A 57671-nucleotide genomic window follows, 5' to 3' on the forward strand; every position below is an offset into this window, starting at 1 on the left:
ATTTGTTCCAAAAAAAAAAATTTAAGCTCCAAATGGAGCTTAAATTTTATCTATTCTTGTTTTGTTTAACATACACTTCCGTTGCTCCAGAACCGTATTTTTGATAATCAGCGTCTTGAAAATTAATTTCTTCAAAACGATTGAGCATGTAATCAATCTCGGTTTTCAGAGTTCCTTCTCCTACTCCATGAATTAAAACAATTTTCGGAATTCTATTTTTGATGGCAAATTCAACGTGGCGTTGTGCCGTTTCAAGCTGAAGTGTTAAAATTTCGTGGTTTGACATCCCTTTTTTGTTGCGCACTAACTTCTCGATGTGCAAATCAAATTCTGGAATACCACGTTCGTGCTTATCTTTCTTTTCTTTAACAAAACTTCTCGGTTTCGGGATTTCTTTTTCCTTTAAAACCTGATTTATGTTTTGTACCGAAAAATTAATTTTCAAAGGGGTTTCTATCAAAATTAATTCTGAATCGTTGAATTCTAAAACAAAACCATCAGTAGTTTCAATTTTCACACGATTTTGATTTACCGAAATAACCTCGCCACTAAAATCATCGTCCAAAACAGTTACCTTATCGCCTTTTTTAAACATTATCTGAAGGATTTTCGTCGTTTTTCCCCGGGGTTTTTGCCGTTAACCACATCATTGTCATCATAAAAACCGCAATGGCTGTTACCATAATATATACATTTGGTTTTTCTTTTCCTTGTTCGAAAATGGCTACAAAACCAGCAATGATAAGTAACGGAATGTATATTTTTTTCATTTTGATAACGGCTTTAGAGATGGTTCAAAAATAGCAAAGTTTCGAGGAAAATCATTAGTTTCTTCTTATTTTTTCGTAAAATTGTATTTTAAAAGTCATTTCTATGGAAGAATATATGCTTCCCTGTTTTACGAAAAAATATTTGGGAATTGATTGTCCTGGATGCGGTACACAAAGAGCTTTTGTGATGGTTTGTAAAGGTGAATTTGCCGATGCTTTCCATATGTTTCCGGCAATATACACCACTATTTTATTTTTCGTCTTACTTGGGCTTCATCTTGTAGATAAATCTCGAAATTATTCTAAGTTAATTATCGTTGTTGCTATAATTAATGCAATAATTATGTTTGCGGCATTTGTAAATAAATATCTTTTTATATTTTTATAGAAAATTTTAACCAACCAAATAAACATTTAAAAATTATGGAACACCAAAACTTTCAAGAAAATGAATCTTTAACCAATCAAAAATTACCTAATGCAACGCCTTCATTAGTGTTAGGAATTATTTCCATCGTACTTTGCTGGTGCTACGGGCTTATTGGTTTAATTTTGTCAATTATCGGCTTAGTTCTAGCTAATAAAGACAGAAAATTATATTCTGCAAATCCAACACATTATACTAACTACTCAACAAGCAATACGGGGAGAATTTTAAATATCATTGGGTTGATTTTAAACATTTTATCAATTATTTATTTTATCTTCATCATTGCTTATATTGGGTTTGATGCATTACAAGATCCGGAATTATTACAAGAAAGAGTCAGAGAAATGCAAGGAATGTAATCTCTTGATAATCAAAACAAAAACCAGCTTTCGAGCTGGTTTTTTTATACTTTTTGGCTAAGTACTACGGCGTCAATTTCGCTATGCGAAGTATCATAAATAGCTTTCCCTTCTTTGAGCAAAATTATTTGTGGCGATTGGTGAATCACGTGAAATTTTTGCGCAATTTCATTCGAAATCTCTCGGTAGTTGAGCAAATCTAAAAAGTGAGGAGTGATTTTTTCGGATAAATTTTCTTCACCAAATTCTCTTTCAAAATTTTTCAACGCCATTCTACTAATGCTGCATCGGGTGGAATGTTTGAAAATCACAACCGGCTTCGTGTAAGATTCTTCGGTAATTTCTTCCAAATGTTTTAGTTCTGTTAAAAGATTCCACTGCATTGCACTAGAGTTCGTACCTTTATTTTGCGGTTCATCTGAACCAAATAATTTATTGAAAATTCCCATAAATTCAGTTTTCAAGACTTTTTGTCGGTTAATTTTATAGTATAAAGCAGTTTTTATGTCAATTTGGCATTTATTAATGAATGGAATATAAATTGAAATTGCTTTCATAAATTTAAAAAATAATTCAATATGAACTTTAATAATTTTACCATAAAATCTCAAGAAGCAATCCACAAGTCTCAACAAATTGCGCAAGGTTTTGGTCATCAGCAAATTGAAAATGAACATATCTTAAAAGCGATTTTTGAGGTGGATGAAAATGTCGCTCCTTTTTTGCTCAAAAAATTAAACGTTAATGTTGGACTTTTAGAGCAAATTCTAAATAGTACATTGCAATCTTTCGCAAAAGTTTCTGGCGGAGAAATTATGCTTTCCAGAGAATCGAACGCCACTTTGCTGGAAGCTTCGAATATCGCCAAAAAAATGAACGACGAGTTTGTTTCTGTTGAACATTTGTTGCTTGCCATTTTTAATTCAAAAAGTAAAATTGCACAAATTTTAAAAGACCAAGGTATTACCGAAAAAAGCCTTAAAGCGGCAATTGAAGAATTGCGAAAAGGCGAACGCGTAACTTCGGCTTCGGCAGAAGAAACCTATAATTCTTTGAATAAATATGCTAAAAACCTCAACGATTTAGCCCGAAATGGAAAATTGGATCCCGTAATTGGAAGAGATGAAGAAATTCGCAGAGTTTTGCAAATTTTAACCAGAAGAACGAAAAATAATCCAATGTTAGTGGGAGAACCTGGAGTGGGAAAAACTGCCATTGCCGAGGGTTTGGCTCACAGAATTGTGGACGGCGATGTTCCCGAAAATCTGAAAGAAAAAATCGTCTATTCTCTTGATATGGGTGCTTTAATTGCGGGCGCAAAATATAAAGGAGAATTTGAAGAACGTTTAAAATCCGTAGTGAAAGAAGTAACTTCCGCCGAAGGCGACATTGTACTTTTTATTGACGAAATCCATACATTAGTTGGAGCTGGTGGTGGCGAAGGTGCGATGGATGCTGCTAACATTTTAAAACCAGCTTTAGCAAGAGGAGAATTAAGAGCCATTGGTGCAACAACTTTAGACGAATATCAAAAATATTTTGAAAAAGACAAAGCACTTGAAAGACGTTTTCAAAAAGTATTAGTGGATGAACCTGATACCGAAAGTGCCATTTCTATTTTACGTGGAATCAAAGAAAAATACGAAACGCATCATCAAGTTCGCATTAAAGATGAGGCAATTATTGCTGCTGTAGAACTTTCGCAACGCTACATTACCAACCGATTTTTACCGGATAAAGCCATTGATTTAATGGACGAAGCGGCTTCTAAGCTCAGAATGGAAATCAATTCTAAACCTGAAGAATTAGATGTTCTTGACCGAAAAATCATGCAACTTGAAATCGAAATGGAAGCGATTAAACGTGAAAATGACGAAAACAAACTGAAAACCCTCGGGATGGAATTGGCAAATTTAAAAGAAGAAAGAAATGAAATTTTTGCCAAATGGAAATCGGAAAAAGATGTGGTAGATCAAATTCAGGCAGCAAAATTAGATATCGAAAACTTCAAAATTGAAGCCGAACGTGCAGAACGTGACGGTGATTATGGAAAAGTAGCTGAACTTCGATACGGGAAAATTAAAGAGGCACAAACCAAACTTGATGAATTACAGCGACAATTACAGGAAAATCAAGAAAACTCTTTAATTAAAGAAGAAGTGAATCGCGAAGATATTGCAGAAGTTGTGGCAAAATGGACCGGAATTCCAGTAATGAAAATGCTTCAAGGCGAACGCGAAAAATTATTGCATCTTGAAGAAGAGTTACACAAAAGAGTTGTGGGTCAAGAAGAAGCCATCGAAGCCGTTAGCGATGCCGTGAGACGTAGTCGTGCCGGTTTGCAAGATGCGAAAAAACCAATTGGTTCGTTTTTATTTTTAGGAACTACAGGAGTTGGAAAAACCGAATTGGCAAAAGCCTTGGCCTCGTATTTATTTGACGATGAAAATGCCATGACAAGAATTGACATGAGCGAATATCAGGAACGCCACAGTGTGAGTCGATTAGTTGGAGCACCTCCGGGATACGTGGGTTACGATGAAGGCGGACAATTGACGGAAGCCGTTCGGAGAAAACCTTATTCTGTGATATTGTTAGATGAAATTGAAAAAGCGCATCCGGATACTTTCAATATTTTATTACAAGTTTTAGACGAAGGACGACTTACGGACAATAAGGGTCGATTGGCGGATTTTAAAAATTCGATTATTATCATGACTTCAAATATGGGAAGTTCGATTATTCAAGAGAAATTTGAATCTCGAGACTTCGGGATAAAAGGCGATGTTGAAAGCGCTACTGAAGCGGCAAAAGTGGAAGTTTTAGGTTTGTTGAAGCAAACGGTTCGTCCGGAATTTATTAACCGAATCGACGATATCGTAATGTTCACACCTTTAAACGAAAATAATATTCGTGAAATTGTGGGACTTCAACTAAAATCAATTACTAAAATGCTGGCGTTACAAAACATTACTTTAGACGCCACTCCGGAAGCGGTTGAGTATCTTTCTAAAAAAGGTTTTGATCCGCAATTTGGCGCAAGACCAGTAAAAAGAGTAGTTCAAAAAGAAGTTTTAAACCAGCTTTCTAAAGAAATTCTTTCGGGAAAAGTAACTACGGAAAGTATTATTTTACTCGATAGTTTTGACGGACAATTGGTTTTTAGAAATCAAACTGAAATGTCCAACTAAAGATTCTTCAAAATAATTTAATTCAAATTTAGACCTGATTTTTTCGGGTCTTTTTTTTTGGGTTAAAATAAATTTACAAACGTTAATATTATTCTTAAAACAATTCACAATTTGTAGAAAATGGCGTAAATTTAATGGTAACTAAACTTAAAAACTTACGCAACATGAACCTTAAAAGAATTTTTGGAAGTATTCTAACCATCCTTGGAATTGTAGGATTGATTTATGCCGCTTACATTTTCATGAACACTTCAGGTAGCGAACGAAGCTACAAATCGCTTGCTGTTTACGGCATATTAGGTTTAATTTTTTTCATGTCCGGCATTGGCTTGGTAAAACAAACAAGAGACGAATCATAAAATAACTTAAAAAAATAATGCTATGAACCACACACTTATTGTAAAAAACAATATCAAGATTAATGCAACTCCTGAGAAAGTTTGGGAAATACTTACCAATCCTTATTATATTAAACAATGGGACAAATTACCTGAAGATTTTGGTGACAACGCTGTTTCAGCTTCCACAACAATAAATTTTCCGGGATTTTCTAAATTAACCGTAACAGGTTACGAGCCTGGCCGCGTGATTCGGTACCAACTTTATGTAGATGCTTGGGGCGAAACTGTAATTCCCGACATTAATTATTCTTACCAAATTTCCCAAGATGCCAACGGCGAAACTTGGCTTGGTATTGAAATTGGTGATTTTGCTGTACTAAATAATGGCTCAGAATATTATGATGAGTCGATAAATTTTGGAAATACAGCTTCACAAAAAATAAAAGAATTGGCAGAAAATCATACTGCAATCAGCATCCACTAAAATCAAAAAAGCCCAATCCATTAATAATCGATTGGGCTTTTTATTCAAATATAAATTTTTATCGAGTGCTTCTTTGCAAATAATATTGTCTAATAGTGCGAATGCCGTTGTATCTTTTCATTCGTATAAAACTTATTACTCCCGAAAAAATAATTAATAAACAAACAATAAACAATGCGGTAAAACCAACTTTTAGCAAGAAGTTATTAAGGTTGGACGAATGGTCTGCAAATCTTCCGGGAATGGCAAAACCCGAAATAACAAGCAATACGGTTGCGATGGCTAAAGTAATACGTTTCATAACAAGGAAGGTTTCAGTTTTATAGCATTTTTCTGGGGCGAAAATTTTAAACAGCTGCTCTCAAATATTCATATTCAAATTCTTCATGATGATCGTAAGCCACTTCTAAAATATCAATTTCATTGTATGCCACTTCGTCATCAGTATCTTCAATAATGCATATTCCTAAAATTTCAAATGGACGCTCAATTTGCATATTATTACTTTCAATATATTCCATGGCTAACTCATCAAAATTTTTCGGATGCAGCACAATCATTACGCTGTCAGTCAGCTCATTATCAATAATATATTCTTTAATACTCAATAGGTTGATTAAATTTTTCATAGCGGTAGTTGTTTGAGTTAATTAATTTTATTGGTTGGTTGTTTTACAAATTTGGTAGAATTTATTGAGTTGATAGGTTAGATAAATATTAAACTTTTGTTAACGAATTAGCCTTTTTTATGTTAAAAAATAGGTGTTTTCAATCTTTTTTATATGATAAAATTTATGTTTATACAATTGCCATTTTTAACAATTCTGAAAACCACAATTTTTCAAAATTTAATGCTTCATTTTTTGCTAAAAAATTGGCTTTTTTTAGTTTGCATAAGTGATGGTTTTTTTTGAATCTTAGCAAAGTGGAATTTTTCTTAGATTTTCTTACAAAATTTCCCACTTAATAGTATAATTGATTATGAAAAAAAACACACTTCTTATTTTACTTTTTATTTTCTCATTTTTCTTAAACGCTTGCAGCGGTGATGAAGGCGGTCAAACCATTGTTTTTGAAGAAGCTTTGGTTACAGCAGCGGAAGGCCCAGCAACGGTAACAGTGAACCAATCGGCCACTTATACTTTAACTTACCAAACAAAAAATGACTGCGGAAATTTTGAAAATTTTGTAGAAACGTTGACCGGAACTACTAAAACCATTAGCGTAAGACTAAAATATGTTGGAGATTGCAACGAAAATGTACAAACTAAAACTATCACCTATCCATTTATGGTAAACACTCCGGGAACTTATACATTTAAATTCCGGAACACAAGTACATCGTTCCTTACCCGAACGGTTGTGGTTACAGAGTAAATTTTTCAAAAAAAATAATCAAAGCCAGCCTAAAAAGCTGGTTTTTGTTTTTTAAATTAGAGTAAAAAATAAATGATGATTTCTATTTCTAACCAATATCTAACAGCAACGATTAATCCTAAAGGTGCCGAACTTTCTTCATTAAAACATCAGGATCGAGAAATTATGTGGGAAGGCAATCCGGATTTTTGGGGAAAGCACGCTCCTGTACTTTTTCCTATTGTAGGAACTTTAAAAAATAACGAGTTTGAATATTCCGGAAAAAAATATTCGTTACCACGTCATGGTTTTGCAAGAGATTTGGTTTTTGAAGTTTCAGAAAAAAGAGTTGATCGTGTGACCTTTACCCTCAAATCTTCCGCAGAAACATTAGAGAAATTTCCTTTTACGTTTGAGTTTTCGGTTATTTTTATTTTAAAAGAAAAAACTCTTTTGCAATATTTTCAGATAAAAAATGAAGGGCAAGACACCATGTATTTTTCCGTTGGTGGTCATCCTGCTTTTGCCCTGCCTGGAAATTTTGAAGATTATTCGATTCATTTTGACCAAGACGACAAGTTAGAAGTTTTTGCTCTAAAAGATGATTTACTTTCGGGCAAAACCTCTATTTTAAATTTAGAAAAACAAAATTTACCGCTTTCGCAAAAATTATTCGAGAACGATGCATTAGTGGTAAAAAAATACGTTTCTAAAGTAATTTCAATCTTAAAAAATGGAAAAGATTTTCTTCATTTTTCAACCGGAAATTTCCCAAATTTAGGACTTTGGACAAAACCTAACGCTCCCTTTATTTGTATCGAACCTTGGTTTGGTTATGCTGATGATATTACGTGTACAGGAAAATTAACCGAAAAGGAAGGAATTGTAGCTATTGATTCTCAAGAAATTTTTGAAACCCATTTTGCCATTTCAATTCCTTAAAATTATTTTGATAAAAATTTTAATTAATAAATAATTTTTTGTTAAAAATGAAGTTATATTTGAAACAAACATTTCATAATATGGCTGAATTTGAAAAACATTTTGAAGAGATTCAATCGTATCTAAATTTTAAAGATTATACGCTTCTCACCAAGCGAATTATTGATTTAACCCTTGATACCGAAAATATTTCTTTTTATCAAAAAACCAATTTACTGCTGGACAAAATCGATCGGGAAACGGAATTGAGCAATTTACACAACGATTTTTCAGAGTTGTTAAAGGAGCTGAAGACTTTTCTCCAAACTAAACCCATTGTCGCCCCAAAAACTTTGATTACGGCTTCGGCTGTGAAAAAAAATTATGGACACAGTGCTTTTGCGCTTGGAGCTATCGATTTGAAAGTAAATCAAGGAGAAATTTTAGGACTTGTGGGCGAAAACGGAAACGGGAAAACCACTTTACTACGTTTACTTTGTGGCGAGCTTTACGTTACATCAGGAAAAATAGAATTTCACATTCCGCATCAAGACTTGTATGATCTTCGTGCAAAACTGATTTATATTCCGCAAAGAACTGCCACGTGGTATGGTTCAATGTTCGAAAATTTACAATTTACCGCCACGAGTTATGGCTATCAACCGGAAGAAAATGAGCTGATTGTAAACTTAGTGATTTCACGCTTAGGACTTCGGAAATTTAAAAATCATCTTTGGAAAAACCTTTCTTCCGGATACAAAATGAGGTTTGAATTAGCCCGAATGTTACTTAGAAAACCTGATGTTTTGCTCATTGACGAACCTTTGGCAAACCTTGATATTTTGGCACAACAAACAATATTAGAAGATTTTCGATCCATTGCAAAATCCCCTTTTAGACCCATAGGAATTGTGTTAAGTTCACAGCAATTATACGAAGTAGAAAAAACTTCGGACCAAGTAATTTTTCTAAAAAATGGCGTTCAGAAAAATTTGAGAAACGAGCCATCTTCTGAAGAAACTATTCCGGAAACTCAATTGGTAATTGAGTTAGAAAGTTCGCTTTCGCAAATGCAACTCAGCGAAGCTTTAGGCGAAAAGTTAATCAATTTACAATTTAACGGAGGTACATTTATCGCTACATTTTCTGGAGAAACTTCGGTTTTTGATTTTCTTCAGATGATTTCGGAAAAAAGAATTCCGTTACAATATTTTCGTGACATCACACATTCTACCAGACGTTTTTTCGTATCCTAAAAATTTAAAAAATTATGTTTCAAAATATACAAAAACACTTGTTGTTACGATATCCTTTACTCTGGAATACCAAGGTAATTCCGGCTTGTATTGCAGCAATTATCTTTCATATTATCTTTTTCATAGCAGGATTTTCACAAGGTACAATTAATTTTCAATCAGTTAACGAAGCCTATTCCATCTCAGAAGAACTAACTATTTTTTTTAGCGTTTTAATCTCGGTTTTTGGCATAATCATTTGGCTGGTTTATTATGCCAGAAATAATGGTTTTAAAGCTTATTATCCAAAAACTGCAAACAGCGTTTTTAAAGAATGGTTGATTATTTTTGTCATTTGTTTGCTCCAAATTTCTTACACTGTAACCTTTTTATTTGGAAAAGATTACAGAGCGAGAAGTTACTTTCCTTACGAAGAATTAGTAGAACGATGCGAAATTATTAGCAAGGCTTCTTTGTTTGCAGAAGGTCCTTTTGAAATTTCGGACACCGAATATTTTTATAAAGAAGGAAAACAATATGAGATTAGGAGGAATTCATTTTTATTCGAGGGAAAACAATACAGCCTAAAATCTTTACTTAATAAAGGAACCGTTAAGTTCGACATTTATACGGATGAGCAAGACAGCTTAATAAAACGCGATATTAAACTTTTGCTAAAAAACAACCAAAAAGGCGAAGTGGAAAAGTTGATGAATCAATTTTTAAACATCGCTAAAGGTCATGATTTAAAAGCGAATATTGATGCAAAAAAATGGTTGGATTTAACCTACAATGCTCCCGATTTTACCAAATATAGTATTGTAGGCAAAAAACGTTTCAGACATCCGCATCATTATGAAAATACTTATCAATATGGAGATGATGTCGCCATTGCTGAAGCCGCTGTGACGGTTGATGATACAGGAGGCACTGTTAGTCAAATTGCTATTGATACGACATCTGAAAGATTGATTATGGTGAACGGTTATGAGCAAATTGAATCAAAATATTATGTGCCTTTCGAACCCATTCTTTTTAACTATTCAAAAGTGGTTGAGGCTTGGGACAGGCCGAGTTTAAACTTGGATTTTTGTTTATTTATCGGATATTTTGCAATGTTTTTATCGTTGGCTTTGTTTAGCTTTAGGGTAACTTCGGGGAAAAACTGGCTGATAGCTTTGATAGTTACGGGAGTTACAAATATGGTTATTGGAATTTTTACGGCAATTTCAGCGTCAGAACATTTTTATTTTATTTCCGCAATCTTTATTATTACGGCTCTATTGATTTATTTCTTTTCGATAATAAACGGTAGAAGAGCCAAAGAAATTTCGGGAATTACTTTAAATATTACACTTTGGACATTACCAGCAATCGTTCCAGTAGTTTATTTTTATTTGGATAGAATTGTGAAAGAGTCAACTGGCTATTATGATTATAATGTGGGAATTGATCGAAAAATATCACCAGCTGTTGAATTTATCGAACGTCATTTTGTAACCATGGCATGGTTAAATTTGTTAGTTGTAGGACTTTTTATTCTTGCATTGTCACATTCAATAAAAAAGTGGAAAGGTATTGCAGAAGGATAATTTCGCAAGAAAAATTAAAATTGTGGAAGAGTTTGTAAATAGAGCGCTTCCACTTTTTTTCTAGCCCAAGGTGTCTTTCGCAGAAATTTTAAACTTGACGCAATACTTGGATTTTGTCTAAAACAGTTGATTGGAATCAGCTCAGCTAAAGTATCAAACTGATAATATTTTACTAAATCTTCCAACATTTTCTGCAATGTAATGCCGTGTAAAGGATTATTTTGTTGACTATTTGTCATTTGTTAAGGATACAATTAGATTTCTATAAAAATACATAAAATAAGTGTCTTTTTTTTAATGATATTTTTCAAGCGGTGAGAGGTTTTAATATATTATTGAAGCAAAAATTTAAAATGCAAAATTGTACAATCGTGTAAATGTTATACCTTTGTTTTCTTATGCAAAAAACTGTCAACATACAAAATAAACGCGCTAGATTTGATTACGAGTTTATTGAAAAATATACCGCCGGAATTGTATTGACCGGAACTGAAATAAAATCGATTAGACTTGGAAAAGCTAATATAACTGAAAGTTTCTGCGAGTTCAGCAATGGCGAGTTATTTGCAATCAATACTTATATCGAAGAGTACGCTTTTGGTAATCAATTTAACCATAAATCTCGCAGCGAACGTAAACTTTTACTAAACAAAAGAGAACTAAAAAATTTAGCCAAAAACGTCCAAACCAAAGGTTTAACCATTGTACCTACTAAACTTTTCACAAACGAAAAAGGATTGGCAAAACTAGAAATTGCTTTAGCACGAGGTAAAAAAACGTACGACAAACGAGAATCCTTAAAAGCTGCGGACACAAAGCGTGATTTAGATAGATTGAAAAAATCATTTTAAGCAAATAATTTTTTTTAACAAAAAATGATTATTGCTTATTTTCTAATAAAGGCACAAAACGAAACTCTCCAAACTCATGCTTTTCAAATTGGGTTTCATTTTTACGAATCAGCATGGTCATAATTTGATGTTCTTCGCCAAGCGGAATCACGAGCCTTCCTCCTATTTTTAATTGTGCCATCAAAGGTTTTGGAATAATTGGAGCTCCAGCCGTTACAATAATACTATCAAATGGTGCATAATTCGGCAATCCTTTATAACCATCACCAAACGATAAATGTTTGGGTCTGATATTTAATTTTGGCAATAATAAGGAAGTGGTTTTAAACAATTCGTTTTGTCGTTCCACACTGTAAACTTTGGCTCCCATCATACATAAAACCGCCGTTTGATAACCCGAACCCGTTCCAATTTCTAAAACTTTATGGTCTTTTTGAACTTCTAACAATTGAGATTGAAACGCCACGGTATAAGGTTGCGAAATCGTTTGTCCGGCACCAATCGGGAACGCCTTGTCTTGATAGGCATAATCCTCGAAACTGGAGTTCAAAAAAAGGTGTCTTGGAATTTTTTTAATGGCATCCAAGACGTTTTTATCCGTGATTCCTTTCTGCTCTAGAACAGTTACTAATTGATTGCGAAGTCCTTGATGTTTGGCGGTATCTTTCAAAATTTGGAGTAATAAATTTTGGTAAAAATAACAAAACTTAAATCGAAAGTCAAAAGTCAAAAGTCAAAAGTTTCTGCAAAAAATCAAATCTATTTTCGATTCGCTTTTCAACTTTCTAACTTTCGACTTTAAGACTTTCGACTTTAAACAATTAATATTATTTTTGTAGAAAATACATTTATATGCTAAAAGTTGGAGTATTAGGTGCGGGTCACTTAGGTAAAATTCATTTGCGATTATTACAACAATCAGAAAAATATGAACTAGTTGGCTTTTATGATCCAAATCAAGAAAATGCCGAAAAAGTAGCAAAAGAATTTGGTTACAAAAAATTTGATACCATTGCCAAACTCATTCACGCTGTTGAGGTCGTGGATATTGTAACTCCAACACTTTCACACTATAAATGTGCAAAAGTAGCCATCAAATCAGGCAAACATATTTTCCTTGAAAAACCCATTTCAAACACGGTTGAAGAAGCCGAAGAAATCATCGCTTTAGCAAAAGAATATAATGTAAAAGGACAAGTGGGTCACGTCGAGCGATTCAATCCTGCTTTTAAATCTGTAAAAAACGACATTATCAATCCGATGTTTATCGAAACGCATCGTTTGGCAGAATTCAACCCTCGTGGCACAGATGTTCCCGTAGTTTTGGATTTGATGATTCACGACATTGATGCTATTTTGAGCGTTGTAAAATCGAAAGTGAAAAACATTCACGCAAGTGGTGTTTCGGTAATTTCTGACACTCCCGATATTGCAAATGCGCGAATTGAATTTGAAAACGGCTGTGTTGCCAATTTGACTTCGAGCCGAATTTCCTTAAAAAATATGCGTAAATCACGCTTCTTCCAAAAAGATGCTTACATCTCGGTAGATTTTCTCGAAAAGAAATGTGAAGTCGTAAAAATGAAAGACGCTCCAGAAGTGCCAGGGGATTTTGATATGATTTTGCAAAATGCCGAAGGTGTAAAAAAACAAATTTATTTTGATAATCCAGATGTTGAAAACAACAACGCTATTCTCGATGAATTAGAAACTTTCGCAGATGCCATCAACAACAACACAACGCCAATCGTGACTTTAGAAGATGGAACTGATGCCTTGAGAGTTGCGTATCAAATCATCGATTGCTTTAAAAAGTAATATTGTAATAGTAGAAAAATCTTTCAATCTTTCAATTATATAAATGCTAACCAACGATAATATTCTTCTCGAAATCAAGCATCTCATTGCAAATGCAAGAGAAACTGCCGTTCGTTCAGTCGATTTTCAAAGAACACTATTATATTGGTACATCGGCGAGCGAATTTTTAACGAAGAACAACAAGGAAAAGACCGTGCGGCGTACGGAAATTATCTGATTAAATATCTTTCAGAGCAATTAACTCCTGAATTTGGTAGCGGATTTTCATTTAGAAATTTAAATTGGTATCGTCAATTTTATAGAACTTTTCCAATTGTGAACTCACTGCGTTCACAATTGAGTTGGACACATTATAGATTATTGTTACGTATTGATAACGAGGACAAAAGAGAATATTACATCGCTGAAACCGTAAAAAACAATTGGTCCATTCGGCAAATGGAAGAACAATTACTTCACGAAATCAAAAAAGAAATAAATAATAGAAAAATTTTAAACCCTACTCACCCCTAGTAGGAATTCCCCCTTTGGGGGTTAGGGGGCTTATAAATGAAAAACATAGCCGTAATCGGAGCCGGAACAATGGGCAACGGAATCGCCCACACTTTTGCACAAAGCGGATTTACCGTAAAATTAATCGATGTTTCAGAAAAAGCGTTAGACAAAGGAATGGCCACAATCGCCGGAAACTTGGACAGAATGGTAGCAAAAGGCACCATTTCTGAAGACGATAAAATGAAGACCATCAGCAACATCATCACGTACACCGACATTAAAGACGGTGTTGTTGGTGTTGATTTGGTAGTTGAAGCTGCAACCGAAAACGTAGAATTAAAACTCAACATTTTCAAGCAATTGAACGATGCTTGTTCACACAACACGATTTTGGCAACCAACACTTCTTCGATTTCCATCACGCAAATTGGAGCCGTTGTCGCTCATCCTGAACGTGTTATCGGAATGCACTTTATGAATCCAGTGCCCATTATGAAGTTAGTCGAAATCATTCGCGGTTACAATACCTCTGATGAAATCACTAAAATCATTATGGATTTATCCGAAAAATTAGGCAAAACGCCAGTTGAAGTAAACGATTATCCAGGTTTCGTGGCCAACCGCATCCTGATGCCGATGATTAACGAATCCATCGAAACATTATACAATGGAGTTGCAGGCGTTTATGAAATCGACACGGTAATGAAACTCGGAATGGCACACCCGATGGGACCGTTGCAATTGGCTGATTTTATCGGACTTGACGTTTGCCTTGCAATTCTCAACGTGATGTACGACGGCTTCAAAAACCCGAAATATGCACCTTGTCCGCTTTTGGTAAATATGGTTCGAGCCGGAAAATTAGGCGTGAAATCTGGCGAAGGATTCTATGATTATTCCGAAAGCAAAAAGGCTGAAAAAGTAGCGAAACAGTTTTCTTAAAATAATTCCTACAAGGTTTCCAAAACCTTGTAGGTGTTTGTTTGTTTTTGGAGCAGAACATTAGGAATAAATTAAACCCTATTCCCGCTTTCCACAATATCTTTTTTGTTTTTAAAGAAAAAACAAAAAAGGATATTTGCTCTAATCGGGGCTATCCCGAAACTTCGGGAGAAAAACTTTAGGCATTTTTTAAACGCTAGTTTCCCAATCTTTGTCAACATCCTAACAGTCCCGACGGTTCGGGATAAAACCTGTTAGAAACTTTAAACCTTAAACATTAAACCAAAAAATATTTTGGCAAAAATAATCCCTTTCAAAGCCGTAAGACCAACCCGCGACAAAGTCAGCTTGGTCACTTCGCGTTCCTATGACGAATATTCTCCGGCTGAACTTGCTTCGCAGTTGGATTTTAATCCGTTTTCATTTCTTCACGTCTTGAATCCGGCTTACGTCAACCAGCAAAAAATCGGACTCGAAAAGCGATTCAAACTCGTGGCTCAAAAATACAATGACTTTAAGGAAGAAGTAGTTTTAATAAAAGAAGAACAAGCCGTTTTTTTTCTCTACGAAATCCAAACCAAAATCCAAACCTTTACTGGAATTATTGCTGGAACTTCCATCGAAGATTATCAAAATAATGTCATCAAAAAACACGAAGACACTCTTCAATATCGCGTGGAATTGTTCAAAGATTATTTGCACCAAACCGGTTTCAACACCGAACCCGTTTTGATAACCTATCCCGATAATCAAGACTTAACCAATTGGATTGCAGAAAAAAAACAAACCGATTCGCTTTATGAATTTTCCACCACCAAGAGAGAAAAACACATCCTTTGGAAAATTGAAGACGAAAAAGAAATCGCTTGGCTTCAGGAAAAATTCATTGAAATTGGCGATTTGTATATTGCCGATGGTCATCACCGTTCGGCTTCGGCAGAATTATTATACCTAGAAGACAAAGCTTCCGGTAACGAAAACCTGAACTATTTTATGAGTTTTCTAATTGCCGAAAGTAATGTCAAAATATATGAATACAACCGAATCATTCGTGATTTAAACGGAAATTCAAAAGAAGAATTTCTAAATAAACTATCCGAAAGTTTTTGGCTCAAAAACAAAGAACAGGAACTTTGGAAACCCACAAAAAAATTCGAATTCGGAATGTATTTGGATGGCGAATTTTATTCACTAACTTTGAAGGACGAACACAGTTTCACTTCGGTTTTGGAACGATTGGATGCTCAAATTTTATACGAAAAAGTATTGCAACCCATTTTAGGAATCGAAGATTTGAGAAACGATGAACGAATCGATTATATTCCTGGAAAGCAATCCATCATTACCATAAAAGAAGTGGTGGATGAAGGCGAATTCGAAGTAGGATTTATGCTTTTTCCAACCGATATTGCTGAAATAAAAGAATTGGCCGATAACAATTTGATTATGCCTCCAAAAAGTACGTACATCGACCCTAAGTTTAGAAGTGGGCTTGTTGTGTATGAGATTTGATTTTGAGAAAATAGAACAAAGAGAAAAGAAAAAAGACACCATCTTTGTCATTCCGACAAAGTTTATAAATAAATTTATGTCAATAAAAAACAACTTACTCGAAATAAAATCCTCAATTCCAGAAAATGTAACACTTGTTGCCGTTTCCAAAACGAAACCCGTTTCTGATTTAATGGAAGCCTACGAAGCGGGACAACGAATTTTTGGAGAAAATTATGTTCAGGAATTGGTTGAAAAACACGAGCAACTTCCGCAGGATATTGAATGGCATTTTATTGGTCACTTACAATCCAGAAAAGTAAAACAAATTGCACCTTTTGTAAGCTTGATTCACGGTGTAGATTCGTTGAAATTATTAGAAGAAATAAACAAACAAGCTTTAAAAAACAACAGAAGCATCGATTGCCTGTTGCAAATTCATATTGCCGAAGAAGACACAAAATTCGGTTTAGACGAAGTAGAATTGAATGATTTATTAGATTCTGAAACCTTCAAAAATCTAAAAAACATCAAAATAAAAGGCTTGATGGGAATGGCAACCTTCACCGAAAACCAAGACCAAATCAAGAAAGAATTTTTACATTTGAAATCAATTTTCGACAAACTCCAAACTCCAAACTCCAAACTTACAACTCTTTCTATGGGAATGTCGGGCGATTACAAACTTGCAATCGAATGCGGAAGTACAATGGTTCGGATTGGAAGTAGTATCTTTGGAACGAGAAGCCCCCTAACCCCCAAAGGGGGAATACAGCAATAAAATAGAACTTGGGGGAATATGTATAGAAAAGAAAAAAAACTATAATTAATAATTCTTATTCCCCATTTGGGGGTTAGGGGCTTATGTACACAATACTCGACATAGAAACCACCGGAGGCCAATTCAACGAAGAAGGAATTACAGAAATAGCCATCTATAAATTTGACGGACACGAAATCGTGGACCAATTTATCAGTTTGGTCAATCCTGAAAAACCCATTCAACCTTTTGTAGTGAAATTGACAGGCATCAACAACGCCATGTTGCAAAGTGCTCCAAAGTTCTATGAAGTGGCAAAACGTATTATCGAAATCACGCAAGACACCATTCTTGTGGCTCATAATGCTCAATTTGATTATCGAATTCTTCGTACCGAATTTTCTCGTCTTGGCTATGATTTTGAACGTCATAACATTTGCACCGTCGAATTGGCCAAAAAATTAATTCCCGAGCAACCATCTTATAGTTTAGGAAAATTAGTTCGTGCACTCGGAATTCCGATGGCTGATAGACACCGGGCTTCGGGAGATGCATTGGCGACAGCTAAATTATTTAAAATACTTTTAGATAAAGACTTAGAAAAAGAAATAGTTAAAAGTTTTATCAAAACAGAAACTGAAAAAAAACTTCCCCAAAAATTTTTAGAAATTGTAGCCAAATTACCTTCAACTACTGGAATTTACTATATTCATAACCAAAATGGCGAAGTTATTTACATCGGTAAAAGCAGAAATATCAAAAAAAGGGTCAACCAACATTTTACGAGTCAATCCTCAAAATCAAAAAAAATACAACAGGAAGTTTTTGAGGTCACTTACGAAGAAACGGGAAGTGAACTTATCGCCTTGTTAAAAGAATCCGAAGAGATTAAAATCAACAAACCGAAATACAACCGTTCGCAAAAAAAAGTAATTTTCCCGTGGTCAATATACAGCGAATTCGATAAAAACGGCTACCTTTCATTAACGATTCAGCCAACCAATACACTAAAAAACGAAGTTATTTCGTTCGCCTCCCAGATAGAAGCCAGAAATTTTTTGTTTAAAATCACTGATGAATTTCAGCTTTGCCAAAAAATTAATAAATTAGATAAGCCTAAAACCCATTGTTTTCCCTTTAAAGTAAATCAATGTTTTGGAGCTTGTGTTAACCAAGAAAATCCGGTTGAGTATAACAACCGCGTAAATCAATTTTTGCAAAAAAATAAATTTCACAGCCAAAACCTCATCATAGTAGATCGAGGCAGAAACCTTCAAGAACGAAGTGCGATTCTTTTAGAAAATGGCATTTTTAATGGAATTGCGTACTTTGAACTTAATTATCAAGTGAGCAAAATTGACATTTTAAAAAATATCATTGTAAAAATGGAACACACCAAAGACGCCAAACAACTCATCCTAAACTACATATCAAAAAATAAAGTTCAGAAGATAATTCATTTCTAAAGAAATATTTTAACTGCAATGAAAGAAGACAAAAGCGGATTCGAAATTTTCCGACAAAGGGTAAATATCATCATTCACGGCGTCAATACGCCAGCTGGACGACTTTTCGACATCATTTTACTCGGACTCATTTTGCTAAGTGTAGTACTTGTTGCGCTCGAAAGTGTCAAAAGTTTAGACATTATTTACCACAATTTTTTCATCGTTTCGGAGTGGATTATCACCATTTTTTTCTCAATTGAGTATATTTTACGCATCATCTCCAGCCGAAAACCTTTAAGATACATTTTTAGTTTCTACGGTATCATCGATTTTATTTCTATACTTCCCATGTACCTCTCATTTTTTGCGCCAAGCACGAAAACCTTAGCCATCGTGAGAGCCTTGAGATTGCTCAGATTATTTCGAATTCTAAACCTTGTGCAATTCTCAGGATCAGCATCCCAACTTCGATTAGCCATCAATGCCAGCCGAACAAAAATTATTGTTTTCGTTTATTTTGTTTTTATATTATCGATACTTTTAGGAACCATCATGTACGTTGTTGAAAGTCCAGATAGCGGCTTTACCAGCATCCCAACCAGCATTTATTGGTGTATCGTAACACTCACAACCGTAGGTTACGGAGACATCGCGCCAATTACACCACTCGGAAAAGCCATCGCCTCATTCATCATGATCTTGGGTTATGGAATAATCGCGGTTCCCACAGGAATCGTCACTGCCGAACTCGCAACAAGCGGAAAAAAAAGAAAACTACTCCCAGGAACCTGCCCAAATTGTGGTACTAGCGATCATAGAAACACCGCCGATTTCTGCTACAAATGCGGAACTTCCCTACCCTGATTATTTTTTTTTCAGGAGCTAATCCGGCTATCCGTTTCAATTCCTCATTTAAACCGCTGTTTTTCTGTCGTTAAAAAAGGAGCTCCTGCGTCGCTCTTTTTTTCCGAGAAAAACAAGCACTTTAAATTCCGGGATTTCCACTTCTATCCGGGCTATTTTAGATGTAGGATTTTAGATTTATGATTTTAGATTTATGATTTTAGATTTATGATTTATGATTAAAGGATCCAAGGATCGAAAGATGCGAAAATTTTAAAAATCATAAAAATTCTGTAATCTGTGGCTAGAAAATAATTCGTGCATTCGTGGTGATATAAATCAACTACAAAAAAATACCGCATTCGTGGCAAATAAAAATTAACTTTGCAACAAATGAAAAAACTCATTACCGTCATCGGGCCAACCGCCATTGGAAAAACCGCATTAGCCATCAAACTGGCCAAACATTTTAATGCCGAAATCATTTCCTGCGATTCCCGACAATTCTTTCAAGAAATGGAAATTGGTACAGCCGTTCCATCTCCAGAAGAATTGGCTTCAGCCAAACACCATTTCATTCAAACCAAATCGATTTTAGATAAATATACCGTTGGTGATTTTGAGCGCGAAGCCTTGGCGAAAATTGACGAATTATTCCTGACAAACGATTATGTGATTCTCGTTGGTGGTTCCGGTTTATACGTAGATGCCATTTTAAAAGGCTTTGACAGTTTTCCAGAAATTGAAAATTCTGTTCGCCAAGAAATTATCACCAATTACGAAAAATACGGACTTGAATTTCTCCAACAAAAATTACAAGAATTAGACCCCGAATATTTCGAAAAATTAAAAACCGAAAATCCTCAAACGCTCCAAAACCCACAGCGAATGATGCGTTTTGTAGAAGTTTGTGTAGGAAGTGGAAAACCGTATTCTACTTTTTTAAATCAAGAAAAAACCAGAAGAAATTTTACGCCAATCATTATTGGTATTGAAGGCGAACGTCAAGAAATGTACGACAGAATCAATCTTCGAGTGGATTTAATGATGCAAAATGGATTACTAGAAGAAGCCCAAAAATTATATCCAAACAAAAACTTGAACGCTTTACAAACCGTTGGTTACCGCGAATTATTCGCTTATTTTGACGGCGATTTCACTTTAGATTTTGCCGTTGAAGAAATCAAGAAAAACACCAGACGGTTTGCCAAACGCCAACTCACTTGGTTTAAACGAACAGAAAATGTGAGTTGGTATGATTACAAAACGGATTTTAAGGAAATCTTAAAAAAACTCCAAACTAACAACTTTTAAATCCTCACTCAAAAAATGCCAATTGCTCCAAACTTTTCATCTATTCACGAAGTCAACTTTGAAATTAACTTTACACAATGTTTGCCTAATGGTTTTTTGAAAATTACGGAATTATGTAACATTTTACAACTTACCGCTGCTGATCATGCGGAAGTTGGTGGACTAAGTTTCACGGATATGCAGGAGTTTAATCAGGCTTGGGTGATGAGTAGAATGCGTTTAGAAATTCATTTATTACCCAAATGGCGTGACAAAATTAGGGTAAAAACGTGGATTGTTTCGCTAGAAAATTCTCGTTCAGTTAGAGCTTTGGAGGTTTGGCTTGGCGAGGAAAAATTAGTGGGTTGCGAAACATATTGGGCCGTGTTTAATACAAAATTGCGTCGTCCGGAAGCTTTGGTTTTGCCGCACGAACATTTTGAAAAATTTCCTGAAAAATTCTCAACAAATGAGCGTGTGAAAAAGATTGATTTGCCGAATGATTCAAAAGTTTTGAGTGAGCGAAAAGTTGTTTTTTCGGATTTGGATATTGTAAATCACGTGAATAATGTGAAATATTTAGAATGGGTTTTGGACGTGTTGGATCCTAAAATTATTTTGAAACAGCAAATTAAAAACATTGATATGAATTTTATGAAGGAGTTGATGTTGAAGGATGAATTTTGGGTAAAAGGCTTTATTGAGGATCATAAAATGATTTTTTCGGTTGAGAAAGAGGAGAAAACCTGTTTTGGATTGGAATTACAATTTTAGTTTTGCCACGAATGCACGAATGTTTTTCTTGCTTCAATTTTTTTACCACAGATTGATATATTTCTGGGTTTTTAAATTTTTCAAATTTTTTCAATTTAAAATCTTATACCTTATATCTAGAGTTAGCCCGGATTGAAGTGGAAAGCTTTTTTGATCAACCGACATTTTTTGCCGGCTAAAAAGAGCGACTCCCGAACCTTCGGGAGAAGCTCCTTTTTAGTTGTGCAAAAAAGGAGGTTTAAAAAAAACTTGGAGCGGAAAGCCGGAAATAGCTCCTTAAAAAACAAAAAAAAAGCTCCGGTTTCCCGAAGCTCAATGTTTATTCTGCTTTATTTTTGATTACAAGTCTGAATCCTTCTCCGTGGATGTTGAGGATTTCTACGTCTTCATCGGCTTTGAGGTATTTACGCAATTTGGCGATGTACACGTCCATACTTCTTGAGGTGAAGTAGTTGTCGTCTCTCCAGATTTTTGTAAGGGCTAACTCTCTTGGCATTAGGTCGTTTTCATGAAGCGCGAGCATTTTGAGTAGTTCGTTTTCTTTTGGCGATAGCTTGATTGGCTCGTCGTTTTTGTAGGTAAGGAAACGAAGTTTAGAGTTGAGATGGAAGTTCCCAATTTGAAACTCGAACTTGGTGTTATCTGTCTTGCTGTCAGAGGCTTTTCGCTGGATGATGGCTTTGATTTTCATAAGCAAAACTTCGGAGTCGAAAGGTTTGTTCAGGTAATCGTCTGCGCCAACTTTGTAGCCTTTTAAGACGTCTTCTTTCATTGATTTTGCGGTAAGGAAGATCAATGGAATGTCTTTATTTTTTTCTCTGATTTCTTTTGCTAAAGTATATCCGTCTTTGTAAGGCATCATTACATCTAGGATGCACAAATCAAAGGTGTCTTTTTTGAATTTTTCGAAACCTTCCATTCCGTTTTTAGCCAAGGTTACATCAAAATCGTTAAGACTAAGGTAATCTTTGAGGATGGAGCCGAAGTTCGGGTCGTCTTCAACTAAAAGGATTTTCTTGTTTACATTTTCCATAGCTTAATTTATTAGTGGTAATTTTATTATGAAGGTGCTACCCTTCCCTTTTTCGCTTTCTACAAATATTTGACCGTTATGGTCGTCAATAATTCTTTTTACGTAGGCTAGACCAAGTCCATGTCCTTTTACGTCGTGGCGGTCGCCGGTGTGTTCTCTATAAAATTTTTCGAACACTCTTTTTTGAGCGGTTTTGCTCATGCCTTGGCCTTGGTCTTTTACTTTAATGAGTACAAAATCTTTTACATTTTCTGTGTAAACATCAATTACAGGAGCTTCAGGCGAATATTTTATGGCGTTGTCGAGTACATTTACAATCACATTTGTAAAGTGTACATCGTTTACTAGTGTTGTGGTTCGTGCAGCATCAAAATGTGTATTGATGGTTCCTTGTCGATCTTCTACGATAAGGGCTACGTGTTCCACGGCATCTTCAATAATGTTATGAACGTCAAATGGTTCTTTATTTATTTCGAGTTCTTTTTTCTCAAGTTTTGATATTCTTAATACGTTTTCTACTTGTGCATGCATTCGCTTGTTTTCATCGCGAATCATTTGCAGATAACGAAATATTTTTTCTTTGTCATCAATTACTTTCGGGCTTTTAATGGCGTCAAGAGCAAGGTTGATGGTTGCAATTGGCGTTTTAAATTCGTGTGTCATGTTATTAATGAAATCGGTTTTGATTTCAGAAATCTGACGTTGCTTGATGAGTTGGTTTAACGCGCTTGCGTAAGCAATGATGATGATTAAGGTGAACGTTATGGACAGAATGGTGATTCCTACCAAATCCGTAAACAAAAATTTCTTTTTTTCGGGAAAAGAAATTAAGAGTTGGTATTTACTATTACCTTCATTGTCCACGAAAATCGGGGTTTGAAACGTTGATGTTTTGTCGAACGTAAAATTTTCCGATTTTATTTTTGTTGCCAGTCCATCGCTGTATATTCCAAATTCAAATGGTGTTTTTACTTCGTATTGTTTGAGTTCATCTTCAAGCATTCGTTGCAACCTTTCTTTAGATATACGATCTTTAAGCGGTTTGGTTTCGGCAATGTCTTTTAAAAACATTTCAAACTGAGCGTTTTCCAATATTTCTATGTTTCCAGATTTTTCAATGGTAATATCTGGAGTTGTGTTTCGTATTATGGAAGAATTATCCACTCTATTCCCGGAATAAATTTCAGTTCGCCTTTTGGCGGTAAATCCGGGTATTTTTGCAACTGAATCTTTGGTTTTTTTATCAAAGAACGATAGGTTAACATTATAATCTTCTGCCACAATATTGCTGGAATAGATGACAGTTTCATTTGTAGCTTTGTTTTTTTGTACCAAATAAAAATCAAGTAGTTGACTTTTATCGGGTGTTTTCCCAATGCTATCTTTTAAAACTCTATATTGACTGATGTAGTTGTATGCTTCTTGTTGTTTCATTTTTTCAGAAACATTCCCAATAACGGATTGTACATGGTATTTAAATTGTTCTTCGTTATTTTTAAACGAGGTATAAATTAAATACAATTGTACTAATATGATTCCAATGAGGGAAAGACTCATCAGCAAAACTAGTAAACGAAATAACGTTTTATTCATCGTCTCAAAATTAACATTTTAACATTTAAAGCATCAATACATTAACCAAACATTAACATCTCATACTTATTTTATGGATTTTATAATAATGAAAGTATTCTTTCAGAATTCCTCAAAGTTTCTTGAATATTGATGTTTTGTATCACGAAGTCACTCATCTCAATTTTTTTTTCTTCTGGCCATTGCTGCTTCATCCTTCTCAAAACAGCTTCCTGAGAAACTTTATCGCGGTTCATTACTCTTGCTATACGAATGTTTTTTGGCGCTGTAATCATGATGATTTTATCGCAATCTTTGTAACTTCCACTTTCAAATAAAATGGCGGCTTCTTTGATTACGAACGGAAAATCTTGGTGCTTTTTTACCCAATTTTTAAAATGAAGATTTACTTCGGGGTGTATAATGGAATTGAGTTTTTCGAGCAGTGGTGGCTGTTGAAAAACAATTTCGGACAATTTTTTTCGATTGATTTTTCCATCCGAAATTATTTCTTTTCCAAAAATATCAATAATCTTGCCAATGATTTTGGTTTTGTTCATTAGCTCTCGGGCTTCATCATCGGCAATGTAAACAGGTATCCCAAGTGACGCATAATGTTTGGCAACGGTGCTTTTACCACTTCCAATTCCTCCGGTTAATCCTATAATTTTTGTCATTTTTATTTTTTAAAGAACAATTCGGGGAAAGCTTCTTGAGGTTTTTGCTTACGCAAATTTATTTTATAAAAAGATTTTAAAAAACCAGTTCCATAACCATAAAACTGAATAACCGCAGCTTGAATCGCAAAGGTGCCAATCTTTAAATTAGTTTGTAAAACAGCACTTGCCCAAAGGACTAAAAAATAAGCTAGATAACAACCAAGGAAAAAATAAAGCTCAAAAATTGCTAAGATAATTGAAAACGCAAATCCTAAAATAAATAGAGATGGAAAGAAAAAAGTGAGTTTGCTATATTTAGGATACCAACTATTTAAAATAGGTCTTGCTTTTCCAAATTTGTTGACTTGCATTTGAAATTTTTTCCAATCAATCCGCCTTTTATGGTATACAAAAACTTCTGGAAAAAGTTTAGTTTCAAAACCCATTTCCCAAAGCCTGATGGATAAATCTGGATCTTCGCCGGGATGAATATTTCCAAACCCTCCACTTTCCAAGAATGCTTTTTTGGAAAGTCCCATATTAAAGCTTCTTGGCTGGAATTTTCCAATTTTTTCTGAACCACCCCGGATGCCTCCTGTGGTAAGAATAGATGTCATTGTAAAGTTTATCGCTTTTTGCAAATCTGAAAAACTTTCGAGTGCTTTATCTGGACCGCCAAAACAGTCAACGTAGTTTTTTTCTAAAGCTATTTCAGCTTCGGCAAGATAATTTTCTGGCAAAATACAATCAGAATCTAATATCAAAAAGTATTGTCCTTTTGCAACACTCATCCCGAAATTACGAGAATCGCCAGGTCCGGAATTTTTTTTATAATAATAGGAAATATTGAGCTGGGAATATTTTTGAATTACATTTTTGCAAGGAATAGTGGAGCCATCTTCTACCACTACAATTTCAAATGATTTTGTATATGTTTGGGTGGTAAGACTCTGTAATAATTCGTCAATTTCGTCTGGTCGATTATACACCGGAATGATGAATGAAAAATACATTTTTATAAATTTTGTCAAAGATATTGATTCGTCATAAAAAAACCACCCCTGCAAAGGAGTGGTTTCTTACATTTTATTAAAAGTTAATATTAAAGCTTACTCTTTAATAACTTTAATAGTTTTCAAAGCACCATCGATATTAAGTTTTACGAGGTAAGTACCTTGTGGTAATTGGCTCATGTCTAATTGAGCATTATTTGTATTTAATTTTTTATCTAGAACTTGTTGCCCTAAAAGGTTAAATACAGCTGCTTCTGTAATATTTTCAGTAAACGAAAGATTTAAAATGTCTTTCACAGGATTTGGATAAGCCTTGAAAGATGAAAAATCGAATTTTTCGTTAGATAGTGAGGCGTCATAAGCAGAAATTTGAAATTGCCCAGATTGACCATTGTAACCCCAAACTCTTACTAACAAAGTCGAAGCTGGTGTTAATCCAGTCATGACTACTTTTGAAAAGTTTCCATCTCCATCATCGGCATTACAAAGTACTGAGGTGATTGCTCCGCAAGTACCTGAATATACCTCTACTCCACTATCAGTCATCGTAGTACCAGCAACCGTAGCGGTTTCAACTGTAAGTTCTCCTGATGCTGGAACGACAACAGAATACCAAACATCTTTACCGGAGTTAGCAAAATCAAAAGCATCACAAGTTGGTAAAGGTTCTGAGCTGTCATTCGTAGCTCCTAAATTTGATCCTACTAAAGGATTAGAAGAAATTAACGCTCCCGGTGTTAGTGGAATTGCGTTAGCACAAACATCATTAGCTGGTGGACATGCAACAACAGTTTGACTGGTGCTTGTTACTACACAATTTCCATCTTGGTCATTAGTAACCGTTATTACAACGTTTGTTCCTACTGGATACGGACCAAATTGCACAGAACCAGTTGCCGTAATATTTTGTGTAGGACTCGATTGGTCATCACTAAGCGTCAATGAAGTAGCTGAGCCTAAATCCGTAACATTAGCGTTTACAAAGAAATCTGGCGAAGTCGCGCAATTGTTTGTTGTTGAAAATGTAACGGTTGGATTAACACAAGTATTTTGCGTAATATTTAATGTGTAAGCAAAATTATCTGGTGAAGGCCAAGTTGAAATCACAATATAATAAGTTACTCCAGCTGTTACACTAAAATCATTTATTTCACGATTCCCTACCGAAGAGCCTGATGCACAAGCTACTGCTCCTGTTCCTATCGCCGAGCAATCTGTATAAACTAACATACCTGACCAAGCAACAGCATTAGGAATTCTAATGTTTATTGATTGATCACTTGAAGGGGTATAAGCATAGACAACATCGTCGCCGTTAAGGTAATAATTAGATGTTGCTGCACAACCTGAAAGACCACCTAACGGATAACTATAGTCGTTTCCGTATGCGCTTGTATTATCAGTAGTAGTATAAGGTAAACTTGATACCACAATTGGGTTTTGACATACGGAACCAACTGGCGGAGTTGAAACACATAAGTCAAAAGTTGTTGTAGCACCAGAATTTGCCGAATTACTGAAAACTCTTACAAAGTAACTGTTGCCTATTGTTAAGCCAGATACAATACTAGAATTTGGGTCGCTTACAAGAAGACTAACTAATCCTCCGCCGCAAGTTCCTTCTAAAACTTCATGCACTAAATCAGTTGGGGTCGATTGTACATTCGTTAACAATACTTTATGCTCGGTTGCAGTTGCAACAAATTGAAACCAAACATCGTCATTGGGAGTTCCTGCACCATTATCACCTTCTCCTGAATCAGTAGCCGATGTTAAAGCACCTGAAACGCTGTTAGTGCAAGTACCATCGTTATTTGACAAAAAGACTAATGCTCCAGTGCAATCATCGTTTGCAGGTGGTGGAGGAAAAGTACCCACACAAATGTCAAAATTAGTAGTATTAGTACTTCCAGAAGTAAATGTAAATACCCTCACATAATAAGTCGATCCCACTACAAGTCCAGAAACATTACTTGTATTTGCGTCCGAAACAATTAAGCTAATTAACCCTCCACCACAAGTTCCTTCTAACACTTCATGAACTAGGTCAGTTGGTGTACCAGTTACGTTCAATAAAGAGATTCTATGTGTTGAAGCTGTTGCTACAAAAGTGTACCACACATCGTCATCAGGTGTACCAGCCCCATTGTCTGATTCTCCAGAATCAGTCGCTCCGGCAAGGGTTCCAGCTACAACAGATCCACATAGCAAATCTGCGTTGGGTGAAAGTGATATTGCGGCCGCACAATCATCATTTGCAGGCGGTGACGCAAGTGTTGAGAAAGTTATTGTTCTCCAAGGACTTAATCCGGATGTGCAAACCGTGCGAAGATGAAAATAATATTGAGTTGACGGCATTAAATCGGTTCTTGAATACGTGTTTGATGTAATTGAAGTTCCAGCTCCAGTTGGGTCTGTGCTCACATTATCCAAAACATATTCAAAACCTGTAATACCAGTTACTGCGGTCCATTCGATATTAACATTAGTATTAGTAATTGAATTCGCAACTACCGCTAGGTTTGCTGGCGCAGCACATGATAAGGATCGAATTGTTGGCGATGCGAAACAGAACCCGTAATTCCAATCAGCCCCGGCAGGATCATCATCATAGAAAATTCTGTAACGAAAACCCGCTAATTGCGCTGGTGTAAAATTAGCGATGCTTAAAGGCTGTGTTACATAATTGGTTTTCGGAATGGTACAGAAATTGTCAAAAACAGAGGTGCTGTTTCCAGGTAAATTGCCGCTTTCCCAAGGCATCCAAGAAGCACTGGTAACATCCCAATACTCGAATCTTAAAACATCTTCATCTAAAAAATAATAGCCATAATCAACGGAAATTTCCAAAGCGGTTTCGCCAGCTGTGAACGCCGGCGTCAAATCAATAATTGGAGATTCTGCTGCAATATCGTCGTCACTTGTTTGTCCTGCATCGTCATCATCAAATGCAAAAAAAGCAGTAGTTGTAGGATCCGACTCGAACGCTAATGGATCGGTATTATAAGTTCCTGTAATCGTCCATGCCGCGTTAGGCCAACCTGCAGATTGGTTGAGCACTTGTGCGGTGCTAACCCAGCTTGAATAAAGCATCGTAATTAGCAATAGTAATTTTTGTTTCATAATTAAATGTGTTAGTAATTAAATTACCAGCAATTTAATAAATTAATTAACACATTATTAAGTTTATGCTGTATATTTTTTATCTATTCGTAAAATAAAAGAGCCCAATCCTTTCGGATTGGGCTCTCACTAAGCATTGAAGAAAAACTAGTTTTTCATTACCTTAATAGTTTTTACTGAGTCACCTACGGCAACTTTAACTAAATAGGTTCCATGAGCCAAATTAGACATGTCTAACGCCGCTTGAGTTGAACCAATTTTTTTAGTAATCACTTGCTGCCCTACTAAATTATAAACCTGAACTGAAGATATTTCTTCAACGTACGAAAGGTTTAAAATACTGTTTACTGGATTCGGATAAGCTTTAAAGTCAGCACTATCAAATTTAGTGTTGCTTAAAGATTCATCGTGAGCAGAAACTTGGAAAGTAGAAGCAGTTGCTGCAGTGGTTCCATATTTCCACACACCCACATATAATGTTTCTCCTGGAGTTCTTCCTGTAAGGGTAACTAAAGAGAAATTACCATCACCATCATCATCGTCACAATCTACTTCTACTAAACTTCCGCAAGCTCCTGAAAATACGCTCATCACTGTATCGGTAATATCAGTACCTGTGTTAGTTTTGGTTTCAATCGTTAGATTACCTGATGCAGGGACAACAACTGAATACCAAACATCGAAAGCACGATTCGTTTGACATGCATAAGTCAATCCAGTAACTGTAGTGGCAGATGTGAAATCTCCAACTATTGCATTGGTAGCAAAATCAGGTCCAGGTGTTAAAGCAATCGCTCCTGCACAGTTATCATTAGCAGGTGGTGGTGGTGGTGGCGCTACTGTTTGCACACATACATTAAATGTTGTTCTAATTGTAGCTGTCGAAGAGTAAGTATAAATTCTAAATACATAAGTAGAACCTACTGTTAATCCAGTTAAATTTATAGGAGAGTTTGGTGTGTCTTGACATACCAATGAAGTACCTCCACAAGCATCAAATACCTGAGTTACGATATCTGCTGCACCACTTACATTGTTAGTAACAATTCTGTGATCTGTAGCGGTAGCTGTAAATTTATACCAAACATCGTCATTTGCAGTACCTAAACAACCAGGCAAGCTTTGCGTTGCTGCGATTGTTGTTCCCTCAACAGTACTTGCACATGTAGTATCGGCTGAAGGAATTAATTCGATAGCACCTGCACAATCATCATTAGCAGGAGGACAAGCATCAACCATTTGCGCAGTACTTGCAACAAAACATGTAGGATCTTGATTATTTGTTACAGTTAAAATTACACTAGTTCCAAAATCGTAAGGGCCAAACTGAACTGTTCCAGTAGCAGTTACTGTTTGAGGAGCACTTGATTGATTGTCAGTAACAGTCAACGATGTCGCAGATCCTAAATCAGATATGTCAGCACTCACGTAAAAACCTGGTGTAGGACAATTATTAGAATTTGTAAACGTAACTATTGGATTGATACAAGAATTTGCTGTTATGTTTAAAGTATAAGCAAAGCTTTGTGGTGACGGATAAGTAGAAAGAACAATATAGTAAGTAGTACCTGCAGTCACGAAAAGATTATTGATTTCTCTATTTCCAGTACCAGATCCAGAAGCACAAGCAATAGCTCCAGTTCCAATTGCAGCACAATCTGTATAAACCAACATTCCAGACCATCCTGGAGCTCCAGGAATTCTAATATTAATTGACTGATTTACAGATGGAGTATAGGCATAAACCACATCATCACCATTTAAATAATAGTTAGATGTTGCAGAACATCCTGATGCTCCTCCGGTTGGAAAATTATAGTCATCACCATACAAATTGGTATTATCAGTTGTTGTATAAGGTAAAGAAGTTACCACAATAGGGTTTGTACATACTGAACCAACAGGTGGAGTTGAAACACATAAATCAAAAGTAGTAGTAGCTCCAGCAGTTGCCGCATTACTAAATACTCTTACATAATATGAGTTACCAACAATTAATCCTGAAACTAAACTAGTGTCTGGATCGCTTACAACAAGACTTATTAATCCTCCTCCACAAGTTCCTTCTAAAACTTCATGTACAAGGTCAGTTGGTGTTGATTGAACGTTTGAAATTCTAATTTGATGTTCAGTAGCAGTTGCGATAAAAGAATACCACACATCGTCGTTAGGTGTTCCAGCGCCATTATCTCCTTCACCAGAATCTGTTGCAGAAGCTAAAGTTCCAGAAATAGTATTGGTGCATGTTCCGTCATTATTTGCAAGAACTACTAACGCATCAGCACAATTGTCATTTGCTGGCGGTGGTGGAAATGAACCGATACACAAGTCAAAAGTTACAGTATTAGTTACTGGTGTTCCGAAAGTAAAAATTCTTACATAATAAGTATTTCCAACAATTAATCCGGCAACATCACTAGAATTTGGATCAGAAACATTTAAGCTGATTAAGCCTCCTCCGCAGAAACCTTCTAAAACTTCGTGTACTAAATCTGTTGGAGTTCCTTGAACATTAGACAAAGTGATTCTGTGTGTTGAAGATGTAGCAACAAAAGAGTACCATACGTCGTCATTAGGAGTTCCTGCACCATTATCACCTTCACCAGAATCTGTAGCTTCTACCAAAGTACCTGAAACTACAGTTCCACACAACAAATCCGCATTTGGAGTAACTGAAATCGCATCAGCACAATTGTCATTTGCAGGAGGAAGCCCTCTTGTAGTAAAACTTAAAGTTGACCAAGGGCTATATTCACCATCGCAATTGTTTCTAACATGGAAATAATAAGTTGTCGATGGTGTTAAAGTGCCAGTTTCAGTATATGTGTTTGTTGCCAAAGGCATTCCAGCACCAGTAGGTTCTGCTGCATCATTATCTAAAACATATTCGTACCCAACAGATCCTGCAATTGCAGACCATTGGATTGTAGCAGAATTAAAGGTCACGCCAGAAGCCACCAAATTGATTGGAAATTCACATGCCGGAATCGTTTCAACAGCGAAATCGTCAATAAAAATTTCATAATCATCAGCGGTGTCGATAGTACCATCATTTGTATAAAATGCAAATTTTGTTGTCGCACTTACATTTGTAGGCAATGGAATGTTTACGAGTGTACCAGCATTTGGTGGAATGTTTGCTCCTTCCCAAGTTCTTAAAGCTGTCCATGTTAAACCATCATCTTCACTCATTGCAAAAATTACTACATCTCCGTCCGGCATATCTGCCATCTCTGTCGGATTAGAGTTACCATAATCGGTTGAGCCAATTCTAAATTTTGCTCGGTAGTTACCGGCTGACATATCAATTGTAGGCGTGATTAACCAGCCTATTCTATTGGTACTGTATAAATTAACTCTTACAGCACCAGTAGTTCCAGAATTTAAGAAGCCATCAGCTACCCAAATTCCGGTTCCTGTACCAGTTGGTCCAGTTGACAAATCTCCCGCTGCGGCTCTAGTCCAGCAGTTTGGAGGAAATGTTGTAAAAGACTCTGTCACAGTTGGAACTAAAACAGCGCATTGAGTAGTAAAGCTTGCGCCACTTCTCCACAAGCTTACCCCATCAGTATCACAGTTAGCTCTTACCCACACGTAATGAGTTGTAGCAGGTGGCAACATTGTTAAACTAACTGAAGTTACTCCTGCAGCAACAGATCCTGTAGGTGTAGCAGCCGGTAGTGGTGCAGTATTTGTTGTAGAAATATAATAATCATAACCATTCGCTGGAACTGACGATGATGCATTCCAAGAAATATTTACAGAATTTGTTGTTGGTGTGTCAGCAACAATGTTGTCTGGCGCACTACAAGTAACTGGAATATCGAATGCAATTAGTGGACGTCTGTAATCGCTACTTGACAATAGCGCAGGAAATGTACCAGAAGTATTATTCGAGTACTTAGTTGTGTTAGAATTTGATGTATTCACGCAGGGTGAAGTGTACTCATAATTCCATTGGATTGCAGTACTTGCTGTAGTATTTTGATACTCCATTAATACTACTAAATTTTGCGTACCAGAGTAAGTAAACGTTCCGGTTAACGGAAAACTTTTCCATCCTGCGGTTGACCCCACAATAGTTGCAGGATTCCCATCGAAAACTAATGATGCATCAGCTACAGTAGTATCCCAGGTGAGACTTCCGGTACCCCAATCAGTACTTGTTGTTTCTTTCAAGTAAATCTTTAAATTAGGAGTTCCAGCCATCGTCCCCGAAGCTGTAGATCTTTTAAAATAGACAGATGTCAATACCTGTCCTGCAACGGTTGACAACTGACTTGCCGGATAAATCACGGCCGTTCGGTTGGTTGCATTTGCTCCGGCGACGCTGTTCATTGGACCGTAAGTACTCGAGCCCAAGTTTGAACAAGACGGAACTTCATAGACTTGCCCATAAGTGAGCAAGCAAACAAAGAACATCGCCAACAATGTAATTTTTTTCATAAAAAAACTTAAATTTAAATTAATAGACTGCTAAATTAAGGTTTTATTAAGAAATGTAAAAGTTAAATCTTTATTATTTACAACAAAAAAAACCCGCATTTACGCGGGTTTCACAAATTGAAGTTATAATTTTTTATTTTAAACTTTCAACAATTATCAATTCATTAGTGTCTTTATGATAATCAACACCTGGTACTTCAAAACCGAATAGATGGTAAAAATCTTTTCTGTAACCTTCTAAATCACCTATTTCAGATAAATTCTCAGTAGTTGCTTCATCCCAAAGTTTGGAAACTTTTTCTTGAATATCATCACGCATTTCCCAATCATCAATGCGGATTCTGCCTTTTTCATCCACCGGAATTTCACCATTTGTGTACAATCTTTCTTGATACAAACGCTGAATTTGCTCAATAGTCCCTTCGTGAATTCCTTCTTCTTTCATCACTTTATAAAGCAAAGAAATATACAACGGAATTACCGGAATTGCTGAACTTGCTTGAGTAACCAACGCTTTATTTACCGAAACAAATGCTTTTCCGTTAACGCTTTTTAAGTTATCTGTTATTTCAAAGGCTGTGGCTTCTAAATGATCTTTTGCGCGACCAATTGTTCCTTTTCGGTAAACCGGTTCGGTCAATTTTGGTCCTATATATGAATACGCTACCGTCAAAACGCCATCAGCCAAAACTCCAGCTTCGTTTAAGGCTTTCATCCACATTTGCCAATCTTCACCACCCATTACAGTTACAGTATTCTCGATATCTTCATCTTTACAAGGCTCAATCGAAATTTCCGAAACTTTTCCCGTGTGGAAATCTACCGTTTTGTTAGTAAAATTTTGTCCAATTGGCTTTAAAACTGAACGATGCGTCACACCAGTAACCGGATGCGTTCGCACAGGCGAAGCCAAACTATAAATTACCAAATCTACTTTTTCTAAATCGTTCTTAATTAATTCAATAGTTTGCTGCTTCACTTCGTTAGAGAAAGCATCTCCATTAATACTTTTGGCATACAATCCAGCGGCATGTGCTTCTTTTTCAAAAGCAGCAGAATTGTACCAACCTGGCGAAGCAGTTTTACCTTCGCTTGGTTCTTTTTCGAAAAAAACACCAATTGTTGCCGCATCCGAGCCAAAAGCGCTGGTAATTCTTGAAGCTAAACCAAATCCGGTTGAAGCTCCAATCACCAAAACTTTTTTGGCACCGTTAATTTTTCCTTTAGATTTTACGTATTCTATCTGATTTTTAAGGTTTTGCGCAGCTCCATCAGGATGTGCCGTGAGGCAAATAAAACCTCTCATTCTTGGTTCGATAATCATAATAATATGTTTTGGGTATATTTTTTTTTGATTCTTAACTCACAAATATAATCTTGTTTTTTCAGTTCAGCAAGGCTCTGGCATGATTTATCGCCGAGTCCGAAATATCTTTTCCCGAAAGCATTTGGGCAATTTCCGCAACGCGTTCTTCGGCTGAAAGCAATATTAATTCTGATGTGGTTTGGTTTTCTTCTGTAGTTTTAAAAACTTTAAAATGAGCAGTTCCTTTGGCAGCAATTTGTGGCAAATGAGTAATTGCAAAAACTTGCATTGTGTGGCTCATTTGCTTCATAATTTCCCCCATTTTGATTGCAATTTCTCCCGAAACACCAGTATCGATTTCATCAAAAATAATCGTTGGAAGCTTTTGGTATTTAGCCAAAGTTGCTTTTACTGCCAACATAATTCGCGACATTTCTCCACCAGAAGCCGTTTTTTTCAACGGTCCTAAAGCAATGCCTTTGTTGGCAGTAAATTGTAATGAAATAGTATCTTTTCCGTTTTCAAAATAATTTTTCTCCAATGAAAATTGAATCTGAAAACGCACATCCGGCATTCCTAAAAGGGCCAAAATATCGATTAATTGTTGTACCAATTCGGGAACTGCAGCTTCTCTCCTCTTGTGCAATTGTATTGCTAATTCATCTAGTTTTTGGGCGGAATTTTCTATTTCTTTTTCAATTGCATCTATTTCTGTTTGAAGATTTTCAACTGAATGCACTTCGGATTCTAATTTCTCTTGCAATTCCAGAAGCTCTTCAACAGAATTTAACTGGTGTTTTTTCTGCAAAGTGTAAATTAATTGCAACTTTTGATTGGTCAATTCTAAACTTTCGGGATCACCGAAAAGATTAGCCGAAAGCTGATCTATTTCTTGTACAATATCAGTAAACTCAATGGAAACGCTATTTATCCTTTCGGAAAGTTGTTGGTACTTTCCAGAAAAATTAGCAATTTTTTGAATCGCATTTTTTACTTCGGACAAATGGGTTAAAATTCCAAATTGTTCTTCTTGAGCAATGGCGATGGCTTTGTCCAAATTTTCCCGAATAACCTCTACGTTATTGAGTTCTTCAAATTGTGTTTCAAGCAATTGTTGTTCTCCCGAAACTAATTTGGCTGATTGTAATTCATTAAGTAAAAACGCTTTATAATCTTGTTCTTTGGTACTATTCGCTAATTGATTTTGTAAATCAATCAATTGCGATTTTAGCTTTTTGTGTTTTTTTAAATGAATTTGATAATCAGCAAGTTGCAATTTATTTTGAGCAATGGTATCTATAATTTCAAACTGATAATTTTCTTCTGAAAGTTCTCGGGTTTGTTGTTGCGAATGAATATCGATTAAAAAATCACCAAGCTCTTGAAGTTGCTGCAAATTTACCGGACTGTCATTTACAAAAGCCCGTGATTTTCCGCTAGGTAAAATTTCACGGCGGATGACAGTTTGCGGTTCAAAATCGAGGTCATTATCTATGAAAAATGTTTGAAGATTGTAAGCAGCAATATCAAATTGTGCTTCTACAACACATTTTTCTTCTTTGTTTTTTAACGAACCTAAATCGGCGCGTTTTCCCAAGACCAAACCTAAAGCGCCGAGAAGTATGGATTTCCCAGCTCCAGTTTCGCCAGTGATGATAGAAAAATTTTCCGAAAAATTAATTTCGAGTTTTTCAATGAGTGCGAAATTTTTTATGGATAACGAAGTGAGCAATAGTTTTATTATTGGTTGTTGGTAATGTGTAGTTTAGCCCGGACAGCAGCGGAAATCCTTTTTAGGCGAAAGGCTTGTTTTTGCCGCTGAAAAAAAGCGACTCACGAAGCTTCGGGAGAAGCTCTTTTTTTAGGGTACAAAAACAGACGTTTGCCAAAAAGATTGAAGCGAATGGCCGGATTAGCTTCTAAAAAATTTTAAATTAATATCTTATATTGCTCCATTTGGAAGCATTGAGTGGCGAAATTCGGTTGAGATTTTCTACTAAATCTGTAATGCCAATCGTTGGTCCTCCACTGAAAATATTGACTATTTCGTCAGATTTTGCATCGAAAAATACGCGGGTTAAAAAGGCATTAGGACGACTTCGGTAAATTTCCGAAAGTGTTTGGATGGACTTTTTAATATTGGTTTTTCCTTGTTGCAAATTGTCTGCCATTTGGTCTAATCCTGCGGAATGATATTCATATAATGCATTTCTATATGGATCGAAAGTATTTGACATTAAGTCCGTTATAAGAAAATAGCGGTTGTTATTTCCATCGGCTTGATTCCAACCTTTGCTTCCGCTTTGTTGTGCGAGAATGGCTACATTTTGCGCCATTTCAAAATAAGGTGTACCTCCTTTCGGTGAAAAAGTATCAGCATCAAGACCTAACATAATGTAGCTGTAAAATGCAAGGGTTGAAATTAAATTTGACTCGAATGCATTAGGATTAAAATATAATTGTTCAAACTCTACATATCTAAAATTGAAATCTTTATCATTAAAATTAAAAACTGGAGAGGTGAAATTGGTATTGAAAACAGGTCGAGAAGATTGCACTTGAATAGACGCCGAAAATTGGTCAGAACTATAAGCTGAAATATTGATCAACATGCTACATTCTATACGTTCGCTTTCTTTGAAAGTTTGGTTGCTCCAGCGAGTTTTGTTGATAAATTCGGTGACGGATCGTTGTAAAGTGGCGAAAATTTGCGGGTTAGCATTGGTGACACGATCGTAATTAACGGTAACGTTGCAGTTGAGTTCTTGAGCCTGAACTGCGGTTCCGAACAATAAAAAAGCGATAAGTAGTTTACGCATAATGCTGAATTATTTTATTGATGATATCTTCTGCCACTTGTTCTTTTGGCTTTAGATTCATGGGTTCTGTATGAAAATTTTTGTCGATAAACGTCACTTTGTTAGTTTGGGTTTTGAACCCAGCCCCTTCATCATTTAACGAATTTAGCACAATTAAATCGAGGTTTTTTTTCACGATTTTGGCTTTGGCATTTTCAATTTCGTTTTCGGTTTCTAATGCAAAACCTATTAAAAACTGCTTGTTTTTTTTCTGTCCTAAAGCGGCTAAAATGTCTGTCGTTTTTTCGAGTTCTATTTGTAACGTTGCTTCTGTTTTTTTTATTTTCTGCGAAGAAGGATTTTTTGGTCGATAATCTGCAACGGCTGCTGCTGCAATGGCTACGTCAACATTATCGAAATATTGATGACAGGCATCGTGCATTTCTTGAGCCGAAGTTACAAAAATTGTTTGAATGTTTTGGTGTTTTGCTTGAAGATGCGTTGGTCCTGAAATCAAGATGATTTCGGCACCTTGGTTAGCGGCTTTTAGCGCAATGTCCAAACCCATTTTCCCGGAAGAATGATTTCCTATAAATCTTACCGGATCGATGGCTTCGTAGGTTGGGCCTGCTGTAACAAGAATTTTTTTCCCTTTGAGCGGTAATTTCTGAAGAATGTCTGCTTCAATAAAAGCCACAATATTTTCGGGTTCTGCCATTCTGCCTTCTCCGGAAAGTCCGCTGGCTAATTCACCTGTTTCTGCCGGAATCATGATGTTTCCAAATTTTTGCAAACTGGTAAAACTCGCCAAAGTTGACGGATGTTTGTACATGTCTAAATCCATTGCTGGCGCGAAATATACGGGACATTTTGCTGAAAGATAAGTAGCAATTAATAGATTATCACAAGTGCCACTTGCCATCTTTGACATGGTATTTGCGGTAGCTGGAGCAATCACCATGAAATCTGCCCAAAGTCCTAATTCTACGTGATTGTTCCACTCGGCATCTTTTTCTTCTTCATTAAAAAAAGTAGAAACCACAGGATTTTTAGAAAGCGTTGAAAGGGTTAATGGGGTGACAAAATCCTTAGAAGCAGGTGTCATGACCACACGGACATCGGCACCTGCTTTGATGAAAAGTCTAACTAATGAAGCTGTTTTGTATGCGGCAATTCCACCGGAAATTCCCAGCAATATTTTTTTACCACTTAAAACAGACATCAGTTCTTTATTTTGTAGTATCTCTGTGATAGATTTTTTCGTCTAACCACTCTTGAACTGCCAAAGCGTGAGGCTTGGGTAATTTTTCGTAGAATTTAGAAACTTCAATTTGCTCTTTGTTTTCAAAAATCTCTTCTAAACTATCATTGTAAGTAGCAAATTCTTCCAATTTTTCGGTTAACTCTTTTTTAATTTCCGAATTAATTTGGTTGGCTCTTTTTGCCATAATAGTGATGGCTTCGTAAACATTCCCCGTAGGTTCCTCGATTAAGCTCTTGTTATAAGTAATTGTGTTTACAGGAGCATTCGTTTTTTTTAAATCCATGATTGCTAATTAATTATATTTTTGTAACTCTTTGGTTATCTCTTCTAATTTGTTATCTACTTCTTTTTTATATCCGGTTGTAGGTGCAAATTTAATCAAATTATCGTACGAACTTTTTGCAAATTCTAATCGTTCTTTCTTTTTGTTTTCCACACTGTTTACCGCTAAAAGATAAGCCGAATCAAACTTGTAATACAAAGCTGCTTCTTTAAATGGTGTTCCAGGATATTCAATAATAAAATTGTCTAACGCTTTGATTGCGGCACCATAATCTCTAGTCCATCCGCCAGTGGTATGGTATTGTCTAGCAATTTCAAAAGCTTTTTTCTCTAACTTTTCACGAAGATTTTTAGTGATTTCGTTAGCTTGTGGCAAATATTCAGAATTTGGGAATCTATCAATAAATGTTTGCATCTTGTCAATCGCTTTGTAAGTATCTCCTTGCTCTAACGAATACCTTGGCGATAACTTAGAATAACTTTCGGCAGAAAGAAATAAGGCTTCTTCAATTTTTTCGCTTCGCGGATAACTTGAGGCAAAACTTTCAAACTGATACCCTGACAAATAATTCTGGTTCGTTTTATAATAAGATTGTGCAAACATGTAAAATAGCTTTTCTGCCTGAGGTTTTCCTCTGAAAGAAGGTGCAATTTGTTCAAACAACCTAATGGCTTTGGTATATTTACCAGCTTCATACATTTCTGTCGCTACAGCATATTTTGTAGCAACATCTTCAGATTTTAGTGCTTTTTGGTACGGACTACAAGAAGCCAAAACCAACACTGTGAAAAGCGCATAAAAAAATCTATTCATTTTTAATTTTCTGAGTTTGCTGATTTTTACTAAAAACGAGACTTTTCGTCAATAAAAAATCAACCGCAAATTTAAAGATTAATTACAGATTAAAAAAACATTTTTTTCAAAGAGAATTTTCTCCTGAAACGAAAAAAAAAGATGCCGTAATTGGACACCTTTTTTTGTAACGAAATAATCGTGTTTTTATTTTGGAGCAGCAATTGGAGCTGTGAAGTTTTTCATCTCGTTGTCAAACAAATACAAACCACCTTTATCGTCACCAATTAAATTAATTTTGTCCAAAATATATCTGGCGCTTGCTTCCTCTTCAATTTGCTCTGCCACATACCATTGCAAGAAATTATGAGTTGCATAATCGCGTTCGTCTAAAGAAATCCCAACCAAACTATTGATACTTTCCGAAACTTTTACTTCGTGCTCGTACAATTGCTTGAACAAAACTTTGTAACTTGAAAGGTCTAATTTAGGTTCAATTGTAGCCGAAATTTTTGCTTCGCCACCTCGTTGATTGATGTATTTCACCAACTTCAGCATGTGCAAACGTTCTTCCTCAGATTGCGCAAACATAAAGGTAGAAATCCCTTCAAAGCCCTGAACTTCAGCCCATGAAGCCATTGCAAGATAAATTTGAGAAGAATCTCCTTCGATTTTAATTTGCCAATTTAAGGCATCTTCCATGGTTTTAGACAACATAATTTTGGTATTTAATAAGATGCAACTAATATACTGTTTTTCTCTACAAATTGGGCCAATCTGCCTGCTAAATCTTCGTTAACATTTACCAAAGGTAATCTCACGGTATTTTCTGAAAGTCCCAAACATTTAAAAACCTCTTTGATTCCGCCAGGGTTTCCTTGCTCAAAAATCATGTCAATGGCGTCAGCTAATTGATAATGCAATTGATAAGCTTCGTCCACTTTTCTTTCTAATCCTAATTTTACCATTTCAGAAAATTGTTTCGGGAATCCTTCGGCAATTACCGAAATTACTCCTGCTCCACCTGCTAAAACCATTGGCAAAGTCACCATATCATCGCCAGAAATAATCAAAAAGTTTTCAGGTTTAGCCTGAATTAATTTCATGGCTTGCACGATGTCTCCGGCAGCTTCCTTAATCCCAATAATATTTTTAAATTCTTTTGCCAATCGAATTACTGTGGACGGTAACATATTACTTCCGGTTCTTCCAGGAACATTGTACAAAATTACAGGCAAAGGCGAAACTTCTGCGATGGCTTTAAAATGCTGGTAAATTCCTTCTTGTGTAGGTTTGTTATAATAAGGTGAAACTGATAAAATAGCCGAAAATCCAGAAAAATCTCTTGTTTGTAATTCTTCTATAATTTCGGCGGTGTTATTTCCCCCAACTCCTAAAACCAAAGGCAATCTACCATTATTGGTTTCTTTTATGGTTTTGATTACCAATTCTTTTTCTTCTTTTTTCATCGTGGCTGGTTCTCCAGTTGTTCCTAAAACCACTAAATAATTTACGCCATTATCGATTTGATAATTGACAATTTTTTTCAGCGCTTCAACATCCACCGAAAAATCTTTTCTAAAAGGTGTTACTAATGCGACACCAGTCCCAATAAATTCTTTCATACAGAAATTACTTTTTTATATTTTTAAAACGAATTCACGTTACCCCCAACTTAAATTTAATGTTGATTTAGCAGAAAAACTCCAGAGAAAACCTCAAAATTTGGTAGTTTTGCTGTTGAATACAAATTTACATCAAATTAGTTTACATCTGCGATGGATATTTTAAAAAACCCATTTAAAAATTTGAAAATCTGGTCGATTGCATTTGCGTTTGCCTCAATTTCTTGCACCTCAACACATTATGTTACTAAAGTAGAAGGCAAGCAAATAGGTGTTTCAGAAGCATTTCAACCTAATCAAGCAATTGAAGCTTTTGTAAAACCATACCGCGAAAAAATTGACAAAGACATGAATACTGTTTTGGCTTTTGCACCCGTAACGATGGACAAAAGTCAAGGAAAATGGCAAACTACGATTGGAAGTTTACAAGCAGATATTACGCTGGAAGCAGCAAATAAAATCTTTTTGGCAAGAGAAAAAAAAACTGTTGATGTATGTTTGCTCAATCACGGTGGGATTCGGGCGATTATACCGCAAGGTAATGTAACCACCAGAACCGGATTTGAATTAATGCCTTTTGAAAATAATTTGGTTGTGGTAGCTTTAAAAGGCGAACAAATCATGGAACTGGTTCTATACATTATTAAGGAGAAAAAACCGCATCCGCTTTCGGGAATGTCCTTTGTGATTACCAAAGATAATTTGCCTAAAAATATTTTGATCCAAAACCAGCCTCTTGATTTTCAAAAAACATACTATGTTGCTACAAATGATTATTTGTATAATGGTGGCGATAGTATGAATTTTTTCAAAAAAGGGAGTCAAGTTTATGACTTAGATTATAAACTACGAAATGTTTGGTTGGATTATTTTCAAAAAGTAGATACCATTCCTGTTCCAACAAATGAACGCATTATTTTAGAATAAAATCATCTTCAAAATAAATTTTTCCAAATAAAATCATGAAAAGAAGAGAATTTTTACAGCAAACAGCCGCTGGAACCGCACTTGTAACAATTGGAGGCTTTTCTTTGAGCAGCTTTACTTCGGCACAAAAACACATTACCATTTTACATACGAACGATGTTCACAGCCATATCGATGCGTTTGAAGCAAATCATCCGAAAAATCCAAATATGGGTGGCGTGGCAAAAAGAGCCACTTTGGTAGAAAAAATCCGGCAGGAAAACCCAAACGTTTTGTTACTCGATGCTGGCGATATTTTTCAGGGAACGCCTTACTTTAATTATTATGGTGGCGAACTCGAATTGAAACTGATGAGTATGTTAAAGTATGATTTAGCAACGATGGGAAATCATGATTTTGACAATGGTTTGGAAGGATTTTATAAACAATTACCACATGCCAATTTTGATTTTGTAAGTGCCAATTACGATTTTAAAAATACCATCATTGATGGCATTGTGAAACCTTACAAAATTTTTAAAAAGCAAGGTTTGAAAATTGGCGTTTTTGGTTTAGGAATTCAATTGGAAGGTTTGGTTGACAAAAAAAATTATAAAGAAACCGTTTATCTTGATCCTGTAGAAATTGCAACCGATATGTCGCGTATTTTAAAGGAAGAAAAAAAATGTGACTTAGTGATTTGCCTTTCGCATTTGGGTTACAAATACAGCAATGATCCCGAAAAAATTTCCGACGTTAAATTAGCCGAAAAAACCCGCAACATTGATTTAATTATTGGCGGTCACACACATACATTTTTGGACAAACCTACGGTTGTAAAAAATTTAGATGGCGTGGAAACTTTAGTAAATCAAGTAGGTTGCTACGGCATTAATTTAGGTCGAATTGATTTTTATTTTGATGCTGATAAAAATAAATCGCATAGTTCGAGAACGATTGTGGTTTAGAAGTTTTGCGGACTTCATGACGTTTCGCAGAGTTCGGTGGAGTTATGCGGAGTTTCACAGAGGTTCGCAGAGGATCGCAGAGTTTCGCGAAGTTTTACAGAGTTTCGCAAAATTTTGCAGAGAAAAAAGCGCAAAGGTTTACAAACAATCTTTGCGCTTTTTTAAATTTTTATCTTCGTGAATCTTTGTAAAACTTTGCTAGATCATTACCCAATCATCACAATAAAATCATCTTCAGAAATAATGGGAATGCCTAAACTGCTGGCTTTTTCCAATTTTGCGGGTCCCATATTTTCTCCGGCAATAACAAAATTGGTTTTAGAAGAAATTGACCCTGAAACTTTTCCACCATTGTCTTCAATGGCTTTTTTAAGTTCATCACGAGAAAATTTTTCAAAAACACCTGAAACCACAAAGGTTTTGCCTTCTAAAATGGTGGTAGCTTCAGGATTATAAACGGTTTTAACTTCCAACTGAACTCCGTATTCTTTTAGCCTCTGGATGAGGATTTGGTTTTCAGCATTTTCAAAAAATTCTACCACACTTTGTGCAATTCTTTCACCAATTTCATCTACCAATATCAAATCCATCACACTTGCTTTGGCCAAATTCTCGATGTTTTGATAATGCTTTGCTAATTTTTTGGCTACCGTTTCACCCACATATCGAATTCCTAACGCAAACAAAACACGTTCAAATGGGATTTCTTTAGATTTTTCGATTCCGTTTACTAAATTTTCTGCAGATTTTTGCGCCATTCTTTCCAACGGAATTATTTGCTCTACAGTTAATTCATACAAATCGGCATAATTTTGAACCAAATGATTATTAAAAAGTAATGCAACTGTTTCGCCTCCCAAACCTTCGATATCCATTGCTTTTCTGGAAATAAAATGCTGGATTCTACCTATAATTTGTGGTGGACAACCGTAAAAATTAGGGCAATAATGTTGGGCTTCGTCTTCCTTTCTAATTAATTCGGTTTGACATTCCGGACAATTGGTAATGTAAACCGTTGGCAATAAATCTTGATTTCTTTTTGTAAAATCTACACCAATAATTTTTGGGATGATTTCGCCTCCTTTTTCCACAAAAACCATATCGCCAACACGAATATCCAATTTTTCAATTTGATCTGCATTGTGCAAAGAAGCGCGTTTTACCGTCGTTCCTCCTAACTGAACCGGTTCGAGGTTGGCAACTGGCGTGATGGCTCCAGTTCGCCCCACTTGATATGTTATGGAATTTAATTTTGTAGCAACTTGTTCGGCTTTAAATTTATAGGCAATTGCCCAACGAGGCGCTTTTGCCGTGTACCCTAATTCGTCTTGAAAATGTAAATTATTGACTTTAATTACCACACCATCGGTTTCATATGGCAACTCGTGTCGGTGTTCATCCCAATATTCCAGGAACTGAAAAACTTCTTGAATATTTTTTGCCAATTTGGCTTCATTTGGCACTTTAAAACCAAAGCTTCTGGCTTTTTCTAAACTTTCAAAATGTGTGGCAAATTTAACATCGGAACCAATAAAAGTATAAAGCAAACAATCTAAAGGTCGTTTGGCAACTTCTGAACTGTCTTGCAATTTTAAACTTCCCGAAGCTGTATTTCTTGGATTTGCATACGGAACTTTTCCTTCGTCAAGTAACTGTTGGTTCATTTTAGCGAAACCCTCGAGTGGTAAAATAATTTCGCCGCGTATTTCAAAATTTTCGGGATAATCACCTTGCAGTTGTAACGGAACAGACTTGATGGTTTTGATATTTGTGGTCACATCATCGCCTTGAAAACCATCGCCACGAGTGACCGCGCGTTTTAATTTTCCGTTTTCGTAAGTGATTGAAATTGAAGCACCATCATATTTTAATTCGCAAGTATATTGAAGAGAAACATTGCCTAAAATTTTTTGGATTCTTTTTTCCCAATCGAGTAAATCTTCTTTAGAATAAGAATTATCCAAAGAATACATGCGGTTTTGATGGGTGATTGTTTGAAAATTTTTGGTGATGCTACCGCCAACTCTTTGTGTGGGTGAATTTTCATCGAAATATTCCGGATGTTTCGCTTCTAATTCCTGTAAATTTTTCAGTTTTTGGTCAAATTCAAAATCTGAAATTACGGGATTGTCTAACACATAATAATTGTAGTTATGCTGGTTGAGTTCGTTGCGTAGCGAATCGATAAGTTGTTTGATTTCCATAAAAAATTGGCTATTTCGGTCACTGAAATTTCAGCCACTAAAATAACCAATTTTGGGAAATTTTGTTAATTTGAAGCTTGAATAATGCCGTTTATTTGCAAATAAAGTTGGCCATCGCTCAAAATCGCACCTTGTTTGATTAAGTCGAAAATAGCATCGTTGCGATCAATTCCGTAATCCTTGATGCCGGTTTTGATTTCTACACTATCGGTAAACATATTGTCGCTTAACCACTGAAGTCCTTCTCTTGTTAGAAAATCTGCTTCTCCCGACAAATCTTTTAACACAATAGTTTTGATCATTTTTTCTTGGCAATGAAACAAGAAAATGAAACTTTTAGAAAAGTGTTCGAGGTAATTGGCACCATTTAAAACGCCTTCCCAAATCAAGTCAGAGAAAACATCAAGTTCTTGTTCTGCCACTTCAGGTTGGTTTTGCTTGATGGTTACCCACTCGTTTTTATCAATGGATTGACTTGCCAAGAAATTTGCAAACTCTTGGTGAAGCGCTTCGAATTGTTCTTTTGTTAATCTTTTGTATTTCAAAATATTTAAAATTAAATGTAAAAAGAATCTGACAAAAATGCAGATTACTGAGAATCTGAAATAAATTCAGATTAAAAAAAAATCCCGACTTTCATCGGGATTCTATTATTTTGTTGAAAAAAATTATTGCTCTGCAACAATCTCGTAAGGCACTTCAACAATTACATCTCTGTGAAGACGAACGTTTGCAGTATATTTACCTGTACGTTTAACGATCCCTGAAGTGATGAATTTTTTATCAATATTTTGTCCTTGTTTTTCAAAAGCTTCAGCTACATCAGCATTGGTAACAGAACCAAAAAGTTTCTCTCCTCCTGCTTTAGCTGTAATTTTAATTTCAAGAGCTTTAAGTGCTTCAGCTGTTTTCTTAGCATCATCAACAATTTTAGCTTCTTTGTGTGCTTTTTGTTTTAGGTTTTCAGCCAAAACTTTTTTTGCCGAAGGCGTTGCAATTGTAGCAAATCCTTGAGGAATCAAAAAGTTTCTTCCGTAACCAGGTTTTACAGTTACGATATCGTCTTTAAAGCCTAAATTTTGAACGTCTTGTTTTAAGATCAATTCCATGTTGTTGTCCTTTGTTTGAAGAAGTTAGGTTCCTTTATTGGGAAACCAACAACTTTGATTAAAAATTATTTCAATAAATCGGCCACGTATGGCATTAAAGCTAAGTGACGTGCTCTTTTAACAGCTACAGACACTTTTCTTTGGTATTTTAAAGAAGTACCAGTTAAACGACGAGGAAGAATTTTCCCTTGCTCGTTCACGAATTTCAATAAGAAATCTGCATCTTTATAATCAATATATTTGATACCAGATTTTTTGAAACGGCAATATTTTTTAGTTTTATTAGTTTCTATGTTTAAAGGCGTTAGATATCTAATATCTCCGTCTTTTTTTCCTTTTGCTGATTGTTCAATCGTTGACATAATAATTACGCTTTAGATGCTTTAAGTTTTGCTCTTCTTCTTTCTGCCCAAGAAATGGCATGTTTATCAAGAGTTACGGTTAAGAAACGCATTACTCTTTCGTCACGTCTAAATTCAGTTTCAAAAGCAATTAATACTTCTGGAGCTACTTTGAACTCAAATAAATGGTAAAAACCACTTTTTTTGTTTTGGATTTCATAAGCCATTTTTTTTAGGCCCCAGTCCTCTTTAGATACCATCTCTGCTCCTTTTGAAGTAAGAAAATCTTCGAATTTGCTTACTGTTTCCTTTACCTGGGTTTCAGATAAAACGGGATTCAAGATGAAAACAGTTTCATAATGATTCATAATACAATACTTTAATTGTTATAAAATTGGGTGCAAAAGTAATCATTTTTTTTTAACCAACAAGTACAATGTGCTTTTATTCGATAAAAGGTAAAAATATCACCCATAAATGTTTTGTAGTAAGTTTATTATGCTTAAATTTAACCGCCCTAAAATTGTTAAAAACTCCAAAAGTATGAAATTGAATTGTGTAGTTGTAGATGACAGTGCCATCCAGAGAATGACAGTAACCAAACTTGTTTCAAATCATCCTAACCTTAATTTGGTAGGTGACTTTTCAAATGCTATAGAAACCAAAAACTGTCTTACCAATAAAGAAGTGGACTTGGTTTTTCTGGATATAGAAATGCCGGTAATTAATGGATTTGATTTACTTGATGGTTTAAAGACAAAACCTCAAATCATTTTTATTACTTCGAAAGCGGAATATGCGGTGAAAGCATTTGACTATGATGCTACTGATTATTTGCAAAAACCCATTTCTCCGCAACGTTTTAGCGCTGCTGTAAAACGCGCCATAGATTTATACAATCTCCGCCGTGAAAATTTAGATGAAGACAGTGAACATATTTTTATTAAGAGTAATCTTAAAAAATTAAAAATTTTTACCGCCAAAATTAAATGGATTGAGGCTTACGGTGATTATGTAAAAGTAGTTACCGAAGATGAAAACCATTTGGTTTTAGCCACCATGAAATCTTTTGAAAACGAATTGTCTAAAGAACGATTTATTCGTGTTCATAAATCGTTTATTATTAACATCGACAAAGTGGATAAATTTAACAGCAAATTTGCCGAAATCGGATCAAATAAAATTCCGTTAAGCCGTCATAAAAAAGAGGATTTGGTTAAGGCTTTAGCTTCCGATTAATAGAAATCAACATTAACTGATACTTTTACCGAACGATATTGCGGCACCGTATCGAAGCTATTCAATATTTTTGCAATCGTAGTTTTGATGTTGCCCAAATGTTTTTGTTGCGGAATTTTTACTATAATTGTTCGGATATATTCATTTCTAATTCTACTGATGGGCGGTTCTTCCGGACCTAAAACTGGCATGTTTAAATTTTGACTTAAAACCTGATAAAGCCACATTGATGCTTCTTTTAATTTCTCAAAGTCGCGTTGTTTCATCGTAATTTTAATCAACCTAAAAAAGGGTGGATATTTAAAAACTTGTCTGTCGTATAATTGTTCTTTATACATTGCCAGATAATCGTTGTTAGTAACTTGTTGTATGGTATTGTGATGCGGATTATAAGTTTGAATAATTACTTTGCCACGTTTTGCCGATCGACCTGCTCTTCCAGAAACCTGAGTCATCATCTGATAACTTCTTTCAAACGCCCGAAAATCAGGATGATACAACATATTATCAGCATTCATAATTCCCACTAACGAAACATTTTCAAAATCTAAACCTTTTGCCAACATTTGGGTTCCCACCAAAATATCAATTTCTTGGTTTTTAAAACTGTCGATTATTTTTTCAAAACTATATTTGCCTCGCGTGGTATCCTGGTCCATTCGCCCGATTTTTTTCTCAGGAAATAATGCTTTCAATTCGATTTCTATTTGTTCCGTTCCAAAACCTTTCGTGGTCAAATCCACTCCCGAACAACTGTGACAATTAGAGGGTTTTGCCATTGAATAGCCACAGTAATGACATCGAAGTTGGTTTTTAAGTTTATGAAAAGTCAAACTCACATCACAATGAACGCATTGTGGCACGTGTCCACAAGTAAGACATTCCAGTACCGGCGAATAACCTCTGCGATTTTGAAATAAAATAATTTGTTCGCCCAAAGCCAAAGCTTCCGCCATATTTTCAAGCAAAACGTCGCTAAAATGACCTTTCATTTTTTTTCGAAAATATTTGTCTTTCAAATCTACCAGTTCAACAGCTGGCATCATCACTTTCCCAAAACGTTCGGTGACGGTTACCAAACCGTATTTTCCGTTTGAAGCATTAAAATACGTTTCTAAACTTGGCGTTGCCGAACCTAACAATACATTGGCCTTAAAAAAATTTGCCAACACAATAGCAGCATCTCGAGCGTGATAACGTGGAGCAGGATCAAATTGCTTAAAAGTTTGCTCATGTTCTTCGTCCACAATAATTAAACCTAAGTTTTGAAAAGGTAAAAAAAGTGCCGAACGGGCTCCAATTATAATTTTGGCTTTCGCCGAATTTTGCAAAACTTGATACCACACTTCTACTCTTTCATTATTACTATATTTTGAATGGAAAACCGCCACCTGATTACCAAAATAAGATGTTAACCTACTTACGAGTTGCGTCGTTAAAGCAATTTCGGGCAAGAGATACAACACTTGCTGATTTTTCTCTAAAATACTTTCGATTAATTTGATATAAATTTCCGTTTTGCCACTTGCTGTCACGCCATGAAGCAAACAAACTTCTTTCTTTTTTAAAACCGAATTAATTTCAGTAAGGGCATTATTTTGGGTTTCGCTCAAAACCAATTCGACTTGACTTTTATTTTTTTCAAAAGCCACCCGATCGTGTTGCAAATAATAAATTTCAAAAATATTTTTGTCCACTAATCCTTTCATCACTGCTGCCGAAGCACCTGATTTTTCCAGAAGTTGTTTGACTGTAATGGGTTTCTTATGAGTGGCTTTCAACTGAAAAAACGCCAAAACCAATTCTGCTTGTTTTTTAGCATTTTTCAAACTTTCAAGCAAACCCGAAAGCGTATTTTCATCCTCAAAATCTTCGTGAAGTTTGATATATTTAATCAACTTGGGTTGGTATTGTTCCACCATTTCTTCGTGAAGCAACACGGCTTCTTTGGCAATTAGATTTTGAATAATCGGGAAAACATTTTTTTTGTTTAAAATCGAAATCACATCACTAACCTTTAGCGAACTCTGATTTTGCAAGGCTTCCAGTACCAAATATTCTTCATCAGATAACTGTTCGCATGGAAGATTTGTATTTTTTGCAGAAATAATCGTTTCGGTTTCCAACAAAAACGCTGAGGGCATTGCACCTCGAAAAACATCGCCAATGCTACACATATAATAACTAGCAATCCATTTCCAGTGTTCAATTTGAGTTTGAGTTACCAGCGGAATCTGGTCTAAAATTTCGTGAATTTCTTTAGCTTCGTAAAGTCGAGGTTCGTTTTGATGAATTTCAACTGCCAAAGCTGTATATATTTTACTTTTCCCAAACGGAACCGCAATTCGCATTCCAGGTTTTATAAATGAAAATTCAGCTTCGGTGATACGATAAGTAAAGGTTTTGGCAAGCGATAATGGAAGTATAACTTCTACAAAGTACATTTTGGCGTGATTTATACAAAGATAGCTTTTTTTAGAAGAAATCTATTTTAGGTAAAAATTGTCCAAAAGATTTTTTATTAATTAAACAACTTCTTGCGTTTCAATCGATTAATTGTACCATTTAATTCAAAACCAAGCAATAAAATCATACAATTTAACCAAATGTAAATCATCAAAATCAATAATGTTCCAATCGAACCGTATAATTCATTGTATTTGGCAAATCTTACTACGTAAATTCCAAAAACAAAAGAGGTAAGAATGATTAAAATGGTAGTAAATATTGACCCTATACTAAAAAAAGAATTTTTGCGGGTTTGTCTTGTTCCAAATTTAAAAAGAATGGACGTGGCTGTTAAAATCATCAAGCCTAAAAACACAAATCTTCCGATATTGATAAGATTAATGTTTTCAAAAATACCCCTACTTTTCATCGTTTGAATAATGTATTCCAAAACCACAATTGCCGAAACCGTGATGATCAACAAAAACGCTAAAATAATTGCAATACCAATGGAAACCGCATATTGCCTGAAAAATCCTCGTGTAACAGTAATATGTCGCGAATATTCAAAACCTCCTAAAATTGCGTTGACGCCATTTGCCATCAAAAAAATCGAAAGTAAAAATCCCGACGAAAGCAAACCTTTGTAACTATTGTTCAGGATGTCGTTCAGAATTTTATAAATCGCATCATAGGTATTTGGCGGAACACTTTCTTCCACAAATTTTAAAAAATCCGTTTGCAAATCATCAATAGGAATTACCGGAATTAAGTTCAAAATAAATAACGCAAACGGAAAAAGTGCCATAAAAAAGCTAAATGCAATCGCACTTGCTCTGTAAGAAAACGCTCCCTTTGCAATCCCAATAAAATACAATTCGAGTAAATCATAAAAAGACAAACCTTCCAGCCAGGGCAATTTAATTTTCTGCGTTAACCGCATTAGCGATCGAACCACAGGAATTTTGTTGAGTTTGTCTTCTATAATTTTGGTCACTTTACACGGCTTTTAGGCTTAAATCCATATTGTAAACAGAATGCGTCAAAGCGCCAGATGAAATATAATTCACGCCACAATCTGCATAATTTCTAATCGTTTTTTCGTTGATATTTCCAGAAGATTCAGTCAAACATTTGTCGCCAATCATCGCAACGGCTTTTCGGGTAGTTTCGTAGTCAAAATTGTCTAACAAAATTCTAAAAACATTCTCCGATTGTAAGATTTCCGTCACTTCATCAAGATTTCTAGCTTCCACAATAATTTTTAAATCCAAATTATTTTCCGCCAAATATTGATTGGTTTTGGCAATTGCTTGCGTAATTCCGCCTGCAAAATCAATGTGATTGTCCTTCAACATCACCATATCGTACAACGCAAACCGATGATTTTCGCCACCACCAATTTTCACAGCCCATTTTTCAATCGCACGAATTCCAGGCGTGGTTTTTCTGGTATCTAACACTTTCGTCGCCGTTCCTTCCAGCAAATTCGCAAAAAATTTCGTCTTTGTTGCAATTGCCGACATCCTTTGCATTGCGTTCAAAACCAAGCGTTCACTCTTTAAAATACTTTGAGAACTTCCCCTCACAAAAAATACAATATCGCCATGTTTCACCTCGCTTCCATCCTCAATCAGCGTCTCGATTTCCAGACTTTTATCCACATATTTAAAAATCATTTTGGCAAATTCCACTCCCGCAATCACGCCTTCGTCCTTCACCAAAAGTTTCGCTTTACCCGTTGCCTCCGCAGGAATACACGCCAGCGAACTATGGTCGCCATCGCCTACATCTTCGCGAATTCCGTTTTCAATAATCAGTTTTAATTCGTGCTTAAATTGTGCTTCAGTTATCATCTTAAAAAATTATCATAAAGCTAAAATATAAAAACTTTCCCATTGTTCCTTATTTTTTTGGAGCGAATCATCCGGCATTTTTATAATCGCTCGTCCCCGCTTTCGTCTTTATCAATGCCAAAATTTTGACACAGTGTAAGGCGTGGGAAATCGCCTCTCCCGACACTTCGGGACGGGGCTAAAGGAAAAACTTGAAGCGTTTTCAGCAATCGCCAGCTTCCTAAAAAATGTATAAGAAAAGCCTGATTCTTAAAATGAATCAGGCTTTTTAATCTAAAAACTAAAAAAATTAATTTCTAGGAGAATTCATCGGAACTGGGGTTGTACTAGTTCCTGCCGGATTATTTATCGTACTATTCGGGTTCGTTGGATTCGGCGGATTCATCGTCCCATTTGGCGCTGTAGTAGTTGGCGTCATCGTTCCCGGATTAGTAGTTCCTCTTGGAGTTAAAGTGCCGTTCGGGTTGATTGTATTTCCAGGATTTGTTGTTCCACTCGGATTCGTAGAATTTCCGGGATTTACCGTCGGACGATTTGGGTCATAAGTACTATTATTTGATCTTGTACTGTTCATGTCCGTACTTCTCCGTGGTTCCACCGTCGATTTATTTTTTTTCTTATTTTTTTTCTTATCTAAATCGTTATGTGGTGTTTGCGAACTTGTTGTTGGTGTCGTTCGCGTTCTGTCTTGCGGATCTGTTTGTGCTGAAGCAATTCCAAATGTGAAAATGGTCATCAGCGATAAAATTGTCGTTTTCATAATTTCTAATTTTTATTTTATTGAGGATTGCATGACAAATTTAAAAACTCTTGTAGCCAAATCACTTACAAAATTTCTACTCAAGGTTCCACAATACATTGATTAACAAGAAGTTTAGATTAAATTATAATTACTCCCAAAATTTCAACAACCTTTACTAACTTTGAAAAAATTATCACTTTATAATGAATATTAAATTAATTGCGATAGGAAAAACTGACAATAAATCATTACAAACTTTAATAGACGATTATCAAAAACGTTTGTCACACTACATAAAATTTGATTTAGAAATCATTCCGGATATAAAAAACGTCAAAAATTTATCGGAAACTCAACAAAAAGAAAAAGAAGGCGAACTGATTTTGAGCAAAATTTCCCACACAGAACAACTCATTTTATTAGACGAAAACGGAAAACATTTTTCAAGCGTAGCTTTCGCCGATGAATTACAGAAAAAAATGAATTCCGGCATAAAAACTTTGGTATTTGTGATTGGTGGTCCTTACGGTTTTTCGGAAACGGTTTACCAAAAATCAACCGGAAAAATTTCGCTTTCGTCTATGACTTTTTCGCACCAAATGGTTCGACTTTTTTTCATCGAACAATTGTACCGCGGTTTCACCATTTTGCGAAACGAACCTTACCATCATCAATAATTTTAGCAAAAAAATAACACGGTCACAAGCTCGCAAACTGCCCAACTTTTTTCATTGTTTGCTATCTTTACCGATATGAAAAATATCAAGTTAAGCGTTTTAGATCAATCTCAAATAAAACGTAACGGAACCGCTGCCGAAGCCTTGCAAGAATCCGCCGAATTAGTGCAACTCGCCGAAAAATTACATTTTACAAGATATTGGGTGTCCGAACACCACAATTTTAAAATGGTTGCCGGAACCGCTCCCGAAGTGCTGATTCCTTACTTAGCTTCCAAAACAAAAAAAATCCGTGTGGGTTCTGGCGGCATTATGTTGCCCAATCACAGTTCGCTGAAAGTGGCAGAAAATTTCGGCTTACTCGAAACACTTTTCCCTAACAGAATTGACCTCGGAATTGGTAGAGCTCCCGGAGGCGACAGGCTGTCATCACACTTGCTGAATCCAGCCAATGATTTTAGTGAAAAAGAATTTTTCCAACAATTAATTGATATTCAGGCATTTCTTCGCCATGATGAAACGCCCGAAACCGTTCACGAAAAAGTAAAATCTTTCCCGAAAGCTGATCAATTACCCGAACTTTGGCTACTTACCTCAAGTGGAGGAAGCGCTCAATTTGCCGCACATTTTGGAATGGCGTTGTCTTTTGCAAAATTCATAAACCCGGAAGGTGGCGACGAAGTGGTATCTTTTTACAGAGAAAATTTTAAACCTTCTCAAAATTTGGCAAAGCCAAAAGTAAACGTTGGGATTTTTGTTTTTTGTTCCGAAGATGAGCAAAAAATAGCCGATTGGATTACCGAATTCAATTATCGAATGTTGCACATCGAAATGGGTGCCACGGGAAATTTACCAACGTTTGAAGAAATAAAAAATATGAATTATTCGCTTGCGCAAAAAGCGAGAATTGCCTACAATCGAGGTCGTTTTATCGCCGGAAATCCGGCAGAAGTAAAACGAGAAATAGAAAAAATTGCTTCGGATTTTGACACGGATGAAATTATGGTGGCAACGATGGCAGAAAATTTTCAAGACCGAAAAAAATCGTACGAGTTGCTGGCAAAAATTTTTCCACAATCTTAAAAATTCAATAAAAAACTAAGGCGGCTTTCACTTTTTGAGAGATTTTCAGTAACTTGATTAAAATTTTTTAAGCTATGAAAAATCTACTCGCTACGATGATTTTGCTTGCATTTGTAGGAATTTCCTGCAAAGAAACACCTAAGCAAGATCCGGAAACTACTGAAATTGAAACCGCTCAACCAGCTCCATCTCCAACCACTAATGTTCCAACGCATCCACAACCTGATGCTACCGAGGTTGAAGTTGACAGCGTTAATCCAAATCTTTCAAATCTTGAATAATGACTAAAAAAATTGTTTTCATATTGTTATGTTCCGCATTTTTATTTTCGTGTAAATCAAAAAAAACAGCAAAACCCTCAGAACCAGAAAAAATAGAAGTTGCCGCCATTTCCGAAGCACAAAAATCCAAAGCGTATAATTTAGGAAAACGCATATTGAGCGCTTGCAATACCTCAAAATTTAAACCTTTTACAAAAGAAGAAGCTACTGACAAAGTGATACAAAATACTACCTTAGAACGACTATCAGCAACATGTAGAAAATTCGCTTTAAAACACGGAAAATTTCTTGACCTTCGTTTTGTAGAAGCCATCAGAAACGAGGATGACGAAGAAATCATATTTAGATTTAAAGCCGATTACGAAAAAAAATATTTGCAAAAAGAACTTCAAGTAACTTTGAATAGAGAGAACAAAGTTTCCGCCATAAAATCCACTGATTGGACCGACAATTATCAGCCTTAAATTGTACCAAAAAATGAATACGAACGAACAAATTATTGAAGAATTTTATTCGGCGTTTGCTAACCACAATTATCAAACGATGGCAAGCTGTTACCATCCCGAAGCCATTTTTAATGATCCAGCTTTTGGAACACTTCAAGGGCAAGACATTGCAGATATGTGGCAAATGTTGCTCGAGCGTGCGAAAGGAAATTTATCCATAGAATTTTCTAACATCAAAGCAAATGCGACGACTGGTTCAGCAAAGTGGACTGCGATTTATGTTTTTTCTAAAACAAATCGAAAGGTTAAAAATAAAATTAAAGCTAATTTTATTTTTAAAGACGGACTTATTTTTGCCCACGAAGACGAATTTGACTTTCACAATTGGGCAAAGCAAGCCTTAGGAAACATTGGCTTTTGGTTAGGTTGGACCACATTTTTAAAGAAAAAAATACAACACGAAGCCATCGAGAGTTTGCGAAAATTTCAGCAAAAAAAACAATTAACAGACATTTAAGGCGAGTTAAAATTCTTTTCAATAATTTTAAGAAAAAGCTTTACAATCATGAAAAATTCTTTAGCAAAAGCCTTGCTTCCCATACTGTATATTTCTTGGCGCGATGACGTAATGACGCAAGATCAATCGGAAATTATCGCAACTACAATTCAATCCGAAGATTGGCTTTCGCCAGAAGAAAAATCAGAAATTTCTTCCTTAATCGATATCGAAAATCCACCTTCAAGAGCAGATTTGCAAAGTTGGAGAGACATGATTTTGCCTGCTGTAAATGCTTCAGATGAAAAAGAAACGTTGACGGATGTTGCCATAAAATTAGTATTGATTGAACAAAACAACATCAAAGATGACACTTTAAAAAAGCTGTATTTTTCGTTGCAAAACATCGAGAAAAAATTAGGAATTATTAGCAACGAAGCGGTATTTGCTTTCAAAGAAAATCATGGTACTATTACTTCGGAATATGCTACTGAGCCCAGTTTTGAAATTGAAAAACTCACCGAAATTTTAGAAGGAAACCAAAGAGAAACAATTCATTTGGTCAAAAAAATTCTTTGCAGACCAAGTTTCAAGTACGAAGAATCAACTGATATTGAGGTTTATCGTGAAAAGGTCTTGAAATGGTGTAAAATTTTAGCCAAAGAAGGTTTGGGTTCTACAGCTTATCCCAAGGAATACGGTGGAAAAGACAACATCGAATCGTACTTTGCCATTATGGAAACTTTAAGCTACCATGATTTGAGTTTGGTGATAAAATTTGGTGTTCAATTCGGGCTTTGGGGCATGAGTATTCACTCTTTGGGAACCGAAAAACATTACAAAAAATATCTAAAAAAAGTAGGAAATCTCTCGCTTCCAGGTTGTTTCGCTATGACCGAAACCAATCACGGTTCTAACGTGAAAGCATTAGAAACAACGGCAATTTACAATCATATTAACAAAACTTTTACCATCAATACACCTCATCAATTTGCCCGAAAAGAATACATTGGAAATGCAGCTCGCGATGGACAAATGGCAACGGTTTTTGCCAAATTAATTATTGACGGAAAAGATTACGGCGTCAACACTTTTATAGTTCCAATTAGAGATTTTAAAGGAAATATTGTAGAAGGTGTTACTATTGAAGATTGCGGTAAAAAAATGGGCTTGAATGGCGTGGATAATGGAATTATTTATTTCAAAAACGTTGTCATTCCGAAAGAAAATATGTTGGACAAATTTGCTTCAATCGACAAAAACGGAAAATTTACCAGCCCGATTTCAAGCGATAACCGACGCTTTTTTACCATGTTAGGAACTCTAGTTGGCGGCAGAATTGGGATTCCACGTTCGGCAAACGCGGCGGCACAATCAGCTTTAACAATTGCCATAAAATATGGTGATCAAAGGCGACAATTTGGACCGCAAAATGGTACGGAAGTTCCAATTTTAAATTACAGAATTCACCAACGACGATTGATGCCGTATTTGGCAAACGTTTACGCTTGTCATTTTGCTTTGCAATACGTTACCCAAAGATTTTTACATCGAAATGAAACCGAA

Annotated in this window: 58 protein-coding genes (1 of these 58 only partly in view); 28 read left to right on the forward strand and 30 right to left on the reverse strand. The window is 35.6% G+C overall.

The genetic code is table 11. The annotated features are described in order from the left end of the window. Window positions 1–46: 46 nt before the first annotated feature. A complete protein-coding gene (locus GV828_RS03410; RefSeq protein ID WP_166536074.1) occupies window positions 47–595 on the reverse strand; it encodes a Smr/MutS family protein in 549 nt (182 codons plus the stop codon). Next, complete coding sequence (locus tag GV828_RS03415) at window positions 588–770, reverse strand: hypothetical protein (RefSeq protein ID WP_166536075.1); 183 nt, start codon at window positions 768–770, stop codon at window positions 588–590. Before GV828_RS03415 ends, GV828_RS03410 begins: the two co-directional genes overlap by 8 nt. A gap of 103 nt (window positions 771–873) precedes the next feature. On the opposite strand from GV828_RS03415, the gene GV828_RS03420 reads away from it, so the two are divergent. Both GV828_RS03420 and GV828_RS03425 read left to right on the forward strand, forming a co-directional pair. Next, entirely contained in the window at window positions 874–1158 is a 285-nt protein-coding gene (locus GV828_RS03420; protein WP_166536076.1) for a DUF2752 domain-containing protein, read from the forward strand. Window positions 1159–1193: 35 nt separating this feature from the next. Next, a complete protein-coding gene (locus GV828_RS03425) occupies window positions 1194–1559 on the forward strand; it encodes a CCC motif membrane protein (protein WP_166536077.1) in 366 nt (121 codons plus the stop codon). A gap of 44 nt (window positions 1560–1603) precedes the next feature. On the opposite strand, the gene ytxJ is transcribed toward GV828_RS03425, so the two are convergent. Further along, the gene (ytxJ, locus tag GV828_RS03430) at window positions 1604–2116 is read right to left on the reverse strand and encodes a bacillithiol system redox-active protein YtxJ (RefSeq protein ID WP_317163807.1); all 513 of its coding nucleotides are present in this window, start codon (window positions 2114–2116) and stop codon (window positions 1604–1606) included. Between the two features lie 21 nt (window positions 2117–2137). Here ytxJ and clpB point away from each other — a divergent pair, with 21 nt between their 5' ends. The 3 genes from clpB (at window position 2138) to GV828_RS03445 (ending at window position 5575) form a co-directional block, all read left to right on the forward strand. Next, a complete protein-coding gene (clpB, locus tag GV828_RS03435) occupies window positions 2138–4750 on the forward strand; it encodes an ATP-dependent chaperone ClpB (RefSeq protein WP_166536078.1) in 2613 nt (870 codons plus the stop codon). 164 nt (window positions 4751–4914) lie between these two features. Next, complete coding sequence (locus GV828_RS03440; protein WP_166536079.1) at window positions 4915–5109, forward strand: hypothetical protein; 195 nt, start codon at window positions 4915–4917, stop codon at window positions 5107–5109. Between the two features lie 22 nt (window positions 5110–5131). Then, on the forward strand, window positions 5132–5575 hold the full coding sequence (locus GV828_RS03445) for an SRPBCC family protein (protein ID WP_166535980.1): 444 nt from the start codon (window positions 5132–5134) through the stop codon (window positions 5573–5575). Window positions 5576–5633: 58 nt separating this feature from the next. Here the strand turns inward: GV828_RS03445 and GV828_RS03450 are convergent, their stop codons facing one another. Together GV828_RS03450 and GV828_RS03455 are read right to left on the reverse strand one after the other, a co-directional pair. Further along, entirely contained in the window at window positions 5634–5876 is a 243-nt protein-coding gene (locus tag GV828_RS03450) for a hypothetical protein (RefSeq protein ID WP_166536080.1), read from the reverse strand. A 46-nt stretch (window positions 5877–5922) separates the two neighbouring features. Then, entirely contained in the window at window positions 5923–6204 is a 282-nt protein-coding gene (locus GV828_RS03455; protein WP_166536081.1) for a hypothetical protein, read from the reverse strand. A gap of 352 nt (window positions 6205–6556) precedes the next feature. Between GV828_RS03455 and GV828_RS03460 the strand changes: the two genes are divergently transcribed. The 4 genes from GV828_RS03460 (at window position 6557) to GV828_RS03475 (ending at window position 10679) form a co-directional block, all read left to right on the forward strand. After that, the gene (locus GV828_RS03460; protein ID WP_166536082.1) at window positions 6557–6952 is read left to right on the forward strand and encodes a hypothetical protein; all 396 of its coding nucleotides are present in this window, start codon (window positions 6557–6559) and stop codon (window positions 6950–6952) included. A gap of 72 nt (window positions 6953–7024) precedes the next feature. Beyond that, window positions 7025–7873, forward strand: coding sequence for an aldose 1-epimerase family protein (locus GV828_RS03465; RefSeq protein WP_166536083.1), 849 nt, complete (start codon window positions 7025–7027; stop codon window positions 7871–7873). A 47-nt stretch (window positions 7874–7920) separates the two neighbouring features. Further along, window positions 7921–9108: an ABC transporter ATP-binding protein gene (locus GV828_RS03470; RefSeq protein WP_235935408.1), complete on the forward strand. Its 1188-nt coding sequence runs from the start codon at window positions 7921–7923 to the stop codon at window positions 9106–9108. 14 nt (window positions 9109–9122) lie between these two features. Further along, a complete protein-coding gene (locus GV828_RS03475) occupies window positions 9123–10679 on the forward strand; it encodes a hypothetical protein (protein WP_166536085.1) in 1557 nt (518 codons plus the stop codon). Between the two features lie 14 nt (window positions 10680–10693). On the opposite strand, the gene GV828_RS03480 is transcribed toward GV828_RS03475, so the two are convergent. Continuing rightward, complete coding sequence (locus tag GV828_RS03480) at window positions 10694–10918, reverse strand: VF530 family protein (protein ID WP_166536086.1); 225 nt, start codon at window positions 10916–10918, stop codon at window positions 10694–10696. A 159-nt stretch (window positions 10919–11077) separates the two neighbouring features. Here GV828_RS03480 and smpB point away from each other — a divergent pair, with 159 nt between their 5' ends. After that, window positions 11078–11530, forward strand: coding sequence for an SsrA-binding protein SmpB (smpB, locus tag GV828_RS03485; RefSeq protein WP_166536087.1), 453 nt, complete (start codon window positions 11078–11080; stop codon window positions 11528–11530). Window positions 11531–11558: 28 nt separating this feature from the next. Here smpB and GV828_RS03490 read toward each other — a convergent pair whose 3' ends face one another. Then, window positions 11559–12200, reverse strand: a complete 642-nt coding sequence (locus tag GV828_RS03490; RefSeq protein ID WP_166536088.1) for a protein-L-isoaspartate(D-aspartate) O-methyltransferase — start codon at window positions 12198–12200, stop codon at window positions 11559–11561. Between the two features lie 182 nt (window positions 12201–12382). On the opposite strand from GV828_RS03490, the gene GV828_RS03495 reads away from it, so the two are divergent. From GV828_RS03495 to GV828_RS03535, 9 genes are all read left to right on the forward strand, one after another. Continuing rightward, window positions 12383–13348 carry a Gfo/Idh/MocA family protein gene (locus tag GV828_RS03495; protein WP_166536089.1) on the forward strand — a complete coding sequence of 322 codons (966 nt, stop codon included), beginning with the start codon at window positions 12383–12385 and terminating at the stop codon, window positions 13346–13348. Window positions 13349–13391: 43 nt separating this feature from the next. After that, a complete protein-coding gene (locus GV828_RS03500; RefSeq protein WP_166536090.1) occupies window positions 13392–13862 on the forward strand; it encodes a DUF1016 N-terminal domain-containing protein in 471 nt (156 codons plus the stop codon). A 36-nt stretch (window positions 13863–13898) separates the two neighbouring features. Continuing rightward, window positions 13899–14786, forward strand: coding sequence for a 3-hydroxybutyryl-CoA dehydrogenase (locus GV828_RS03505; RefSeq protein WP_166536091.1), 888 nt, complete (start codon window positions 13899–13901; stop codon window positions 14784–14786). Between the two features lie 294 nt (window positions 14787–15080). Then, a complete protein-coding gene (locus GV828_RS03510; protein ID WP_166536092.1) occupies window positions 15081–16298 on the forward strand; it encodes a DUF1015 domain-containing protein in 1218 nt (405 codons plus the stop codon). 76 nt (window positions 16299–16374) lie between these two features. Beyond that, window positions 16375–17058 (forward strand): YggS family pyridoxal phosphate-dependent enzyme, encoded by a 684-nt coding sequence (locus tag GV828_RS03515; RefSeq protein WP_166536093.1) that lies wholly within the window; start codon window positions 16375–16377, stop codon window positions 17056–17058. Window positions 17059–17141: 83 nt separating this feature from the next. Then, the gene (locus tag GV828_RS03520) at window positions 17142–18503 is read left to right on the forward strand and encodes an exonuclease domain-containing protein (RefSeq protein ID WP_166536094.1); all 1362 of its coding nucleotides are present in this window, start codon (window positions 17142–17144) and stop codon (window positions 18501–18503) included. Window positions 18504–18521: 18 nt separating this feature from the next. After that, window positions 18522–19349, forward strand: coding sequence for an ion transporter (locus GV828_RS03525; protein WP_166536095.1), 828 nt, complete (start codon window positions 18522–18524; stop codon window positions 19347–19349). Window positions 19350–19721: 372 nt separating this feature from the next. Then, entirely contained in the window at window positions 19722–20642 is a 921-nt protein-coding gene (miaA, locus tag GV828_RS03530) for a tRNA (adenosine(37)-N6)-dimethylallyltransferase MiaA (protein WP_166536096.1), read from the forward strand. A 15-nt stretch (window positions 20643–20657) separates the two neighbouring features. Next, window positions 20658–21395, forward strand: coding sequence for an acyl-[acyl-carrier-protein] thioesterase (locus GV828_RS03535; protein WP_166536097.1), 738 nt, complete (start codon window positions 20658–20660; stop codon window positions 21393–21395). 319 nt (window positions 21396–21714) lie between these two features. Here GV828_RS03535 and GV828_RS03540 read toward each other — a convergent pair whose 3' ends face one another. The 14 genes from GV828_RS03540 to dapA all read right to left on the reverse strand — a co-directional run bounded on the left by GV828_RS03540 (window position 21715) and on the right by dapA (window position 41309). Next, window positions 21715–22428, reverse strand: a complete 714-nt coding sequence (locus GV828_RS03540; protein WP_166536098.1) for a response regulator transcription factor — start codon at window positions 22426–22428, stop codon at window positions 21715–21717. A 3-nt stretch (window positions 22429–22431) separates the two neighbouring features. After that, the gene (locus GV828_RS03545; RefSeq protein WP_166536099.1) at window positions 22432–24021 is read right to left on the reverse strand and encodes a sensor histidine kinase; all 1590 of its coding nucleotides are present in this window, start codon (window positions 24019–24021) and stop codon (window positions 22432–22434) included. A gap of 80 nt (window positions 24022–24101) precedes the next feature. Next, a complete protein-coding gene (gene coaE, locus GV828_RS03550; RefSeq protein WP_166536100.1) occupies window positions 24102–24677 on the reverse strand; it encodes a dephospho-CoA kinase in 576 nt (191 codons plus the stop codon). A 2-nt stretch (window positions 24678–24679) separates the two neighbouring features. After that, window positions 24680–25672, reverse strand: a complete 993-nt coding sequence (locus GV828_RS03555) for a glycosyltransferase (protein ID WP_166536101.1) — start codon at window positions 25670–25672, stop codon at window positions 24680–24682. Window positions 25673–25768: 96 nt separating this feature from the next. Beyond that, window positions 25769–28795, reverse strand: coding sequence for a T9SS type A sorting domain-containing protein (locus tag GV828_RS03560; RefSeq protein WP_166536102.1), 3027 nt, complete (start codon window positions 28793–28795; stop codon window positions 25769–25771). 147 nt (window positions 28796–28942) lie between these two features. Next, entirely contained in the window at window positions 28943–33241 is a 4299-nt protein-coding gene (locus GV828_RS03565) for a T9SS type A sorting domain-containing protein (protein ID WP_166536103.1), read from the reverse strand. Window positions 33242–33374: 133 nt separating this feature from the next. Next, window positions 33375–34565 carry an enoyl-ACP reductase FabV gene (gene fabV / locus GV828_RS03570; protein ID WP_166536104.1) on the reverse strand — a complete coding sequence of 397 codons (1191 nt, stop codon included), beginning with the start codon at window positions 34563–34565 and terminating at the stop codon, window positions 33375–33377. Between the two features lie 61 nt (window positions 34566–34626). Further along, entirely contained in the window at window positions 34627–36279 is a 1653-nt protein-coding gene (gene recN, locus GV828_RS03575) for a DNA repair protein RecN (protein ID WP_166536105.1), read from the reverse strand. A 202-nt stretch (window positions 36280–36481) separates the two neighbouring features. Next, a complete protein-coding gene (gene porD, locus GV828_RS03580) occupies window positions 36482–37366 on the reverse strand; it encodes a type IX secretion system protein PorD (RefSeq protein WP_166536106.1) in 885 nt (294 codons plus the stop codon). Beyond that, window positions 37359–38567 (reverse strand): bifunctional phosphopantothenoylcysteine decarboxylase/phosphopantothenate--cysteine ligase CoaBC, encoded by a 1209-nt coding sequence (gene coaBC / locus GV828_RS03585; RefSeq protein ID WP_166536107.1) that lies wholly within the window; start codon window positions 38565–38567, stop codon window positions 37359–37361. Before coaBC ends, porD begins: the two co-directional genes overlap by 8 nt. A 7-nt stretch (window positions 38568–38574) precedes the next feature. Beyond that, window positions 38575–38892 carry a DNA-directed RNA polymerase subunit omega gene (locus GV828_RS03590; RefSeq protein WP_166536108.1) on the reverse strand — a complete coding sequence of 106 codons (318 nt, stop codon included), beginning with the start codon at window positions 38890–38892 and terminating at the stop codon, window positions 38575–38577. A 9-nt stretch (window positions 38893–38901) separates the two neighbouring features. Further along, a complete protein-coding gene (locus GV828_RS03595; protein WP_166536109.1) occupies window positions 38902–39705 on the reverse strand; it encodes an outer membrane protein assembly factor BamD in 804 nt (267 codons plus the stop codon). Window positions 39706–39891: 186 nt separating this feature from the next. Next, complete coding sequence (locus tag GV828_RS03600; protein WP_166536110.1) at window positions 39892–40401, reverse strand: ferritin; 510 nt, start codon at window positions 40399–40401, stop codon at window positions 39892–39894. 11 nt (window positions 40402–40412) lie between these two features. Then, the gene (dapA, locus tag GV828_RS03605; protein WP_166536111.1) at window positions 40413–41309 is read right to left on the reverse strand and encodes a 4-hydroxy-tetrahydrodipicolinate synthase; all 897 of its coding nucleotides are present in this window, start codon (window positions 41307–41309) and stop codon (window positions 40413–40415) included. 183 nt (window positions 41310–41492) lie between these two features. On the opposite strand from dapA, the gene GV828_RS03610 reads away from it, so the two are divergent. Beyond that, window positions 41493–42236, forward strand: a complete 744-nt coding sequence (locus tag GV828_RS03610; protein WP_235935409.1) for a 5'-nucleotidase C-terminal domain-containing protein — start codon at window positions 41493–41495, stop codon at window positions 42234–42236. Between the two features lie 35 nt (window positions 42237–42271). After that, the gene (locus GV828_RS03615; RefSeq protein WP_166536113.1) at window positions 42272–43183 is read left to right on the forward strand and encodes a bifunctional metallophosphatase/5'-nucleotidase; all 912 of its coding nucleotides are present in this window, start codon (window positions 42272–42274) and stop codon (window positions 43181–43183) included. 206 nt (window positions 43184–43389) lie between these two features. Here GV828_RS03615 and ligA read toward each other — a convergent pair whose 3' ends face one another. The 5 genes from ligA to rpsF form a co-directional block, all read right to left on the reverse strand. Then, window positions 43390–45387, reverse strand: coding sequence for an NAD-dependent DNA ligase LigA (gene ligA / locus GV828_RS03620; RefSeq protein ID WP_166536114.1), 1998 nt, complete (start codon window positions 45385–45387; stop codon window positions 43390–43392). Window positions 45388–45452: 65 nt separating this feature from the next. Then, window positions 45453–45932 carry a DUF6495 family protein gene (locus GV828_RS03625; RefSeq protein WP_166536115.1) on the reverse strand — a complete coding sequence of 160 codons (480 nt, stop codon included), beginning with the start codon at window positions 45930–45932 and terminating at the stop codon, window positions 45453–45455. Window positions 45933–46055: 123 nt separating this feature from the next. Then, a complete protein-coding gene (gene rplI, locus GV828_RS03630) occupies window positions 46056–46496 on the reverse strand; it encodes a 50S ribosomal protein L9 (RefSeq protein WP_166536116.1) in 441 nt (146 codons plus the stop codon). Window positions 46497–46561: 65 nt separating this feature from the next. Continuing rightward, window positions 46562–46858 (reverse strand): 30S ribosomal protein S18, encoded by a 297-nt coding sequence (gene rpsR, locus GV828_RS03635; RefSeq protein WP_002987043.1) that lies wholly within the window; start codon window positions 46856–46858, stop codon window positions 46562–46564. A 5-nt stretch (window positions 46859–46863) separates the two neighbouring features. Further along, complete coding sequence (rpsF, locus tag GV828_RS03640; protein ID WP_166536117.1) at window positions 46864–47205, reverse strand: 30S ribosomal protein S6; 342 nt, start codon at window positions 47203–47205, stop codon at window positions 46864–46866. 175 nt (window positions 47206–47380) lie between these two features. On the opposite strand from rpsF, the gene GV828_RS03645 reads away from it, so the two are divergent. After that, window positions 47381–48076 carry a LytR/AlgR family response regulator transcription factor gene (locus tag GV828_RS03645; protein ID WP_166536118.1) on the forward strand — a complete coding sequence of 232 codons (696 nt, stop codon included), beginning with the start codon at window positions 47381–47383 and terminating at the stop codon, window positions 48074–48076. On the opposite strand, the gene priA is transcribed toward GV828_RS03645, so the two are convergent. From priA to GV828_RS03665, 4 genes are all read right to left on the reverse strand, one after another. Beyond that, window positions 48073–50520 carry a replication restart helicase PriA gene (priA, locus tag GV828_RS03650; protein ID WP_166536119.1) on the reverse strand — a complete coding sequence of 816 codons (2448 nt, stop codon included), beginning with the start codon at window positions 50518–50520 and terminating at the stop codon, window positions 48073–48075. The genes GV828_RS03645 and priA overlap by 4 nt on opposite strands. 77 nt (window positions 50521–50597) lie before the next feature. Beyond that, the gene (locus GV828_RS03655) at window positions 50598–51521 is read right to left on the reverse strand and encodes a YihY/virulence factor BrkB family protein (protein WP_166536120.1); all 924 of its coding nucleotides are present in this window, start codon (window positions 51519–51521) and stop codon (window positions 50598–50600) included. Window position 51522: 1 nt separating this feature from the next. Further along, window positions 51523–52380, reverse strand: coding sequence for a carboxylating nicotinate-nucleotide diphosphorylase (gene nadC, locus GV828_RS03660; protein ID WP_166536121.1), 858 nt, complete (start codon window positions 52378–52380; stop codon window positions 51523–51525). Window positions 52381–52669: 289 nt separating this feature from the next. Further along, on the reverse strand, window positions 52670–53140 hold the full coding sequence (locus GV828_RS03665) for a hypothetical protein (RefSeq protein ID WP_166536122.1): 471 nt from the start codon (window positions 53138–53140) through the stop codon (window positions 52670–52672). A 185-nt stretch (window positions 53141–53325) separates the two neighbouring features. On the opposite strand from GV828_RS03665, the gene rlmH reads away from it, so the two are divergent. The 6 genes from rlmH to GV828_RS03695 form a co-directional block, all read left to right on the forward strand. Continuing rightward, window positions 53326–53799, forward strand: a complete 474-nt coding sequence (rlmH, locus tag GV828_RS03670) for a 23S rRNA (pseudouridine(1915)-N(3))-methyltransferase RlmH (protein ID WP_166536123.1) — start codon at window positions 53326–53328, stop codon at window positions 53797–53799. 75 nt (window positions 53800–53874) lie between these two features. Further along, window positions 53875–54882 carry an LLM class flavin-dependent oxidoreductase gene (locus GV828_RS03675; RefSeq protein ID WP_166536124.1) on the forward strand — a complete coding sequence of 336 codons (1008 nt, stop codon included), beginning with the start codon at window positions 53875–53877 and terminating at the stop codon, window positions 54880–54882. A 74-nt stretch (window positions 54883–54956) separates the two neighbouring features. Continuing rightward, window positions 54957–55163 (forward strand): hypothetical protein, encoded by a 207-nt coding sequence (locus GV828_RS03680; RefSeq protein ID WP_166536125.1) that lies wholly within the window; start codon window positions 54957–54959, stop codon window positions 55161–55163. Further along, the gene (locus GV828_RS03685; protein ID WP_166536126.1) at window positions 55163–55627 is read left to right on the forward strand and encodes a hypothetical protein; all 465 of its coding nucleotides are present in this window, start codon (window positions 55163–55165) and stop codon (window positions 55625–55627) included. Before GV828_RS03680 ends, GV828_RS03685 begins: the two co-directional genes overlap by 1 nt. Window positions 55628–55640: 13 nt before the next feature. Next, window positions 55641–56126, forward strand: a complete 486-nt coding sequence (locus GV828_RS03690; protein ID WP_166536127.1) for a nuclear transport factor 2 family protein — start codon at window positions 55641–55643, stop codon at window positions 56124–56126. A gap of 48 nt (window positions 56127–56174) precedes the next feature. Continuing rightward, window positions 56175–57671, forward strand: the 5' portion of a protein-coding gene (locus tag GV828_RS03695; RefSeq protein ID WP_166536128.1) for an acyl-CoA dehydrogenase family protein. Its footprint extends 792 nt past the window's final position; 1497 of the gene's 2289 nt are visible here — the first part of the coding sequence; its start codon is at window positions 56175–56177; the stop codon falls past the right edge of the window.

Origin of the sequence: Flavobacterium ichthyis (assembly GCF_009915155.1) — a bacterium.
GTDB lineage: Bacteria > Bacteroidota > Bacteroidia > Flavobacteriales > Flavobacteriaceae > Flavobacterium > Flavobacterium ichthyis.

Coding starts and splice junctions, on each gene's coding strand:
- GV828_RS03410 (WP_166536074.1), bottom strand. CDS start 595: ATGTTTAAAAAAGGCGATAAGGTAACTGTTTTGGACGATGATTTTAGT.
- GV828_RS03415 (WP_166536075.1), bottom strand. CDS start 770: ATGAAAAAAATATACATTCCGTTACTTATCATTGCTGGTTTTGTAGCC.
- GV828_RS03420 (WP_166536076.1), top strand. CDS start 874: ATGGAAGAATATATGCTTCCCTGTTTTACGAAAAAATATTTGGGAATT.
- GV828_RS03425 (WP_166536077.1), top strand. CDS start 1,194: ATGGAACACCAAAACTTTCAAGAAAATGAATCTTTAACCAATCAAAAA.
- ytxJ (WP_317163807.1), bottom strand. CDS start 2,116: ATGAAAGCAATTTCAATTTATATTCCATTCATTAATAAATGCCAAATT.
- clpB (WP_166536078.1), top strand. CDS start 2,138: ATGAACTTTAATAATTTTACCATAAAATCTCAAGAAGCAATCCACAAG.
- GV828_RS03440 (WP_166536079.1), top strand. CDS start 4,915: ATGAACCTTAAAAGAATTTTTGGAAGTATTCTAACCATCCTTGGAATT.
- GV828_RS03445 (WP_166535980.1), top strand. CDS start 5,132: ATGAACCACACACTTATTGTAAAAAACAATATCAAGATTAATGCAACT.
- GV828_RS03450 (WP_166536080.1), bottom strand. CDS start 5,876: ATGAAACGTATTACTTTAGCCATCGCAACCGTATTGCTTGTTATTTCG.
- GV828_RS03455 (WP_166536081.1), bottom strand. CDS start 6,204: ATGAAAAATTTAATCAACCTATTGAGTATTAAAGAATATATTATTGAT.
- GV828_RS03460 (WP_166536082.1), top strand. CDS start 6,557: ATGAAAAAAAACACACTTCTTATTTTACTTTTTATTTTCTCATTTTTC.
- GV828_RS03465 (WP_166536083.1), top strand. CDS start 7,025: ATGATGATTTCTATTTCTAACCAATATCTAACAGCAACGATTAATCCT.
- GV828_RS03470 (WP_235935408.1), top strand. CDS start 7,921: ATGAAGTTATATTTGAAACAAACATTTCATAATATGGCTGAATTTGAA.
- GV828_RS03475 (WP_166536085.1), top strand. CDS start 9,123: ATGTTTCAAAATATACAAAAACACTTGTTGTTACGATATCCTTTACTC.
- GV828_RS03480 (WP_166536086.1), bottom strand. CDS start 10,918: ATGACAAATAGTCAACAAAATAATCCTTTACACGGCATTACATTGCAG.
- smpB (WP_166536087.1), top strand. CDS start 11,078: ATGCAAAAAACTGTCAACATACAAAATAAACGCGCTAGATTTGATTAC.
- GV828_RS03495 (WP_166536089.1), top strand. CDS start 12,383: ATGCTAAAAGTTGGAGTATTAGGTGCGGGTCACTTAGGTAAAATTCAT.
- GV828_RS03500 (WP_166536090.1), top strand. CDS start 13,392: ATGCTAACCAACGATAATATTCTTCTCGAAATCAAGCATCTCATTGCA.
- GV828_RS03505 (WP_166536091.1), top strand. CDS start 13,899: ATGAAAAACATAGCCGTAATCGGAGCCGGAACAATGGGCAACGGAATC.
- GV828_RS03515 (WP_166536093.1), top strand. CDS start 16,375: ATGTCAATAAAAAACAACTTACTCGAAATAAAATCCTCAATTCCAGAA.
- GV828_RS03520 (WP_166536094.1), top strand. CDS start 17,142: ATGTACACAATACTCGACATAGAAACCACCGGAGGCCAATTCAACGAA.
- GV828_RS03525 (WP_166536095.1), top strand. CDS start 18,522: ATGAAAGAAGACAAAAGCGGATTCGAAATTTTCCGACAAAGGGTAAAT.
- miaA (WP_166536096.1), top strand. CDS start 19,722: ATGAAAAAACTCATTACCGTCATCGGGCCAACCGCCATTGGAAAAACC.
- GV828_RS03535 (WP_166536097.1), top strand. CDS start 20,658: ATGCCAATTGCTCCAAACTTTTCATCTATTCACGAAGTCAACTTTGAA.
- GV828_RS03540 (WP_166536098.1), bottom strand. CDS start 22,428: ATGGAAAATGTAAACAAGAAAATCCTTTTAGTTGAAGACGACCCGAAC.
- GV828_RS03545 (WP_166536099.1), bottom strand. CDS start 24,021: ATGAATAAAACGTTATTTCGTTTACTAGTTTTGCTGATGAGTCTTTCC.
- coaE (WP_166536100.1), bottom strand. CDS start 24,677: ATGACAAAAATTATAGGATTAACCGGAGGAATTGGAAGTGGTAAAAGC.
- GV828_RS03555 (WP_166536101.1), bottom strand. CDS start 25,672: ATGTATTTTTCATTCATCATTCCGGTGTATAATCGACCAGACGAAATT.
- GV828_RS03560 (WP_166536102.1), bottom strand. CDS start 28,795: ATGAAACAAAAATTACTATTGCTAATTACGATGCTTTATTCAAGCTGG.
- GV828_RS03565 (WP_166536103.1), bottom strand. CDS start 33,241: ATGAAAAAAATTACATTGTTGGCGATGTTCTTTGTTTGCTTGCTCACT.
- fabV (WP_166536104.1), bottom strand. CDS start 34,565: ATGATTATCGAACCAAGAATGAGAGGTTTTATTTGCCTCACGGCACAT.
- porD (WP_166536106.1), bottom strand. CDS start 37,366: ATGCGTAAACTACTTATCGCTTTTTTATTGTTCGGAACCGCAGTTCAG.
- coaBC (WP_166536107.1), bottom strand. CDS start 38,567: ATGTCTGTTTTAAGTGGTAAAAAAATATTGCTGGGAATTTCCGGTGGA.
- GV828_RS03590 (WP_166536108.1), bottom strand. CDS start 38,892: ATGGATTTAAAAAAAACGAATGCTCCTGTAAACACAATTACTTATAAC.
- GV828_RS03595 (WP_166536109.1), bottom strand. CDS start 39,705: ATGAATAGATTTTTTTATGCGCTTTTCACAGTGTTGGTTTTGGCTTCT.
- GV828_RS03600 (WP_166536110.1), bottom strand. CDS start 40,401: ATGTTGTCTAAAACCATGGAAGATGCCTTAAATTGGCAAATTAAAATC.
- dapA (WP_166536111.1), bottom strand. CDS start 41,309: ATGAAAGAATTTATTGGGACTGGTGTCGCATTAGTAACACCTTTTAGA.
- GV828_RS03615 (WP_166536113.1), top strand. CDS start 42,272: ATGAAAAGAAGAGAATTTTTACAGCAAACAGCCGCTGGAACCGCACTT.
- ligA (WP_166536114.1), bottom strand. CDS start 45,387: ATGGAAATCAAACAACTTATCGATTCGCTACGCAACGAACTCAACCAG.
- rplI (WP_166536116.1), bottom strand. CDS start 46,496: ATGGAATTGATCTTAAAACAAGACGTTCAAAATTTAGGCTTTAAAGAC.
- rpsR (WP_002987043.1), bottom strand. CDS start 46,858: ATGTCAACGATTGAACAATCAGCAAAAGGAAAAAAAGACGGAGATATT.
- rpsF (WP_166536117.1), bottom strand. CDS start 47,205: ATGAATCATTATGAAACTGTTTTCATCTTGAATCCCGTTTTATCTGAA.
- GV828_RS03645 (WP_166536118.1), top strand. CDS start 47,381: ATGAAATTGAATTGTGTAGTTGTAGATGACAGTGCCATCCAGAGAATG.
- priA (WP_166536119.1), bottom strand. CDS start 50,520: ATGTACTTTGTAGAAGTTATACTTCCATTATCGCTTGCCAAAACCTTT.
- nadC (WP_166536121.1), bottom strand. CDS start 52,380: ATGATAACTGAAGCACAATTTAAGCACGAATTAAAACTGATTATTGAA.
- GV828_RS03665 (WP_166536122.1), bottom strand. CDS start 53,140: ATGAAAACGACAATTTTATCGCTGATGACCATTTTCACATTTGGAATT.
- rlmH (WP_166536123.1), top strand. CDS start 53,326: ATGAATATTAAATTAATTGCGATAGGAAAAACTGACAATAAATCATTA.
- GV828_RS03675 (WP_166536124.1), top strand. CDS start 53,875: ATGAAAAATATCAAGTTAAGCGTTTTAGATCAATCTCAAATAAAACGT.
- GV828_RS03680 (WP_166536125.1), top strand. CDS start 54,957: ATGAAAAATCTACTCGCTACGATGATTTTGCTTGCATTTGTAGGAATT.
- GV828_RS03685 (WP_166536126.1), top strand. CDS start 55,163: ATGACTAAAAAAATTGTTTTCATATTGTTATGTTCCGCATTTTTATTT.
- GV828_RS03690 (WP_166536127.1), top strand. CDS start 55,641: ATGAATACGAACGAACAAATTATTGAAGAATTTTATTCGGCGTTTGCT.